This is a genomic window from Streptococcus sp. 3109 (assembly GCF_013276905.1).
Lineage (GTDB): Bacteria > Bacillota > Bacilli > Lactobacillales > Streptococcaceae > Streptococcus.
The window spans coordinates 1-57,671 of sequence record NZ_VMLY01000017.1; the positions used below are offsets into that span (position 1 = coordinate 1).

A 57,671-nucleotide genomic window follows, 5' to 3' on the forward strand; every position below is an offset into this window, starting at 1 on the left:
AGAATCCCCTCACACAGCAAACCTAAACTGGACAAGGCAACCGAAATCAAACGGTAGCGATCACCTGGCATAGGAATAGCACAAAAAACAGCTATGAGAAAACCTGCCACGATTTCTGTTATTTTTAATACCTTATAGCGTCTACGATGTTGAACGCTTTTCTTTAAAAAATAAGCTATCTGTACATCCAATCGATCTGTCAGATACATTTCTTCTGGCGTCATGTTCGTAACCCCTTTTATCTATTCATTCTATTCAAAAAACTAGGATAACTGTCTAGTAGGTTTAGCAAATATTAATAATGTTGTCATGTTATTTTGGAAAGGAAGTCTCATGTTTATATCTAGTGGCAAAATATCGCTTCTCCTACTAGCAAAATTCACCTGATTTAATCATTATATCATAATCGGGACAAAAAAACTTACTTACTTACTTACTTACTTACTTACTTACTTACTTACTTACTTACTTACTTACTTACTTACTTACTCATGGTAGCTGATTTTATCAATGATGGCAAGCTCTGTATCTTAAAATGTCAGAATTATTAATTTTTTATTACATGCTTGTTTTTGCCATCATGAGAAGGGAGCGTTTGATTTTTTATAGCATAATAAAGTAGTAACTGAATAAAATTAGTTGAGAAATTCAAACTAATTTTTAACAATATTTTAGAAAACAAGGTCTACTATTCTAGCTTCAGTTTGCTGTATCATTCTTATTATGATTCTATCTCTGTTAAATCAAAGTTAAAATCTCCTATTTAGGTAGAGGAAGCTATCCTCTATCGGACAAAATTCATAAACTCCTCCAAGAACTGAAGACCAGCACTGAAAATCCAGAACAAGTCCAAAAACTCAAGGAAGCCTATGATAAATTCAACGAAGCATTGGGGCAATCAGAAAATGGGCTTGTCAATCAGGAGGTCTTTAATGCTGCACTTGAGGAGTATAAAAAGGTAGCCCAATTAAAGAATGGTGTTGAAAAAGGTAGTAGCGACATTCCTAAATCTAGGAAAGCGAGATCCGTTGATAATTCCTTGAAAATAGGATTCGGTAAGGGTACAACTAGTGTTCCACAATATAGCGAAGAAACTCTACGAACGCTAAGTACAGGTGAAGCCTTTGGAAATAACCTCCGAATAACCGTCAAATCTTTCAGTGGTAAGACCGTTAGGAGTATTACAGTTAATGGTCTGGAAGGCACAGGACTATCAGCGACAGGATTAACTCTTACAAATGGATTGGGATATGTAGATTTGCGAGGAAGAATGCCGGTTGATAGGCATGGTTACACCAGAGTAACGGTTGTTGCGACAGATTCTTCAGGAAATACAAATCAGAATACACTAACTATTGCTAGACCTTTACCTGATGCGAGGATTACGACAACTAATAAGGAGTTAGAAGGTAAAGCCGAGACTAAGCCGATAATTTCGGGAACTATTGGTGTAAAAGCGGAACCTGGTAACACACCAGATGGCGCTGAGTTGATGGCTTATTTAGTACGTGGTGGTTCACCTAATCCTTATAGCTATAACAATGAGGCTCAGGGCTACCATACCATAGCAAAGACACGTGTCACCGTTTCTGGAACTTTTAATTTTGTTCCACCTGAATACCGAGATTCAAAACTTGGCGAAGGAGATGTCAGAGTAGTGGTTGCTTATGTCCATAAAGGGACAGATACTGTCTATTCTGAAGGAATGAAGTCTGGATTCTCGACAAATAGCGTTAGAGCTACAGCACCAATTGATAGGGATGGGGCTAAGCAAGAACTACAGACAAAAGCTAACGAGAAGAAGGCTACGATTAATGGTATCCAACATCTTACGAAAGAGGAGAATGCTGTGAAAGCAGCCATAGAGTCCAAAGAATACGATTCAACACCTCAAATTGACCAAGCCAAGATCAAAATAGTATTGACACGGCTAAGAATAGCGCTGTTTCCGAGATTAATTGTTTAAAAGATGGTCAAGTGGGACGCGAGTTATCTAAGACAACAAATGAATGAGCTAGAAGCTAGACAAAACTCAATTTTATACTCATTTATAGTAAATCGTAACCGCCCAATAACGAAGTATATTGAAAAATCTCCAGACTAGAGAACTCACTGACGGTTCCTAATCTGGAGATTTTTTATTTGCACTTTTCTTGTATAATAGATTGAAATAGGATACGAACACATTAATTTGACTTCCCCAATTGATTCGCCCAATTCCTATTTCATTTTGATGTAACTATTTTTATCGAGACTATAACTCACATACAAAATCTTTAATTTTCGTTTTTAAGAATTTCTTCTAATTTATGATAGTCTTGGACACTATCGATCTCATAGATGCTATTGCCTTCTAATTCTTCAACATAGACATCTAGCTCTTTGATATTATCCTTAACCATATTATCCCAGTAGAGATCAACAAATTCACCACTTGCATAAGCCTTGTCGATAAAGCTGACAATCTTTTCTGCTGTTGGAGCATCCCAGAATGATACACCACTAAGGATACGACCAGCCTTGCTATCAACAGTAATATCTTGAACCTTGTAGTCGTCTCCATAGACCAAGAACCATTCGTTGGTACAATCTTCACGATAAACACTAAAATAAGTAGAACGTGTCAAATCATTGCGGAACATATTTTTAAAGAGATAATTGTCAGCATCAATAACATAACTGTTAGCTAATTCTTCTTTTACAAGATAGAGAGAGTAAAAGTTATTGTAGTCAGCGTATTTATCATTGAAAACGAGGCGAACTCCATATTTCTCTTTTAAATAATCGAATTGTTCTTTAAGGTAACCAACTATGATAATGATGTCATGGATCCCTTTTTCTTTTAGAAACTCAATTTGGTATTCAATCAAGGGTTTTTGATTAACCTGAACCAAGGCTTTAGGGGTATTTTCAGTCATAGGACGCAAGCGAGTTCCCAATCCCGCTGCTAAGATAATGGCTTTCACACGAATCTCCTTTATTCTTTAATAATAATATAAACTCCAGCAATGACGACAAGTGACGTAATAATGGTCAGCATATCTAGCGGTGCACCCAAGAAAACAACTGCAAACAAGACAGTCCAAACTACATAACTCACGTTCAAGCCTGTAGCCTTGGCTGGTTGCAAGCGATTGATAGCGATATAATAAGCCAAGTAGGAAATCATATCAAAGGCTGCAAAGACAATCATGAGACCTAGCAATTGTCCATTGGCCACTGCAGCAAATGACTGATGAGAGAAGAGCACAATCACAAGATAAGATAAGAATGAAGTCACTTGACGAATCAAGAGGGCTTCGATTTCACTCAGTTCACTTTCCATAGCAAAAGAGCTTAGAACACTCTCGCTTCCCCATGCAATAGCACAAATCAAAGCACAGAGAATACCAATGTAGAAGGAATTGACCTGTTCAACCTTATAGGTCTGAGCAATAATCCCTGCAATAATCAAGACAATCCCAAACACAGTATTTTTTGAAATCTTGTGCTTTAAAAAGAAGAAAGCCAATAAAACTGAAATCGCAGGGTAAATAGCCGATACAGATGAAGCTAAGGAACTTCCGATATACTTAACCGCATAAAGATTGGCCTGCATACCGATAGGGCCTGCTAGCAAGGCTCCGATGATCACGCTAACATTGCGAATATTTAAGAAAATTGAGAGACGAACTTTCCCTTCTTTCACTAAAAGAAAAGCTAGTAAGATAAAGATGCTCAAAAAATCATGAGCAGCGGCCACCACAAAGGGCGACAAATCTGTAAAAATCGAAAAGATATAAGCACTAATCGTTAGACCTAAACCCCAGAAAATACCTGAGAGTAGACCAAAAGAAACTCCATTTTTATTTTTCATCTGAACCTCCATAAGAAGCCAAACCTTTAACAGCTCTTTGGTAACGACTCACACCATAGTCGCCAAAATCTGCGCCTTGTTCTTCTTTATAGACTGTCCATAGACTCCAAATAGCATCTTGTAAAATTTTATAAATGGCAATCTTTTCACGAGAGACAGGTGTTTGCTCACTCTCATAGTGAGATAAGAAGGCTTCTTCCTCTTGACGAGTGAATTCAGACTCTAAAAAGAGAGCAGCCAAATCCCACATTGGATCATTCATTGATGAATATTCCCAGTCAATCAGATATAAACGTCCTTGAGGTGATTCGATAAAGTTTTCAGGAACCAAATCGATATGACAAGATTTTCTGTCAACACCTAAGTCAGCCAGTCTTTTCTCTAAGGAAAAGACTTCTTCTCGAACTGCTTCATAGTTAGCATAAGGGATTTTTTCTTCAATTAAGGATTCGTATTTTTTGATTTCTTCAAAAGGAGCAAATTCTCCTCTTAATTCCTTGCCAGAAGCATGAATAGTTTGTAATATTGGAGCAATTTTGTCAAATTTGGTCTTGATTGACGTTGAATCAAGCGTAATCGCAGATTCGATATACTCATTAACTTTGATACCAGCTTCAATATCAAAAAGGTAATTTTTTACATCTAGGTCTAAATCTTTAAGTAGTTCAAGATTATACTTTTCATCTTGACGATTGATCAGTTTTTCTGTCCCTTTACCAAAGAACTTAACGATGTACTGCTTATTTGTTGTTTTGACCAAATAGTTTTGATTGGTCATTCCCCCCAGTTGTTCAACACTGAGGACTTCCTCTTCTTGACTAAGTAGGGAAGAAATTTTCTCTTTAATGATTTTCTCCACAATTAACCTCCAGCACCTATACTTCCCACTTAAACACAGTTTTAAAGGCTGTGTTTAAATCGGTTGCAAAGACACGGTGAATATCTTTAATTTCTCTCACAGGTTCTTCTAGATAAAGGATATTTTTAAGACGATTGGCAAATTTCTTGACTTCCATCATTTGGATTGCATTTTCAAAATCAATGCGACCAGAACGAGAGGAACCAACCAAGAGCAAACCTTTTTCTAAGGCATCGCGTGTATTGAGATTGACTTTATATTCGCTAACTCCCATCATGAGAATCGTTCCCTGAGGACGAATGTAGCGAATCAAGTCATTTATAGCTGGTCCAGTACCATCACCACCACAACACTCAAAAGCATGGTCAAAGGCCAAATCTTCAGGAATATTATCAGTAATATAGCATTCTTTGGCAAATGAGAAAAGCTCCAATTTTTCCCAATGACGACCAATAACCACAATCTCTGCTTCTGGCAAAGTATAGTTGATAATATTGGCAACCACAAATGCTAAACTTCCATCTCCGATAACGGCGATTCGGTCCCGCTTGCTATGAGCAAGGGTCAATAGACGATTCATAGCGTGCATGCCAACACTGACAAACTCTGTAATGGCTGCAACCGTATCTTCGATAGCATCATAAGCCACCACACGGTCTTTAGGGAGAGAAACAAACTCTCTCATAAAGCCATCAAAGCCACTAGACAAGAAATGGGTCCCTGTCATGTAGTTTTCATAGAATTCTTCATCACTCTGCATAGGAGGCTGATTGGGAATCATGACAACTTTTTGCCCAACCTCGTAGGTTCCTGTCGGGTCAGAAATAACGGTTCCACATGACTCGTGAATCATTGCCATTGGAAGCTTTTTGTTCAAAATCTTGGGATCACGTTTCCCTTGGTAGTAACGCTGATCCGCATGACAGACCGCCATGTAGTTGGGACGGATAAGGATATGATTTTCTTGGTCAATAGCCTCTTCCTGATATTTGACATTGATAAACTTAGGCTTAGTTAGTTGATAAATTTGATTAATCATTTTACTAGTCTTTCTCAATCATACTTTTTGCAATCTTCAAATCTGTTACGGTTGTAATCTTCAGATTTGAGTATTCACCCTTGGCCAAGGCTACATCTTTTCCTTTAATGACAAAGATTTTACATGCATCTGTCAAGATTTCCTTCTCTTCAGCAGAGAGAGAACCGTAAAGATCCATGAAGTCCTTGCAACGGAATGTTTGAGGTGTTTGTCCTTGATAAAGGTGAGCACGATTTGGAATATCTGTAATGAATTGACCATTGGTGCTTTCAACGATAGTATCAACCGCTTCTACCACTGTGTCCACTGCGTCATGATTTTGGGCAAGTTGGATATTGTCCTGAATCATGCGAAGTGTAATAAATGGACGAACAGAATCGTGGGTAACAACAATGTCCTCTGGAGTAAGCGGACGATAAGCATCAATGGCTTCAATGATTTTCTCAATACTTGTATTGCGGTCAGCACCACCCTTTGTAATGATGATACGTTCCTTATGAAGAGGAAGATATTTATCTACAAGATCTTCTGCATGAGAAACCCAGTCTCCATGAACCCCAACTACAATTTTTTCAATACTTGGTTCCAAGACAAATTTTTCAATTGTATGAATCAAAATAGGTCGATCACCTAGCTCTAAAAATTGTTTTGGCAAGTTACTGATTCCCATGCGTGTGCCAGTTCCACCAGCAAGAATTCCTGCATAAATCATCTATTTTCTCCTTTGTCTTACTAAAAAAACTTATTCTCTCTATTATACCACAATCTAGTCCTATCATGAAAGAAATACCGACCCTCCCGTTCTAGAATAGGAGGATCATGCAGTTCCATTATTCAAAGAAACTAGTCCATTTCTAATAATGACTAGGAATTCTGTAGTCATTATCAATAAATGGCTGTGAAATTTTAGAGTTCTCCAGAATAATATACTTTCCTTAAAGAAAACTTAAAATAAAAATTTAAAACTTCAAAGTGATTACTTGACTTATACTCAATGAAAATCAAAAAGCAAACTAGGAAGCTAGCCGTAAGCTGTACTTGAGTACGGTAAAGCGACGCTGACGTGGTTTGAAGAGATTTTCGAAGAGTATTACTGCCCTTCATTTCTTATTAGCTGACTTTATGATATAATGAAAAACGAGGTAAATTGAATGAAAAGTATAAAATTAAATGCTCTATCTTATATGGGAATTCGTGTCTTGAATATTATTTTTCCCATTCTAACTGGAACCTATGTCGCGCGTGTCTTGGATCGAACTGACTATGGTTACTTCAATTCAGTTGACACTATTTTGTCATTTTTCTTGCCCTTCGCAACTTATGGAGTCTATAACTACGGTTTACGGGCCATCAGTAATGTTAAGGATAACAAAAAAGATCTGAATAGAACCTTCTCTAGTCTTTTTTATTTGTGCATAGCTTGTACAATTTTGACCACTGCTGTCTATATCCTAGCTTATCCTCTCTTCTTTACTGATAATCCAATCATCAAAAAAGTCTACCTTGTTATGGGGATTCAACTCATTGCCCAGATTTTTTCAATCGAATGGGTCAATGAAGCTCTAGAAAATTACAGTTTTCTCTTTTACAAAACTGCCTTCATCCGTATCCTGATGCTGGTCTCTATTTTCTTATTTGTTAAAAATGAACACGATATTGTTGTCTATACACTTGTGATGAGTTTATCGACACTAATTAACTATCTGATTAGTTATTTTTGGATTAAAAGAGACATTAAGCTTGTTAAAATCCACCTAAGTGATTTTAAACCGCTCTTTCTCCCTTTAACAGCCATGTTGGTCTTTGCCAATGCCAATATGCTCTTCACTTTTTTGGATCGTCTCTTCCTCGTTAAAACAGGGATTGATGTCAACGTTAGTTACTATACCATGGCTCAGCGAATTGTGACCGTTATAGCTGGGGTTGTAACAGGTGCAATTGGAGTGAGTGTGCCTCGTCTCAGTTACTATTTGGGTAAAGGAGACAAAGAAGCCTATGTTTCTCTGGTTAACAGGGGCAGTCGAATCTTTAACTTCTTTATCATCCCACTCAGCTTTGGACTCATGGTTTTAGGACCAAATGCCATCCTACTTTACGGTAGTGAAAAATATATCGGAGGTGGTATCTTAACCTCTCTCTTCGCTTTTCGGACGATTATCCTGGCACTAGATACCATTCTTGGTTCCCAAATTCTCTTTACAAATGGCTATGAAAAACGTATCACAGTTTACACAGTCTTTGCTGGGCTACTCAATTTGGGCTTAAATAGTCTCCTCTTTTTCAACCATATCGTGGCTCCTGAATACTACTTACTGACAACTATGCTATCAGAGGCCTCTCTACTTGTTTTCTATATCATTTTCATCCATAGAAAACAGCTTATTCACTTGGGACATATCTTTAGCTATACTGTTCGATACTCGCTCTTTTCACTTTCCTTTGTAGGAATTTATTTCCTAATTAATTTCTTGTATCCTGTGGATATGATCATTAATTTGCCATTTTTGATTAATACTGGTTTGATTGTCTTGCTATCAGCCATCTCTTATATTGGTCTACTTGCCTTCACCAAAGATAGCATTTTCTATGAATTTTTAAACCATGTCCTAGCCTTAAAAAATAAATTCAAAAGATCATAGGAGTTTAAAATGAAACAACTAACCATTGAAGATGCCAAACAGATTGAATTAGAAATTTTGGATTATATTGATACTCTCTGTAAAAAGCACAATATCAACTATATTATTAACTACGGTACTCTGATTGGGGCAGTTCGACATCAGGGCTTTATCCCTTGGGACGACGATATTGATTTATCTATGCCTCGAGAAGACTATCAACGATTTATTAACATTTTTCAAAAGGAAAAAAGCAAATACAAACTCTTATCCTTAGAGACAGATAAGAATTACTTTAACAACTTTATCAAAATAACCGACAGTACGACTAAAATCATCGATACTCGAAATACAAAAACCTATGAGTCTGGTGTCTTTATCGACATTTTCCCTATGGATCGTTTTGATGATCCTAAGGTCATTGATACTTGTTATAAACTGGAAAGCTTCAAACTTCTGTCTTTCAGTAAACATAAAAATATTGTCTATAAGGATAGCCTTTTAAAAGATTGGATACGAACAGCCTTCTGGTTACTCCTTCGACCGGTTTCTCCTCGTTATTTCGCAAATAAAATCGAGAAAGAAATTCAAAAATATAGTCGTGATAATGGGCAGTATATGGCTTTTATCCCTTCTAAATTTAAGGAAAAGGAAGTCTTCCCAAGTGGTACCTTTGATAAAACAATTGATTTACCCTTTGAAAATTTAAGCCTTCCAGCACCTGAAAAATTTGATACTATTTTGACACAATTTTATGGAGATTATATGACCCTACCACCAGAAGAAAAACGCTTCTACAGTCATGAATTTCACGCTTATAAATTGGAGGATTAGGATGCAGTATTTAGAAAAAAAAGAAATTAAAGAAATTCAACTAGCCCTGCTAGACTATATTGATGAGACTTGTAAGAAACATGATATTCCTTATTTTCTCAGTTATGGAACCATGCTTGGAGCTATCCGCCACAAAGGTATGATTCCATGGGATGATGATATTGATATTTCTCTCTATCGTGAGGATTATGAGCGTTTACTGAAGATTATTGAAGAAGAAAATCACCCTCGCTACAAGGTTCTTTCCTACGACACTTCTTCTTGGTACTTCCATAATTTCGCATCGATTTTGGATACTTCTACTGTTATCGAAGACCATGTTAAGTACAAGCGTCATGACACCAGTCTCTTTATCGATGTCTTCCCAATTGATCGATTTACAGACTTGAGCATTGTCGATAAGAGTTATAAGTATGTAGCCCTTCGTCAACTAGCCTATATCAAAAAATCACGCGCAGTTCACGGTGATAGCAAATTAAAAGATTTTCTAAGATTATGTAGCTGGTACGCCCTCCGATTTGTCAATCCTCGTTACTTCTACAAGAAAATTGATCAGCTAGTCAAAAATGCTGAAACCAACACTCCTCAATATGAGGGAGGAGTTGGTATTGGTAAAGAAGGAATGAAAGAAATCTTCCCAGTTGATACCTTTAAAGAACTGATTTTAACTGAGTTTGAGGGCCGTATGTTACCAGTTCCAAAAAAATATGACCAATTTTTAACCCAGATGTATGGGGATTATATGACACCACCATCAAAAGAAATGCAAGAGTGGTATAGTCATAGCATTAAAGCTTATCGCAAAAGCTGATTAATCAGTAGTTTACAAGAAAAAATATAACAAAAAAGAGAAGATCGTTACACCTTCTCTTTTTTCTATTTAAATCGCTTCTGTGACAAAACTACGGCTTTCAAGTACCTTAAGCATGGCATTAGCTGTATCTAGGGCTGTGAAGAGGGGCACTCCGTGTTCAATGGCTGAACGACGGATTTGCTCACCATCTTCGTCAGCAGTTCGTTTGGTTCCAACTGTATTAATGATAGCTTGGATTCTTCCTTTACGAACAAAGCTTGGAATATCCTTATCGTCATCACCAATCTTACCAACAGGTTGGGATTGCAATCCATGACTGGCAAAGAAGGCTGCTGTCCCTTCTGTCGCAAGGATTCCATAGCCAATATTTTGGAAACGACGAGCCAAGTCCAAGGCTTCTTCTTTGGCATCATCAGCGATGGTAAATACAACGTTACCAAAAGTTGGCAAGTGTAAGTAAGAAGCTTCAAAAGCCTTATAGAGAGCTTTTTCTAAAGTCGTATCAGAACCCATAACTTCTCCTGTTGACTTCATTTCAGGACCAAGCAAGCTGTCTACCTTCGCTAGTTTGGTAAAGGAGAAGACAGGTGCCTTGATATGAACGCGGGTACTTTCAGGGTAAAGTCCATCTTGGTAGCCAAGTTCTTCAAGTTTTTGACCAAGAATGAGCTTGGTTGCTACTTGAGCCATAGGGATATTGGTTACCTTAGAAAGGAATGGCACCGTACGGCTAGCACGTGGATTGACCTCAATAACATAGACTTTTTCATCCTTGATGACAAACTGGATGTTCATCATTCCAAGGCAGTTAAGACCGATTGCTAGGCGTTTAGTATAGTCTGCGATTGTTTCTTGCACCTTTTGCGACAAGGTTTGTGGTGGGTAAACGGCCATTGAGTCACCTGAGTGGACACCAGCACGTTCAATATGCTCCATGATACCTGGGATGAGGACATTTTGTCCGTCTGAAATGGCATCGACTTCACACTCTTGTCCGACGATATAAGAGTCAACAAGAACAGGGTGGTCTGGACTTGCCTTAACCGCAGTACGCATATAAGAACGAAGGTCTTCTTCGTTTTCAACGATTTCCATGGCACGTCCACCAAGTACATAAGATGGGCGGACAAGAACTGGGAAGCCAATCTTGCGAGCTGCAAGAACTGCTTCTTCTTCATTGGTAGCCGTTTGTCCTGGTGGCTGTGGAATATCCAAATCTTTAAGTGCTTGCTCAAAGAGGTCACGGTCTTCAGCCCGATCCAAGTCAGCAACCTGTGTACCAAGTATGATCACACCTGCTTTTGCCAATGGCTCCGCAAGGTTGATGGCTGTTTGACCACCAAACTGAACGATTACCCCTTTTGGTTGCTCTAAGTCGATAACATTCATAACGTCTTCGAAAGTCAATGGCTCAAAGTAGAGCTTGTCAGACACAGAGAAGTCTGTAGAAACGGTCTCTGGGTTTGAATTCATGATAATGGCTTCATAGCCAGCCGCCTGAATAGCCTTAACTGAATGAACAGTTGCGTAGTCAAACTCGACCCCTTGACCGATACGGATTGGACCAGAACCTAGAACTAGAACGGATTCCTTATCAGACTTGATAGACTCGTTTTCCCAACCATAGGTTGAATAGAAGTATGGTGTTTCAGAATCAAATTCTGCCGCACAAGTATCTACCATCTTGTAGACTGGGACAATCTTGTTTTCCAAGCGAAGTTGGCGAACTTGGTCAGCTGTAGTATTCCAGAGTTCAGCAATCTTACGGTCTGAAAATCCATTGAGTTTGGCAGTTTTCAAAACTTCTAAATCTTGTGGATGGGCACCTAATTCTTGCTCAATTTCAAAGATATGCAAGAGTTTATCCAGATAGAAGATATCAATCTTAGTCAATTCAGCAATTTCCTCTGGTGTGTAACCACGGCGAATGGCTTCTGACACATAGAAGAGACGGTCATCTTGGGCTTTAACAACTTTTTCAATCAAGGCATCATCAGAAACTGCTGCAAGTTCAGGCATTTCATTATGGTGAACACCAATTTCAAGGGAACGACAGGCCTTAAGGAGAGATTCTTCGATGTTACGACCAATTGCCATGACTTCTCCAGTCGCCTTCATCTGAGTACCAAGACGGCGCTCACCCTTTTCAAACTTGTCAAATGGGAAACGTGGAATCTTGGCAACAACGTAGTCAAGGGCTGGCTCAAACATGGCATAGGTTGAACCCGTGACTGGGTTAATAACCTCATCCAAGGTCAAACCGACGGCAATCTTAGCAGCCAATTTGGCAATTGGGTAACCTGTCGCCTTAGAAGCAAGGGCTGACGAACGCGATACACGAGGGTTTACTTCGATGACATAGTACTTGAAGCTGTGGGGATCAAGGGCTAGCTGAACGTTACATCCCCCTTCAATCTTGAGGGCACGAATGATGCTCAAGCTCGCGTCACGTAGCATTTGGTTTTCATAGTCTGACATGGTTTGTGCAGGAGCAAATACGATGGAATCCCCTGTGTGAATCCCAACTGGGTCAAAGTTTTCCATGTTACAAACAACCAAAGCATTGTCAGCTGAGTCACGCATGACTTCGTATTCGATTTCCTTGAAGCCAGCAATCGAACGCTCAATCAAACATTGGGTGACAGGTGACAATTTCAACCCATTTTCAGCGATTTCACGCAATTCTTCCTCGTTGGCACACATACCACCACCAGTACCACCAAGGGTAAAGGCTGGACGAACGATAACTGGGTAACCAATTGTCGCTGCAAAGGCAACTGCTTCTTCGACTGTGTTGACAATTTCAGATTCTGGAATTGGTTGGTTGAGCTCTTCCATCAATTGTTTAAAGAGGTCACGATCCTCCGCTTGGTCAATAGCAGATAATTTAGTTCCCAGAAGCTCAACACCAAGCTCATCAAGGATACCATTTTTAGACAATTCCATGGCCATATTAAGACCAGTTTGCCCACCGAGTGTTGGTAGCAAGGCATCTGGACGTTCCTTACGAAGAATACGAGTCACAAACTCAAGTGTAATCGGTTCAATATAAACCTTGTCCGCAATCTCCTTGTCCGTCATGATGGTTGCAGGGTTTGAATTAACCAAAACCACCTCATAACCTTCCTCTTTCAAAGACAAGCAAGCCTGGGTCCCAGCGTAGTCAAACTCAGCAGCTTGACCAATAATAATCGGACCAGAACCAATCACCATAATTTTTTGAATATCAGTACGTTTAGGCATAGTTTATGATACAAAGCCCGTAAAGAACACAGTGAAAATAGGAAACTCGGTGCAGACGCCTTCAGCGTCAAGACGATGTTTATCTTTTTCACACAGTTCTTAGGGCGTGTTCACTTCCGCGAACAATGTATCTTCTCCTTTCTATTCGTCGCCTCACAGGGCGACATTAAATAAATTCTCCGACGAGCTTTTACTCGTTCTTAGTTTGATTGTTTAAAAGCTTCCATCATCTCGATAAACTCATCAAATAGGTAGCTTGCGTCGTGTGGACCAGGGGCTGCATCTGGATGGTATTGAACAGAGAAAGCAGGTTGGTATCTGTGACGCACACCTTCAACTGACTTGTCATTGATTTCTTCATGGGTAATGATTAAATGATCTGGCAAATCCTCACGGCTGACTGCATAACCATGGTTTTGGCTGGTAAAATCTACGCGTCCTGTAGCAATTTCGCGTACCGCATGGTTGAATCCACGGTGACCAAACTTCATCTTGTAAGTCTTAGCCCCGTTTGCCATGGCAAAGAGTTGGTGCCCCATACAAATACCGAAAATTGGAATTTTCCCTTGCACACCGCGAATCATATCCAGTGCTTGGGGAACATCTTCTGGATTTCCCGGTCCATTTGACAACATCACTCCGTCAGGATTAAGATGGAGAATTTCTTCAGCCGTTGTCGTGTATGGAACCACGGTCACGTTACAGTTGCGTTTAGAAAGTTCACGTAGGATTGAGTGCTTGAGACCAAAGTCCACTAGAACCACGCTCAAACCAACTCCTGGAGCTGGATAGGAAGTTTTAGTAGAAACCTGTTTGATATTATCTGTCGGCAAGACTGTTGCTTGGAGCTGGTCCGTCACATGATCCATGCTATCCCCAACATGGGTCAAGGTTGCACGCATGGTACCATGCTTACGGATAATCTTGGTAAGGGCACGCGTATCAATTCCTGAAATACCTGGAATTTTCTTGGCTTTCAAAAATTCATCCAAGGTCATTTGGTTGCGCCAGTTGCTTGCTCTACGCGCTTCTTCAAAAACAACGACTCCCTTACAAGTTGGAATAATGGATTCGTAGTCATCACGGTTGATTCCATAATTTCCTACCAAAGGATAAGTAAAGGTCAAGATTTGTCCATTATAAGACTGGTCTGTAATGGATTCTTGGTAGCCGGTCATCCCTGTATTAAAGACGATTTCGCCTGTTACATCAATATCTGCTCCGAAGGCCTTGCCTTCAAAAACTGTGCCATCTTCTAATACTAGAAGTCTTTTTGTCATATTCTCACCTCTCGTGGACGCTCACTGGCGTCTTTTAACGTCTTGTGTTTTAGTTGGCGTTTCTACTCGCCAGTACGGATTCTAAGATTGCCATTCGAACAAAGACACCATTGGTCATTTGTTGGACAATCCGTGATTTTGGTGCTTCAACCAAATGGTCTGCAATTTCTACATCACGGTTGACTGGAGCTGGGTGCATGAGGATTGCTGTTTCTTTCAAACGATCGTAACGTTCTTGAGTCAAGCCATGTTGGGTATGGTAGTCTTCTTTTGAAAAGACAGCTCCACTATCATGACGTTCATGTTGCACACGAAGAAACATCATGACATCCACCTGATCAATGATTTCATCAATGGTTACAAACTGTCCATAGTCTGCAAACTCTTGACTTCTCCATTCCTCAGGTCCAGCGAAAAAGAGTTCAGCTCCCAAGCGTTTCAAAATCTGCATATTAGATTTGGCAACGCGCGAGTGGTCCAAGTCACCTGCAATCGCAACCTTGAGACCCTCAAAGTGACTAAATTCCTCATAAATAGTCATCAAATCAAGCAAGCTCTGGCTAGGGTGTTGGCCCGAACCATCTCCACCATTGATGATGGAAGTCGTAATCGTAGGACTAGCAATCAACTCTCTGTAGTAGTCAACCTCTGGGTGGCGAATCACACAGACATCCACTCCTAAAGCAGACAAAGTCAAAATGGTATCATAAAGTGTCTCACCCTTATTAACCGAACTAGTCTTCACATCAAAGTCAAGTCGTTCCAGCCCCAGTTTAATCTCTGCCACTTCAAAGGACTTATGCGTCCGTGTAGAATCCTCAAAGAAAAGATTGGAAACAATCGGATGGTCTTCATAAGGAAGCTGGGCTCCATTTTTAAACTCAATTCCTCGCTTGATCAATTTCATCACTTGATCGACAGTGAGGTCTTCCATGGACACCACATGGTTCAATGCTTGTTGATTTTCTGACATGGCTACTCCTTTAGCTTTCTAAGCTTCTTCAGTAATCAGAACTCTGTCTTGGCCATCAAGTTCTGCCATCTCTACGATGATTTCTTCAGAACGACTAGTTGGGATATTTTTTCCAACGTAATCTGGACGGATTGGCAATTCTCTATGTCCACGATCGACTAGAACTGCTAAACTCACGCGCGCAGGACGACCATGACCTACAATATTATCAATAGCAGCGCGGATGGTACGGCCTGTATAAAGCACATCATCCACCAAGATAACTTCACGGTCTGTCACATCTACAGAAACCAAAGAAGTATCTTCTCCACTTTTAACATCATCACGGAAAGGTTTAGTATCTAATTCCACAACAGGAACTGAAAGATTTTCTAGCTGCTCCAAACGTTCTTGGATTCGGTAGGCGATAAAGACACCGCGAGTTTTAATACCAGCCAAGACGATTTTATTCAAATCTTTGTTGCGTTCGATAATCTCATAAGTAATACGCGTAATCGCTCGTTTGACGGTCAATTCGTCTACAACTTCTTTTGTCTTCATGACAAACCTCCAAAAAGAAAAGTCTCCTTAAACAAGGAGACTTGAAATGTATAGCTAAGTAAGCCCTACTACAAACAGTATAGACTTCACCCTTCTACTTTATCACGCTCCTTGCCTGCCTCACGGGACAGGTTTAAAGGAATATTTAATTATCAATTACTATAGCACAAAGCGAGCCTAAAATCAAGCAAAAACTTTTGAAACCCCATCTTATAAATTGCTAAAATCATATAACTGTGGGTACTGGTCACACTCTGGATTTTTAGGATGGCAAATGGCTCTTCCAAAATAAATCATGGCCTGATGAGCTGCTAACCACTGCTCAGGCGGCAAGATATCCATGACCCGCTTTTCCACCTCAAGTGGTGTCGCTGATTTTTTGACGATATCGTGGTGTTTGCAAATACGCTCTACATGAGTATCCACTGCAAAAGCTGGAATCCCAAATCCTACACTCATAACAACATTGGCTGTCTTGCGACCAACACCTGCCAAACTCTCTAATTCCTCACGTGTTTGAGGAACTTGGCCATAAAAATCGTCTAGTAACTGTTGGGCACATTTTTTAAGGAATTTAGCCTTATTCCGATACAGTCCCAGGCGAGAAATATGTGAAGCAATCTCACCCTCTGTCGCCACAGACATGGCTTGTGGCGTTGGAAAGGCAGCAAAGAGACCTGGTGTGGCCTTATTTACCGCTGCATCTGTTGTCTGAGCTGACAACATGACCGCAACTAGTAGTTCAAAATGATTGGTAAAATCAAGACTGGGCTTGGCATCTGGAAAAAGAGCAATAATTTCTTCTAGCACCTTTCGTGCGCGTTTTTTTGACAAGACCATTATTCGTCTCCATCAAATAGTCCTTGTAAGCCAGCAAAAGGACTGTTTTCTTCTTTCTTAACCGCTTGTTGGGCTTGGTATTCTTCTTCTGTCATGATTTGCCAGTCATTTCCTGACACAAAACCTTGACCAGCTTCTTCTTCAGCCGTCAAGACCTTGATAGGAATGTTTAGTAGGATATTGTCTGACACGCTCTCAGCAAGGTCAAGTTCTCCATTTTCGATAGGCAAGACCAAATCATCGTCTAAAACTTCTTGATCTAGCTGGTTAGTTGCGCCTTCCATGAAAACTTCTGTGACTGGATAAGATTCAGCCAACTCAACTGGCTCCATACTACGACTTGAAGCAAGGACAATGGTATAAGACAACTGATAATCTAAGAAATACATACGGTCTTCATATTGGACTTTCCCAACTGCAAGGATATCTTTTACATCTAAAATTTCTTGATTACGTGCACGTAGGTCAGCAACTAAATCTAACGCTTGTTCAAAATGCAAGCCTTCAGACTGCTTACGAATTTCTTGAATATTTAATTTCATACTTCCTCCATAAAGATTTACTCTCTTGATTATACCATGAAAAGGCTACAAATCAGCACAGCAAACTTTGTAATTAACATTCGAGTTTTTAACATGTTTACTATGTCATTTTTTTAGTTCTATACTATAGGCAAGAATACATCAGAGCAAGGAAGATACTCACATGGAAGACAAAGAACTCATTACTAATGCCTACCACACGGATTTTAGAGCATAGAATTTCCAGTTTTCTGTTGACAAAATTTCCTTAAAGGTATAGTATAAAGATACTAATACTCGGAGGTAAGGGAGACATGAACAACTAAGTCTATCAAATAAAGAACCTTTATTTAGTAGATCTTGTTTTTGTCTCTTTTTGTGTGCTCTTTTATGCTCTTTTTTCTGGCATTTTCATAGAGTTTTTTTGACATAGACTTTGGGCTCTACTAGGTAAAGTAGAGCTTTTTGTTATGCACTATGGACATTCTAGAAAGGGCAATCATATGATAAAAATCAATCACCTGACCATCACACAAAACAAAGATTTACGAGACCTTGTCTCTGATCTAAGCATGACCATCCAGGATGGGGAAAAGGTAGCTATTATTGGAGAGGAAGGAAATGGCAAATCAACCTTACTTAAAACTTTAATGGGGGAAGCTTTGCCTGATTTCACTATCAGGGGAGACATCCAGTCTGACCATCAATCACTAGCCTACATTCCTCAAAAACTCCCCGAGGAGCTGAAAAAGAAAACTCTACACGACTACTTCTTTTTAGATTCTATTGATTTAGACTACAGTATCCTCTATCGTTTGGCTGAGGAATTGCATTTTGATAGCAATCGTTTCGCAAGCGACCAAGAGATTGGCAGTCTATCAGGGGGTGAAGCTTTGAAAATTCAGCTCATCCATGAGTTAGCCAAACCCTTTGAGATTCTATTTTTAGATGAACCTTCAAATGACCTAGACCTTGAGACGGTTGATTGGCTAAAAAGTCAGATTCAAAAGATTCGGCAAACTGCTATTTTCATCTCCCATGATGAGGACTTTCTTTCTGAAACGGCAGACACTATTGTTCACTTGCGACTGGTCAAACACCGTAAAGAAGCAGAAACGCTAGTAGAGCATTTAGACTATGATCGCTATAGTGAGCAGAGAAAGGCTAATTTTGCCAGACAAAGCCAGCAAGCTGCTAACGACCAAAGAACCTACGATAAAACTATGGAAAAACATCGACGAGTCAAGCAAAATGTAGAAACTGCGCTTCGAGCTACTAAAGACAGTACTGCAGGTCGCCTATTGGCTAAAAAGATGAAAAATGTTCTCTCTCAAGAAAAACGCTTTGAAAAGACAGCTCAGTCCATGACCCAAAAACCACTTGAAGAGGAAGAAATTAGACTTTTTTTCTCAGATATACAGCCATTACCGGCATCTAAAGTCTTAATCCAACTGGAAAAAGAAAATTTGTCCATTGACGACCGTGTTTTGGCTCAGGAACTACAACTAACTGTCCATGGCCAAGAAAAAATTGGTATCATCGGCCCAAATGGTATTGGAAAATCAACTCTGTTAGCCAAGTTACAGCAACTTCTTAATGATAAAAGAGAGATTTCGCTTGGTTATATGCCACAAGATTACCATAAAAAACTGCAATTGAATTTATCACCAATAGCTTACCTCAGCAAAACTGGAGAAAAAGAGGAACTACAAAAAATCCAATCTCACTTAGCAAGTCTCAATTTCAGTTATCCAGAAATGCAACATCAAATTCGCTCCTTATCTGGCGGACAACAGGGAAAACTCCTGCTTTTGGATTTAGTGCTACGAAAACCAAACTTTCTCCTTCTGGATGAGCCCACACGAAACTTTTCTCCCACTTCTCAACCCCAAATCAGAAAACTCTTTGCAACCTATCCAGGTGGTCTCATAACTGTTTCACATGACCGTCGTTTCTTAAAAGAGGTCTGTTCAATCATCTATCGCTTAACAGAACACGGTTTGGAGATAGTTAATTTAGAAGATTTATAAATTTTCAACATAGCAGATAGGTGGGGCAAAAACACAATTTTAGGAGAAAAAGAAGTAAATCTTCCCATAATAAAACGCATAATATCAAGTTTTCACACCTGATATTATGCGTTTTTCAGACTTTAAAGGCTTTTTCCCAGCCTTCATTTTACATATGTTTCAAACGTTCAATCCGCTCTGCGATAGGTGGGTGGGTATAAAATAGTTTTTGGAATCCTCCCCCTTTCTTGGGATCATTGATATAAAGTGCACTGCTGGCATCATCAACAGGACGACTCATGGGTTTACTATTGTCTAACTTACGTAGAGCATTGATCATTCCTTGCGGATTGCGCGTCAACTCAACACTGGAAGCATCAGCTAGGAATTCCCTCTGACGAGAAATAGCTAGTTGCACTAAGGTTGCAGCGAGAGGTGCCAGCACAATTGCAAGTAGGGAGAGCACTAGCATAATGATTTCTAAGCCATTTCCATCTCGGTCATCGTCACTTCGTCTGCGACCTGCACCACCCCACCACATCATACGACCTGCCATACTAGAAAGCATAGTGATAGCACTGGCCAGGGCAACAGCAATAGTCGAAATGCGGATATCGTAATTACGAATATGACTGACTTCATGTCCCATAACAGCTTCTAGTTCTTCACGATTCATGATAGCTAGGAGACCTGAAGTCGCAGCAACCGCCGCATTTTGAGGGTTAGAACCTGTCGCAAAGGCATTTAAGGCTGGATCATCAATGATGAAAACACGAGGCATAGGAATCTGAGCGACCATAGCCATATCTTCTACTACATGGTAGAGGTCTGGTGCCGTTTGCTCATCAACCTCACGCGCTCCATTCATGGACATGACAATCTCTGTCGATTGAAAAATCATGGACAAGGCATAGATAAAGCCGATAATCAGCGCGATAACCAAACCACCAAGCCCAGACCGCATAAAAAGGTAACCAACTGCATAGCCAACAAGAGCTAAGAGTAGGAAAAATACCAGCAACAAAATCCATGTTTTTCGTTTATTGCTTGCAATTTGATCAAACAACATCTTAGTCACCTAAACCGCTAAAATCAACCTTAGGAACTGCCTTTTCCTCTTCTGGTGTTTGAAGGAAATCTGCTGCTTTAAATCCAAACATTCCAGCGATAATATTGCTTGGGAAAGTTTCTAATTTTACATTGTAGTTGCTGACAACACTGTTATAGAGTTGTCGAGAATAAGAAATTTTATTTTCTGTGTTTGTCAACTCCTCTTGCAATTTAACAAAGTTGGCACTAGCTTTCAAGTCTGGGTAGCTTTCTGCAACTGCAAAAATACCTGAAACTTGACGTGTAAGGGCATCACTAGCTTTCATAGCTTCTGATGGTGAAGTCGCTGCCGCCACTTGGTTACGTAGTTCTGCCACCTTTTCAAGGGTAGAACCTTCATATTTGGCATAACCTTTTACAGTTTCAATCAAGTTTGGCAAAAGGTCATTTCGACGTTTCAACTGAACATCAATTTGGCTCCAGGCCTCCTTTGTTTGCATACGATTCTTAACCAAACCGTTATAGCTAACAATTACAAAAATAACAATAAGAGCGATAACTCCAAGAATAATCCAAGTCATTATATAAGTCCTTTCTACTTTTAGATTAGTACCAGTATATCAAATTTTTAATGATTGTGGTAAAATAAGATGATACTAAAGAAGGAAATAACTATGAAACCAGAAACATTTTACAACTTGCTTGCCGAGCAAAATTTTCCACTGTCGGACCAGCAAAAAAAACAATTTGAACGTTATTTTGAGCTATTAGTTGAATGGAATGAAAAGATTAATCTAACAGCTATTACAGACAAGGAAGAAGTTTATCTCAAACATTTTTATGATTCGATTGCACCCATTCTTCAAGGCTTGATTCCCAATGAAACTATCAAACTTCTTGATATTGGAGCTGGGGCAGGATTTCCTAGTCTACCAATGAAAATCCTCTATCCTCAGCTTGATGTGACCATTATTGATTCACTCAATAAGCGCATCAACTTCCTACAACTCTTGGCTCAAGAACTTGATTTGGACGGTGTTCATTTCTATCATGGACGTGCAGAAGACTTGGCTCAAGACAAGAACTTCCGTGCTCAATATGATTTTGTAACAGCTCGTGCGGTTGCCCGTATGCAGGTTTTGTCTGAATTGACCATTCCCTACCTTAAAGTTGGAGGAAAACTACTGGCACTCAAGGCCAGCAATGCGCCTGAGGAGTTGTTAGAAGCTAAGAATGCTCTCAACCTCCTCTTTAGTAAGGTCGAAGATAATCTCAGTTACGCCCTACCAAATGGAGATCCGCGTTACATGACAGTGGTAGAAAAGAAAAAAGAAACACCCAACAAATACCCAAGAAAGGCTGGCATGCCAAATAAACGCCCGCTTTAAATTTTTTAGTAAACAAATGTTTACAAAGTCAACCTCGCTTTTTTATTTCTAGGCTCGGGAAAAAATGATTTACAAAATCATTTTTTTCTGCTATACTATCCTAAGCAAAGGTTTTTAATGTCATCCCGTGAGGTGACGAAAACGCAGAAATACTTGAAACTCTTTAAAGTCTAACTTTTAAAGAAGTCTTACTCTGAGGGCCTATTGCTGTAAAATAATGGGCTCTTTTTTGATGCCCAAAAGTGAGGTTTATATGAAACAAGAATCAACTGTTGATTTATTACTAGACGTTGACCAACGTCCTTCGGCTGGAAAAGGAATTCTCCTTAGTTTCCAACACGTTTTCGCCATGTTTGGTGCGACCATCTTGGTACCATTGATTTTGGGAATGCCTGTATCTGTTGCCCTTTTTGCTTCAGGTGTTGGAACACTCATCTACATGATTTCAACTGGATTTAAAGTTCCAGTTTATCTAGGTTCTTCATTTGCCTTTATCACAGCTATGTCACTGGCTATGAAAGAAATGGGTGGTGATGTATCTGCCGCTCAAACAGGGGTTATCTTGACTGGTTTGGTCTATGTCCTTGTTGCTACCAGCATCCGATTTGTAGGAACAAAATGGATTGATAAACTCTTGCCACCAATCATCATCGGACCTATGATCATCGTTATCGGTCTTGGGCTTGCAGGCTCAGCTGTTACCAATGCAGGTCTTGTAGCAGATGGAAATTGGAAAAATGCTCTTGTAGCCGTTGTTACGTTCTTGATTGCTGCCTTTATCAATACAAAAGGAAAAGGCTTCCTACGAATCATTCCATTCCTCTTTGCCATTATTGGTGGTTACCTCTTCGCGCTAACTCTTGGTTTGGTTGACTTTACGCCAGTTCTTAAAGCTAACTGGTTTGAAATTCCTGGTTTCTACTTGCCATTTAATACAGGTGGTGCCTTTAAAGAGTACAATCTTTACTTTGGTCCAGAAACCATCGCTATCTTGCCAATCGCTATCGTAACAATTTCTGAACATATCGGAGACCATACTGTTTTGGGTCAAATCTGTGGCCGTCAATTCTTGAAAGAACCAGGTCTTCACCGTACTCTTCTTGGTGACGGTATCGCAACTTCTGTTTCTGCCTTCCTTGGTGGACCAGCCAATACAACTTACGGAGAAAATACAGGGGTTATCGGTATGACTCGTATCGCTTCTGTCTCAGTTATCCGTAACGCTGCCTTCATCGCGATTGCCCTCAGCTTCCTTGGTAAATTCACTGCCTTGATTTCAACCATTCCAAACGCTGTACTTGGTGGTATGTCAATCCTTCTATATGGAGTTATCGCCAGCAACGGTTTGAAAGTCTTGATTAAAGAACGTGTTGATTTCGCTCAAATGCGTAACCTAATCATCGCAAGTGCTATGTTGGTCCTTGGACTTGGAGGAGCTATCCTTAAACTTGGTCCAGTTACCCTTTCAGGAACTGCCCTATCAGCCATGACAGGAATCATCTTGAACTTGATCTTGCCATACGAAAATAAAGACTAAAAGTCTAAACATATCAAAAAATGAGCATTTCCAATTACGGAAGTGCTCATTTTTCTTCTTTCTAACTAAAAAAGGAAAGCCCTGTGGCCTTCCTTTGTCTTACTTGCGTTTCTTCTTCGCTTTTTTCATTTTGTTAGCCATACGTTTCATAGATTGTTTCATAGCAAATTCACCGATTTTACCTTTTAGTCCACCACCAAACATCTGGCTCATATCTGGCATTCCTGCTCCTCCGAGAGCTGACAGGTCAGGCATACCGCCTTGTCCCATCATTCCTTCAAGGGCAGACATATCCATTCCTCCCATATTTGGCATATTTTTAGGAAGGTTGTTTGGATTGATTCCCATCTGCTTCATCATCTTGTTCATATCACCAGACATGACTCCCTGCATGAGCTGTTTAGCCTGGTTAAAGTCTTTGATGAATTTATTAACTTCGACAAAGGTATTTCCAGAACCAGCTGCGATACGACGGCGACGGCTCGGATTTAACAAATCTGGATTTTCACGTTCTTCAGGTGTCATGGAAGACACAATGGCACGTTTGCGCGCAATCTGGCGCTCATCTACCTTCATGTTTTGAAGGGCTGGATTGTTGGCCATACCTGGAATCATCTTGAGCAAGTCTTCCATTGGCCCCATGTTTTGCACCTGATCCAATTGATCGATGAAATCATTGAAATCAAAGGTGTTTTCACGCATCTTCTCAGCCATTTCAAGGGCTTTTTGCTCATCGTATTCTTGAGAAGCTTTCTCAATCAAAGTGAGCATATCCCCCATACCAAGGATACGGCTAGACATGCGATCTGGGTGGAAGGTTTCAATGTCCGTAATCTTTTCACCTGTACCAGTGAACTTGATTGGTTTTCCAGTAATATGACGAACAGATAGAGCAGCACCACCACGAGTGTCCCCATCAATCTTGGTAAGGATGACCCCAGTCACTTCCAACTGAGCATTAAACTCACGCGCAACATTGGCCGCTTCTTGACCAATCATGGCATCAACGACGAGCAAAATTTCATTTGGTTGAGCTAGTGTTTTCACATCGCGAAGCTCATTCATCAGAAGCTCATCAATCTGCAAACGACCTGCCGTATCAATCAAGACATAGTCATTATGATTAGCTTGGGCTTGTTCCAAACCTTGACGTACAATCTCCACAGCTGGAACCTCTGTTCCAAGAGCGAAGACAGGCACATCAATCTGTTGTCCCAAGGTCTTAAGCTGATCAATAGCAGCAGGGCGATAAATATCCGCCGCAATCATCAAGGGACGGGCATTTTCTTCTTTCTTGAGTTTGTTAGCCAATTTACCTGCAAAGGTTGTTTTACCAGCCCCCTGCAAACCAACCATCATGATGATGGTAGGAATCTTAGGTGACTTGATAATTTCTGCCGTATCAGAACCTAAAACAGCTGTCAGTTCCTCATCTACAATTTTAATAATCTGTTGAGCAGGATTAAGGGTATCAATGACCTCATGCCCGACTGCACGCTCACGAACTTTCTTGATAAAGTCCTTTACAACAGGCAAGGCAACGTCGGCCTCAAGCAAGGCCAAGCGAATTTCTTTGGTTGCCTCTTGGACATCAGATTCAGAGATTTTTCCTTTTTTACGTAGATTTTTAAAGACGTTTTGCAAACGTTCTGTTAAACTTTCAAATGCCATTTTTCTTCCTCTTATTCTCTATTATCAATGCTTGTTAAAATTTCTATCTGCTCTTGCAGAAAGTCATCCTTGGGATAGCGCTCCAAAATCTGATCAAAAATCTGACTTCGGACAATGTAGTCCGAGTACATGTGCAATTTCATTTCATAATCTTCCAGAATCTTTTCTGTCCGCTTGATATTGTCATAGACAGCCTGACGACTAACGCCGAACTCTTCAGCAATCTCAGCAAGGCTGTAATCATCAGCGTAGTAGAGCTCTATATAATTCATTTGCTTGTCTGTCAAAAGCGCCGCATAAAATTCAAAGAGCGCATTCATACGATTGGTTTTTTCGATTTCCATAACTTTTATTATACCAAAAAATAGCCTAATCTACCACACTAGGAAGCCGCTCCAAGAAGATAGCTAGCTAAATTTGAAAAAGACATAATCCTAGCCCCAAGTAATTTCCAATTGATAGCTGGCAAAGGGATGTCCCTCTTGATTTTGTAGCTGATAATCTAGTTCAATCTTTTGCCCATCAACTTGATAATGGCTCGTTTGGATGACAAACTCCTGCATGCCCATAGGTGTGGGAATATAGGCTAAACTATCGCTATTTTTTAGAAAGCGCATAATGGTCTTGGGATTTGAAAAACGGCTCATCACCAGTTCTTGACCATGGAATTTAATCACTACTTTTTCCTTTTCCTCATTATAGAAAAGCAGGTAGCTATAATCTCCCTTTTCATGCACTTCAACATCATAAAGCTGGTCAATCACTTCCAACTGTTCATCAAACTGAATCGTATTTCGCATCCGAATCTTCACATCAAGTCCTCTTTCTTGTCTCTTGTCCTACTATTTTACCAAAAAGAGCAGGATTTTGCTATAATGGTCATATGAACGAAAAAGTATTCCGTGACCCAGTTCACAACTACATCCATGTCAATAATCAAATCATCTATGACTTGATCAATACAAAAGAATTTCAGCGTTTGCGTCGAATCAAGCAACTGGGGACTTCCAGTTATACCTTCCACGGTGGAGAACACAGTCGCTTCTCTCACTGTCTAGGAGTCTATGAAATTGCACGACGCATCACAGAGATTTTCGAAGAAAAATATCCTGAGGAATGGAATCCTGCCGAGTCTCTCTTGACCATGACAGCTGCTCTCCTACATGACCTTGGGCATGGTGCCTACTCCCATACTTTTGAACATCTCTTTGATACAGACCACGAAGCCATTACTCAGGAGATTATTCAAAGTCCTGAGACAGAGATTCACCAAGTCTTACTACAAGTAGCGCCCGATTTCCCAGAAAAAGTTGCCAGTGTCATAGACCATACCTACCCTAACAAGCAGGTTGTGCAACTCATTTCCAGTCAGATTGATGCAGACCGCATGGACTATCTCTTGCGCGACTCCTATTTTACAGGAGCATCTTATGGGGAATTTGACCTAACTCGAATTCTCCGAGTCATTCGTCCTGTCGAAAACGGTATTGCCTTTCAGCGCAATGGCATGCATGCCATCGAAGACTACGTCCTCAGTCGCTACCAGATGTATATGCAGGTTTATTTCCACCCAGCAACACGCGCCATGGAAGTTCTCCTGCAAAATCTCCTCAAACGCGCCAAGGAACTCTATCCTAAAGAAAAAGACTTCTTTGCCCGAACTTCTCCACACCTCCTACCTTTCTTTGAAAAAAATGTGACCTTGTCTGATTATCTAGCTCTGGATGATGGTGTGATGAATACCTACTTCCAGCTCTGGATGACCAGTCCTGATAAGATTCTTGCAGACTTGTCGCAACGCTTTGTCAACCGCAAGGTCTTTAAATCCATTACTTTTTCACAAGAAGACCAAGACCAGCTCGCCAGCATGAGAAAATTGGTTGAGGACATTGGCTTTGATCCCGACTACTATACTGCCATTCATAAGAACTTTGACCTCCCTTATGATATCTATCGTCCCGAATCTGAAAATCCACGAACACAGATTGAGATTTTACAAAAGAATGGTCAACTGGCAGAGCTCTCTAGCCTGTCTCCTATCGTCCAATCCCTTGCTGGTAGTCGTCACGGAGATAATCGTTTCTATTTTCCGAAAGAAATGTTGGACCAAAACAGCATCTTTGCAAGCATTACCCAGCAATTTTTACACTTGATTGAGAACGATCATTTTACCCCAAATAAAAACTAAAAGAGGAAATTTATGAGTATTAAACTAATCGCCGTCGATATTGACGGAACCCTAGTCAATAGCCAAAAGGAGATTACTCCTGAAGTCTTTTCTGCCATCCAAGATGCCAAAGAAGCTGGTGTCAAAGTCGTGATTACAACAGGCCGCCCTATCGCAGGTGTTGCCAAACTTCTGGATGACTTGCAGTTGAGAGATGAAGGCGACTATGTCGTGACCTTCAATGGTGCCCTTGTCCAAGAAACTGCTACAGGCCATGAGATTATCAGCGAATCTTTGTCTTATGAGGATTATCTGGATATGGAATTCCTCAGTCGCAAGCTCGGTGTCCACATGCATGCCATTACCAAGGACGGTATCTACACTGCCAATCGCAATATCGGAAAATACACTGTGCACGAATCAACCCTCGTCAGCATGCCAATCTTCTACCGCACACCTGAAGAAATGGCTGACAAGGAAATCGTTAAATGTATGTTTATCGATGAACCAGAAATTCTCGATGCTGCCATTGAAAAAATTCCAGCAGAATTTTACGAACGCTACTCTATTAACAAATCTGCTCCTTTCTACCTCGAACTCCTTAAAAAGAATGTAGATAAGGGTTCAGCTATTACTCATTTAGCTGAAAAACTCGAATTGACCAAAGATGAAACCATGGCTATCGGTGACGAAGAAAATGATCGTGCCATGCTGGAAGTCGTTGGCAACCCTGTAGTCATGGAAAACGGAAATCCAGAAATCAAAAAAATCGCCAAATACATCACTAAATCTAACGATGAATCCGGCGTAGCCCATGCTATCCGTACATGGGTACTGTAAAAGTATCATTTTTCAATAAGAATTGATTAGCAATATAATCCAATGAATTTTTTTAGCAAACTATTTAATTTAAAACAAAATAATCATAATAGAGACACAAATTCTGATTGTAACAATTTTTACCTAAACAAATTAGAGTGCGGCCTTACTCCTGGGCAACTCATACTCATAGATTGGACTCAAAAAACAGGGAGAAATTATAATTTCCCAAGATATTTTAAATACTCTCTTCAAATTGACCCTGAATCTACACACAATCAATTATACAAATTAGGATACTTCACTAAAAATAAGACTTTATCATATCTTAAAGTAGTAGAATTAAAAACTATATTATCTAAACATAATTTACCTACTTCTGGAAAAAAAGCAGAATTAATTACAAGAATAATTAATAATATCAACGTTGACAAATTAGATATTCCGTTCGAATTTAAACTAACAAAAGAAGCACAAAATCTTATTATCGAACATAGTGACTATATCAAAGCATACTATGATAAAGACATAACTATGGAAGATTATTGTAAAGAAAAAAATAATATCTCTTTTAAAGCAACTTTTGGTGATATAAAATGGAGTCTTTTAAATAAACAAGCTCATAGGAATACTGTATCAGGAGATTTTGGATGTTTATCTAACACACGAAAGGCTCAAGGAAGACATTTGGAACAAGAAGGTAATATTAAACATTCTTTAATATATTACATAGAATCTTTGATAATTACTAGTTCAGGATTAGAAAACAATTTTTCAGTCACTGATTATCCAGTATATTATCCCGATTCGATACCTGACTACTCACTAAAACATATTCAAACATTAATGGAATCATTATCTGATGACGATTATGATTTTGCTTTTGATGAAGCATTATTTCGCTTCTCAATTTTGAATGCAAATCATTTTTTATCTAAAGAAGATATTGACTATTTAAGAGTTAATTTACCTTGTTCTACTGCTGAAGAAATAAACAATTACTTAAAGAAATATGAATGTTATAGTCCTTTAAATAATTTAGAACTTGACGATTTTGAATAAATTGATTATACAAACATTTATATACTCGATATAGTCTCAATTTTATCTGATGATTGCCCAAATTTTTCAATAATAAAACGCATAATATTATGGAGATAATGAACTGCACCCCAAAAGTTAGACAGAAAAAATCTAACTTTTGGGGGTCAGTACATAAATCCCCTATATTATGCGTTCTTTTAATATCAAAGACTTTTTGACAAACTTCTTTGATATCTAATTACATGCCCCCTGCAGGAATCGAACCTGCAACTACTCCTTAGGAGGGAGTTGTTATATCCATTGAACTAAGGGGGCTAGATAAAAACTCTGCTGAAAAAGCAGAGTTTTTTAGTCGAATTAACGACGGATTTCTTTGATACGAGCTGCTTTACCTTGAAGAGCACGCAAGTAGTACAATTTCGCACGACGTACTTTACCGTAACGAACAACTTCGATTTTTTCAACACGTGGAGTGTGGATTGGGAAGATACGCTCAACACCTACACCGTTAGAGATTTTACGAACTGTGTAGTTTTCTGAGATTCCAGCACCTTTACGTGCGATAACAACACCTTCAAAAATCTGGATACGTTCACGGTTACCTTCGACAACTTTCGCGTGTACACGAACAGTGTCACCAGGACGGAATGATGGGATATCTGTACGAAGTTGACCTTCAGTCAAGCTTTGGATTAATGGATTCATTTTATTCTCCTATCTTTGTCAATCTTGAGGAATCTTCCTCAGCGGATAAACTGTATTTTTGTGCGTCCATTACACACAAGATACAGTTTACCAAATTTCCACAAAAAAGTAAAGAAATTTATAGCAGAATTCCTAAAAAAATCGCAACTAAACCACCTATGTAGGTTAAGGCTAGGTAGCTATAAAATACCTTCTTATCACTTAACAGTCTTTGGAGTTCGTCATTCAAGGTAGAGAAAGTCGTTAAACCGCCACAAAATCCTGTTGCTAGAATAGCATAAACTTCCTTAGACTCCACATGATTGTAGAATAATCCAATCAAAAAACACCCTAAAAGATTTGCTATAAGCGTTCCAAGTGGCAATTTAGAAGATTGATTATAGCGGGAAAAGAAATAGCGCACTAAAGCTCCGCAACCACAAGCAATTGCAAGATAGACCATTACCATTTCTTCCTCCCTAGAAAATAAGCCAAGAGTAGACCTCCACCAATACTCAAAAGCAAATACATAACTAAACTAAGATAACGCCCAGTATCCAGTAGTTTCACAGCATCAAGCATGAGACTAGAAAAGGTTGTTAGACCTCCGCAAAAACCTGTACCTAGTGCTAAAACCAAGCCCTTACTAGTCCCCTTATAGACCAGATAACCCTTGACAAGATAAACCAGGCAGAAAACTCCCAGATAGTTGACAAAGAGAGTGCCCCAAGGAAAGTCTGGACTGGCTGGCAACCAAGTGGAAACTAGGTAGCGGACAAGTCCGCCCAACATAGCAGCTAGAAAAATCCCTAGCGGATAAAATTGTTCTTTTTTCATTTGATATTTTGATCCTGATAATCACGCGAACGTTTGAGTATGTCCGAAAAAGTCGAGACAATAGTCTCCTGATAGCGCTTGTCCTCTACACGATTTCTGACCTTTTCAAAAATAACTGCTTCTCTCTTGGTATCTAAAATCGGTTTCCCTGAAGCCTTCTTATAAGCAACTACACCCTCAACCAAATGCATTCGTTCTTCTAAGAGCTTGACGATTTGGTCGTCGATTTGATCAATTTCTTGACGAATAATATCTAAATCCATACAGTCTCCTCCTTTATTTGAATTATTGTATCAAAAAGCCAGCAAATAGGCTAGTAAAATTCCAACTCACGATAAGAAAAATGCACTGATTGATTGCATCAGCGCACGTTTATGCTTATCCTACTTTAGCAGCCAATTCTTCTGCGAATTGTTCCAAGCGTTCAATGTCTTCTTCCTCAGCAGAAAGATCAACTTTAACACACTCTGAACCTTTTTCTGCTCCTGTTGACACAAAAACACGGTCAAAGTCATCGACAGCCTTACAGAATTCATCGTAGAAGGTGTCACCTGAGCCAACCACTCCGTAGATTTTGCCATTCAAGTTGAGGTCTGCTAGGTCTTCATAGAAGTCCATCATCTCATCTGGCAATTCTCCATCACCATAAGTATAGGTCGCAACGATAGCGATGTCTGCTTCCAGGAAGTCTGAAGCGTCAACAGTTGTACATTCATCAACATCGACATCCAAGCCCAAGTCACGTAATTTGTCTGCTACAATATCTGCAATTTCTTCGGTATTACCGGTCATACTGGCAAATACAATTTTTGCTAATGCCATATCGTCCTCCTCAATTTATCTTTCTCCATTATATCACATCTTTTTCATTTTAAAAATAAAAATTCTTGTGCTACAATGAAATAAGAAAGAATTGAGGTCATTTATGGACATTTGCCATCAAATTTTAGAAAAAATCAAAGAATACGACACGATTATCATTCATCGTCATATGAAACCAGACCCTGATGCCTTGGGAAGTCAGGTGGGATTGAAAGTTCTTCTCAAACATCATTTCCCAGAAAAAACCATCAAAGCAGTTGGTTTTGATGAACCAACTCTTACTTGGATGGCTGAAATGGATTCTGTTGAAGATAGTGCCTACCAAGGAGCCCTTGTCATCGTCTGTGATACGGCTAACACCGCTCGTATCGATGATAAGCGCTATAGTCAAGGTGATTTTCTCATTAAGATTGACCACCATCCAAATGATGATGTATATGGTGACCTATCATGGGTGGATACTAGTTCAAGCAGTGCTAGCGAGATGATTACCCTATTTGCCCAAACAACCCAACTGGCCTTATCAGATCGTGCTGCTGAGTTGCTCTTTGCAGGAATTGTTGGTGATACAGGTCGCTTCCTTTATCCTTCTACGACTACACGGACTCTTCGCCTGGCTGCTTATTTGAGAGAACATAACTTTGACTTTGCGGCTCTCACTCGCAAAATGGACACTATGAGCTACAAAATTGCTAAACTTCAAGGCTACATCTATGACCATCTGGAAGTGGATGAAAATGGTGCAGCGCGAGTTATCCTGAGTCAAGAAGTCTTGAAACAATTTAATGTTACCGATGCTGAAACTGCAGCCATTGTCGGTGCACCTGGACGCATTGACAGTGTTAGTCTCTGGGGAATTTTTGTGGAGCAGGCTGATGGCCACTACCGAGTTCGCTTACGCAGTAAAATCCATCCTATCAATGAAATTGCCAAGGAACATGATGGTGGAGGCCACCCTCTAGCAAGTGGTGCTAATTCCTATAGCTTAGAAGAAAACGAAATCATCTACCAAAAGTTAAAAAACTTGCTTAAAAACTGATAAAATACTTGCCAAACTTTTCAGAATCTGATAGACTAGTATGGTAACAATCTATGGCTCGCAAAGAGACCATGGCAGAAAGGAACTATTGCAAAATGAAAAAAGATATCCATCCAGAATATCGCCCAGTTGTCTTCATGGACACAACTACTGGTTACCAATTCCTTAGCGGTTCAACAAAACGCTCTAACGAAACAGTTGAGTTCGAAGGCGAAACTTACCCATTGATCCGTGTGGAAATTTCATCAGACTCACACCCATTCTACACTGGACGTCAAAAGTTCACTCAAGCAGATGGACGCGTGGATCGTTTCAACAAAAAATACGGTCTCAAATAATGATAAAAAGACAGCTTCGGCTGTTCTTTTTTGTTTCTTGAAATCAACTGCTGTTTTTATATTCCAGACTCAAAAAACTTTGCACTCTCGGTAGTTTCTAGAGTACAAAGTTTTCTCTTGCCTAAAAAATATAAAAGATATATACTAGCTATATATAGTATAGATTGGAGATATACCATGACGACATCACTTACTAAACAGTACAATTTTAAAATCAATGAGTCATCAATGGAACAAGCTAGAGCTATCATCAAGGAAAAAGGAATGACTATGACGGATGCTATTAGTCTTTTTATCGAGCAGATTGTTCTCGAACAAGATTTGCCAATAAAAACTGCAGAAGATTTACACCGTGAACGATTGATTCAGGAGCTACAAGCCCAATCTGAACGCGCCTTAAGAGAATATGAATCCGGACAAGGAACTCCCCTAGATGACATGAGGCTACGATATGATTTATAAAGTGATTCTATCTACTGAAGTGAGTCAGGCAATTGACAGTATCCATAACTACATCAGCACTGTTCTTTTATCACCCCAGTCGGCTAAGAATACTGTAGCCAAAATTTTAGACGGCTTAAAAAGTTTAGAAACTTTTCCTGAAGCTGGCTTTGATGCAGATGAAAAAATAGGACTAAAAATCAACAGTAAGTACCCTACGCGAGGAAAAATTATCGGTCAGTATATCTTGCTTTACTTTATCGACCAAACTCAAAGAACTGTTTTTCTTACCCACTTATTCCACACCAAAAGTGACTATGTTACCTTGCTCCAAAGCAAAAATAACAAAAACTCAAAATCATCATTTTAATGTCCACCACTCTCTTAATAACCTTGTACTTATAAGGAACACAGTCTTCATTTTAACTAAAAAATAAAAAAACTTTGCACTCTAGCTAGCCACACAATGGCTTCCAAAGTACAAAGTTTTTTTTATTAGTGCAGATTTACTCTTCCTTATCTTGATTTCAGTTCCTTTAGTTGTATTGTCTTCCCAAAGGATACGCTCGATACGGTGGAAACCTGACCAACCTTCTTCTGTCTTGTTTTCGTCCATATAGTCTGCCAAACGGAAGTCAATCTTGACATCTGACTCACCAAAACTTTCGGCAATTGGTTCTGAACGCTCATAAGACATACGAATCAGTGGATAAACCTTTTTGGCTTCTTCTAACTTACCTTCTTTCAACAGTTTGACAAAGCCTTCTGTATCTGTCAACAGTTTATCGATTTGCTCTTGCACAAAAATCTTATAGTCAGCAGTGGCCTTATCAAGCATTTTCTGCTTGTCTTCAGACAAGGCTGTCACCTTAGATGAATCATTTGTCTCGGTTGATTTTTCAAAACGGACTGCACATGCTGTCAATAGCAAGACTGAAGATAAAAGGACAAAACCTAGTTTTTTCATTGTTTACTCCTATCGGTCCAGGAAACCTGAATTAATTTTACGTTTTATTATATCATGTTTTCAATAAATTTTCAGAAAATTTAATGTTATGAATAGCATTACAAATGCAAAAAACTAAGCCTAGGACAATCTCCAAAGCTTAGTTTGATCTAGTTTCTTAATTTCCAGCGTAATATTTTTGAATTCCTTTAATAATTCCTTCAACCAACTTATCTTGGTATTGGTCACTACGGATTCGTTGGTTTTCTTCTGAATTATCCATATAACCCAACTCTAATAACACAGCAGGTTTCGCAGTCTCACGAAGAACAGCGAAGGTGGCTTGCAGAAGTCCAGCATCTCTAGCTCCTGTCTCGGTCAAGAGAGATGAATGAAGGTCAGCAGCCAAACGATTACTTTCACTTATACGGTCTGGATTATTGTGCCAGTACTGGTTAATCTTGCTCGGATAACCCACTTCTTCCTTATAAGAATAAGTCTGTATTCCCAGATTCAGTGTTGTGTCATTCCCAGTAGCGTTAAAATGAATACTAATAAAGAAGTCTGCATTCGTCTTATTTACCATACGAGAACGCTCTGTCACAAAGTCAACATCCACATCACTATCACGAGATGTTAAAACTGTATAGCCCAATTCTTCTAAACGTTTCCGTAATTTACGAGAGACCTGTAGATTCAAATCTTTTTCAGCTATTCCATAATAGTAAGCACCCGAATCACGTCCACCATGCCCAGGATCTAGGAAAATAGTCTTACTATAGCGCCCCTTTTCAAATCCTTTTGGAAGTTCTTGCACCCATTTACCATTATCTTTGAAAAAATGACTACTTCCATCAATAGTATAAGTTCCAGTGACATAAACGCCATCTTCTTTAAGATAATACCAAGCTTGATAATCTTGATCATAAAGCCACTCTTTGTGAGCCATGTAGCCACCAAATTTCAGATAGTAAGAGCCAACCCATTGCTGTTCAGCATAGTGCCCACCTGACTTGAGATAAAACCAGCTAGAGTAGTTAGGATCGTACACCCATTCTTTATCTGCCATAGCCCCACTAGACTTCAGGTAATAATTTCCCTTCCAGGTATTAGCCATCATGGTACCATTTTGATCAAATGCATACCACTTACCATTGATTTGACTCCATTGGTTAGACAAATATTTTCCTGAGCCATTGGCGTAGTACCACTTGTTAGCCATCTGATACCAGCTATTTTCAAGTAAGTAACCATTCTTATCAAATAGGTAGCCCTCATAGAGAGTATCTGTAAATTTGACACCCGTTTGACTATAATAAGTCCACTTCCCATCTTCTTTTACCCAACCAGTTTGTAGCTTAGACTCAGTAGGAAGAGTTGGTTTTGTCTCCTGCTCACTCGAACTAGGGGTCGTTGGCTGGTTTTCTGTAGCTGCTTGAGAATCACTTGCAGAGCTAGTAGCTGAACTACCGGTAGAGTTATTCGTAGAATGACTAGCACCATTAGCTAGAACTGTTTGGCTAGTAAATCCAAGAAGAGCTAGAGCAAGAATCGTAAATTTCTTATATGATTTCATTTATTTAACCTTTCTAGGGGAATGGAATCCCTGTGTTATTGAGTTATTTTACTTCCTTGATGAAAGAAGAGTTGTTCTACATCCTCTAAACTATAATTTATATGATATTATGGAGTGTTTAGCTTATTTAAAGATGTGAAACCTAAAAAGTATGGCTAAGTTGGAACCTTAAAAATTCAATTTCTGAACACCTAATCTCGCTTCAGATCGTTATCGAACAAGTCGAGTAGATTCATTAAAATCATCTATTTATATTATACACCAAATTTAAGAAAAATTTTTGCAAACATCTAAATTTAAAATAAATCTAGTCCCTAGCTATACCGAATTTTAGTTTACTCTGCCCAGTAGAGATGTTATAATAAAAATAGGAGGACACAAAATGAACAATAAAACTAAAAAGTTCACACTTGCTACAGTTTTAGTACTTTCCTTGTTAGGAGCTGGAACTCTTACATCACAATCAGTAGCTGCTAATGATAGGCTGGTTTCCACTCAAGCAATCAATGGTCAATCCTACAATATCTTAAACTCTGAGGTCACTAGTGCTTCTTCTGGTACTACTCTAGTTGGGATTGAAGGGACTTTCTTAACGCCAGATAAACAGGCTATCTTAGACCGTATCAATGCCATTCGAAAAGAGGCAGCAGACGAAGGTCTAGTTACTAGCTATGTTCCTATCAAATGGTCAACTGCACTAGAAAAAACTGCCTTTGTTCGTGCAGCAGAAGCTTCGATCACCATTAATCACACACGCTTGTCTAGTAAGAACATTTGGAGCGCTTGGCCTACAGGAAATTTCTCCCTTTCAGAAAATTTGGCTTGGAACTATGACGGATTTATGAAGGCCATCCAGCAATGGTATGATGAAAAAGCCGATTATGTTAAATCTCGTAGTGGTGTCAGTGTTACAGGTCAAACTGGACACTATAAATCCTTAATTGATCCAAAGCTGACCTATATGGGGCTTGCAGCCTTTGAAAACCCTGTCACTCAAAATGGATGGATTACCGTTGCACAAAGTTTCGGAACAGCATCTGGTGGCTCTGAAGAATTAGCTGGTGGTTATGGAAAGGCCATTCAATATACAGAAGCAAATTCTTCTCAGACTCAAACATTTGCGACTAAGGCGAATCTTTTTGACAAAGACTTGAAGGCTATCGGAACTCATAAAACCAAAACTGCAAATACAAATTCAAGTCAGAAAAATGGGTTCAATCATTCCCAATACTTCGGAAGTTGGATTCGATCAAACGGACGTTGGTGGTTTAAACATAATGACGGCTCATACACGAGTAATGGATGGGAAAAAATAAATAGAACTTGGTATCGCTTTGACAACTCTGGTTGGATGCAAACAGGCTGGGTGAAAGACGGTAGCTGGTACTATCTCGACGGTTCAGGCGCTATGAAGACTGGTTGGCTCAAAGATAATGGTAGCTGGTACTACCTTCAAGATTCAGGTGCTATGAAAACAGGCTGGATGAAAGTATCTGGCAAATGGTACTATGCCTATAGCTCTGGTGCCCTAGCAATCAATACAACGACCCCTGATGGCTATCGTGTCAATGCCAACGGTGAGTGGGTAGGATAATTTAACTACAACAAAAAGGCTCTATACTATCTCACAGTGAGTAATCTTCACTTTCAGATAGTATAGAGATTTTTATTTACCTAGTATAGCTCTTATCTTAGGCGTTTATAACAAACTGAAACAAGAACAATACAAAAGAGCCTCGTAAAAGGTATTGCAACTTGGTAATACCTTTTTGAGGTGCTTTTTGATATGAGCCCATGTCTTCTCAATAGGATTGTACTCCGGTGAGTAGAGAGGAAGAGGTAAAAATTTATGCCCAAACTCTTCACACAAGACTTCTATCTTAGCCATTCTATGGAATCTTGTATTATCCATAATAATAACTGATGGTTTGTTTAATGTTGGTAAGAGAAATTTCTGAAACCATGCTTCAAAAAAGTCGCTCGTCATCCTCTCTTCGTAGGTCATTGGAGCGATTAACTCACCATTCATTTGTTAATCCTGCAACCAAAGAAATCCTCTGATATCTTCTTCCAGATACTTTGCCTCTTATTATCTGACCTTTTAAAGAGCGACCATATTCTCGATAAAAATAAGTATCGAATCCTGTTTCATCAATATAAACAGGTGCTAGGTGCTTTAAACTATTAAAATTCTTAAGAAATAAAGCTACTTTTTCTAGGTCTTGTTCATGGATAGTATAGTACTGTATGGTTACCGAACAAGTCTAATGAAAAAATTCTGATGATAGTTCTAAATCTCAATAATCGCTTGGGTTCCATGATCCAACTCCAGCAAGACATCTATACTTGTATAGAAAATCCTGCCCTGAATAAGGGGATGTAAATATTGCTTTCCTCCAAAATGATCATAGTTTTACTGGCAAATCTAACATATTACGGATAAATTAACAAGTGATTTCTGAATTGCTAAACATTTTCCTTTCTTATAGCATATTTTCAGATTTTCTCTTTGAGAAAGATATTTCCAAAAAAAGGTTCGTTTTTTTATCTATTTTCAAAAAATCCCAAAAACTGAATTGAAAGAATTTTTAGAAAATTTCTGTTTTTTTCTTTACAGTGAAAAAAAATTCTGCTATAATGACTCATGTAATAAAATATGACAATAAAAGGAGAACGATATGACATCTGCTAAAGAATATATCCAAAGCGTGTTTGAAACTGTAAAAGCTCGTAACGGGCACGAGGCTGAATTCCTCCAAGCTGTTGAAGAATTTTTCAACACTTTAGAACCTGTATTTGAAAAACACCCTGAGTATATCGAAGAAAATATCTTGGCACGTATTACTGAGCCTGAGCGCGTGATTTCTTTCCGTGTTCCTTGGGTTGACCGTGATGGAAAAGTTCAAGTAAACCGTGGCTACCGTGTTCAATTCAACTCAGCTGTTGGACCATACAAAGGCGGACTTCGTTTCCACCCAACTGTAAACCAAGGGATCTTGAAATTCCTCGGATTTGAACAAATCTTTAAAAATGTCTTAACTGGACTTCCTATCGGTGGAGGTAAAGGTGGATCAGACTTCGATCCTAAAGGTAAAACAGATGCTGAAGTGATGCGCTTCTGCCAAAGCTTTATGACTGAATTGCAAAAATACATTGGGCCATCACTTGACGTACCTGCTGGTGATATCGGTGTAGGTGGACGTGAAATTGGTTATCTTTACGGTCAATACAAGCGTCTTAACCAATTTGATGCTGGTGTCTTGACTGGTAAACCTCTTGGATTTGGTGGTAGCTTGATCCGTCCAGAAGCAACTGGTTACGGTTTGGTTTATTACACTGAAGAAATGCTCAAAGCTAACGGTAATAGCTTTGCTGGTAAGAAAGTGGTCATTTCAGGTTCTGGTAACGTTGCTCAATATGCTCTTCAAAAAGCAACTGAACTCGGCGCTACTGTCATCTCTGTATCTGACTCAAATGGCTATGTCATCGATGAAAATGGTATCGACTTTGATCTTTTGGTTGATGTTAAAGAAAAACGTCGCGCCCGTTTGACTGAGTATGCAGCTGAGAAAGCAACTGCTACTTATCATGAAGGTTCTGTATGGACTTACGCTGGAAACTATGACATCGCTCTTCCATGTGCTACTCAAAACGAAATCAACGGTGAAGCAGCTAAACGTATAGTAGCTCAAGGCGTTATCTGTGTATCTGAAGGTGCCAACATGCCAAGCGACCTTGATGCTATCAAAGTTTACAAAGAAAATGGTATCTTCTACGGACCTGCCAAAGCTGCCAATGCTGGTGGTGTAGCCGTTTCAGCCCTTGAAATGAGCCAAAACAGTCTTCGCCTCTCATGGACTCGTGAAGAAGTTGATGGACGTCTCAAAGACATCATGACAAATATCTTCAACACAGCTAAAACAACTTCAGAAACATACGGTCTTGATAAAGACTACCTTGCAGGAGCTAACATTGCTGCCTTTGAAAATGTAGCAAACGCTATGATTGCCCAAGGTATTGTTTAAGATTTATTTGCTCAATCCTCAATCACTACGATTGGGGATTTTTAGCTTGAATTAAACAGTTGGAAAATTACTTACTCGCCCCCTTTTTTGCCCCCTGGCACATAAAAATAAAAACCGCTAGTCCTAAGAATAACGGTTTAATCATGTTTTTAAGCTACTAATGTAGTCGCTCTATTATTTAAATAAAATGAAGTGTTATGAATAACTTCAATATCTTTAAAGTTTTTTGTTAGATTTATAATTTCAACTATAGCCATCTCTACTCGTTAGTTTACAGCAAAAAATTATGCTTAATTATTATTGTTTTTGTAAACAATCAGCGAACCCAATACTATTCCATTCAACAAGCCTAAAGAAATACCATATTCAACTGGAAAATCTAAAAAAATTGCAAACACTATTCCAATCATCACCCCTAGTGAGGCTGCTGTTGAAATTACATATTCATTTTCTTTCTTCATTTTCTGTACACCTCATTTCCTTTTTGTATATAAGCTCTAGTCATCTCCACCAAGAGCCATTAAGTACTTATGATTTCCTGACTCAACAATCTTACCACCTTTCATTACAAAAATAATATCCCGCATCCTTAATCGATAACAATCTGTGAACTACAATTATTTGAGTACAGCCCTGACTTTTTATATACTTTGTTATTCTTTCCTCATTAATAGTGTCTAATGCACTAGTTGCCTCATCTAAAATTACAATACTAGGATTATTTATTAATGCACGTGCCAGTGCTATCCGTTGTCTTTGAATACCTGAAATATTTGAACCCATCTCTGAGATGATAGTATTAAATTTCATCGGCATAGCCATGATTTCATCATAGATTTGAACTGCTTTACAAACTTCCTCTATCTTTTGTGAAGTAACTTCGTGCTTTAAAGTTATATTATCAAGAATACTTCTGTTCAATAAAAATGAATCCTGTGGAACTACTCCTAAATTTTGACTTAATATTTTTTTATCTATTTGATTAATATTTACACCATCAAATAAAACTTTTCCTGTATCAATCTTATATAATCCTGATGGTATTTTTGATAACGTACTTTTTCCTGACCCCGGTTGACCGACTAGTGCAATTCTCTGTCCTGAATCAATAGTCAAATTTAAATTTTCTATTACAGGAGCTGAGTCTTTGGAATAAGAGAAAGATAGGCCCTTAATATCTATTCTACTTCAAACGTTTCTAAACTATACTCCGGAAAATAATTTAACCAATAATTAACCATACTATCTTTCATCGTATCCTCCAACCAGTACTAAGAGTCTGGGACAAAAGTCTAACCTTAAATATAAAAAGCTAACAAAACGAGTTATCTGACACTCAGAATTCTGTCTTATTCGCTTTTTTGTCTAATCTATCGATTTTTAAAATTTATAATCAAGAATTCCTAAAATCAAAATCTTTTTGTCCCAGACTCTTAGGTGTACACCTAAACATTTTATCCACCGACAATAATAATATCCATTACCAACAATAAAATTGGGGAATTTTTTAAAATTTTCTTCATATTTAGACTTCCTTTCAGTTTTTATTTATTGTACAATAAATAAGAATCAATTACTTTTTTGTTGGGAAAACGGGAAAATTATGAAATCAAAACTTGGTATCACACTCAGAAAAGTTCGTAAAGGAAAACAAATCAGTTTATGTTCTGTTGCTGACGAGCATCTTTCTAAATCTCAAATATCTCGATTCGAACGTGGAGAATCAGAAATCTCATGTATTAGACTAATCAATATTTTAGACAAGTTGCACGTTACCCTAGATGAGTTTCTTATTTTACACGATGATGACTACACCAATAGTGAATCATTTGCTAACCTAGTTCAATATATTCGTAAACAATACTCATCACAAAGTATTGATAATATAGCGTGCCTACTATCTGACACTACAAATTACACTCTAGATCCTTTAGAGAAAACTATGGTAAAATCCATTCTGCACACAATGGATTCGAGGATCATTCCATCAGATGAAGAACTACTTCAACTGACAGACTATCTTTTTAAAGTCGAAAAATGGGGTTACTATGAGATTATTATATTTGGTAACTGTGCACGAACAATTAACTACAATTCCTACTTCTTATTGACAAAGGAATTGTTAAAGAATTATATCTACTCTTCTCTGAATAAAACCAATAAACGAATGGTCACTCAACTTGCTATAAATTGTTTAATTCTTAGTATAGATGAGGAAAAATTTTCTAATTGTTCCTATTTAATTAGTGAGATAAAAACATTATTAGATAATGAATTTAACTTCTATGAACAGACAGTTTTTCTCTATGCAACTGGATACTATGAATTTAAACGCCAATTAAGTAGTGGAATTGAAAAAATGAAACAGGCCATACAAGTTCTCGATATTTTAAGAGAAGACAAGTTAAGATTACACCATACTGATCATTTTAATAAACTAGTAAATAAAAAATAAATGAAATTATTCTCTATATTTTAACGAATTAGTCGTAAATACTATTATTCTAGTAAAGCATTCTCGTGAAATTTTAGGACTGTAAATTTATTGGTATTAATAATTTTCACAAACGAATCCTGTCTTCTAGCTATCTCCTCATATTCATTAATTTCATTACCAAGTTCCTGTTGTAATTTTAAAATATCTGTATTGAGTCGATCTAACGTTATTGATTCCGTCATGTTCATTTGGGCAAAATCATACTTAGCTAATTTTCTAGTCTCATGATCTTCACTCTTCAAATTGATAAGGACTTCCACCATCTTGTTTAAGGTGGCGATTTTTTCTTGGGTTTCTTCTAGCTTCATATCAATCTCTGCAATTTCTAATACAAGCTCATCTTTGATTTCTTGGTATTGTTTGTTCGTGTTAGATAGTTCAATCATAAGATTAATTTCAGAAATCTTGTCTTAAAGACTTTTTAAAGTTGGTCGTCTATATGGGAGTTTTTGGCTATCGTTGCTCAATTATCTGATTAAAGTCCTACCCTTGATGAAACAATTATTATCCTTGTTTTCTTTATTATAGACAAAGTAAAAAGACGTTTCTCGAATGTAGACTTTATATTTTTTCTGATTGTCTTCCTCAAAAATATCTAGCTGGTAGTTAGGAATAAAGATGAGTCCACTCTGTTTAATACCAAACGAAACCCGGATATAGATACCATCATCAACCAACTTCTCTATCTGATTATCCGTAAGTTCAATCTCAAACTCATGGATAGCATCTCGTTTTTCCTTGTATTTCTTGAAGGCTTCCTCGATTTCTTCAGCGGAGACTTTCTCCTTATGCTGCTCCTCTCGAAAAGTCTGAAAATCTTCCTGAAGATTTTCTAATGCTTGAATATCTCTAACTTCTCTATCTTCAAAATAACGATTAAAAAATTGAACATCGTACAATTTCTTATCGCTAATTTTTTTATGATTCAGGCTTATCTTTTGATTATCTTCTTCCAGGATAAAAGTTACATTTTTTTGTTTTAAGTCAATGGTTAGATTCAATTCTTTTGCTTTTGTTATTAAATCTTCTAAAGAATTGACACGGTTCAACAAAAATTCTAAACGACTTTCAATCTCTTGTTTGGCAAAATGTATTCTAAAAAATTCTTCATCATATAAATCTCGTTTGCTGAGTTGGCGTCCTCGAATTGGTTTTATCATCGTTCTATCTGTCATCAAAAAACGGCTATGCTTTTGACTAAAATCAATCTGAACATACAACTGCTTTGCTTTCTCTAAAAAATCATCAAACGATTTAGATTGCTGCAACAAATATCCACAGAGGACTTGTACCTCAGATGTACACTATGCCTGTCGGACAAAGAAAAAAGTAGGCTAAATTTCTAACCTACTTTTTCTGACTCTACTCTGATAAAGCCGTCTCATATATAGACATTTTATGCTTGAAGGAATCTTTTCCTCCCTCTAATTGATTGATGATATGATTTTTTATATATTTTTCACTAACATATCCCTGTGATTCAATCCATCCGTTAACTCCATCTGACTCCATAATAACAACTTGATCTGTCATAGAATTTGTTACAATTGTAGCATTATGTGTTGCTAAAATAATTTGACGTTGAGCTTTCACATCTCTAAACTGCTGAACTAAATGCCTGTAAATATAACGATTGTCTAGATTGTCTTCAGGCTGATCAATAATCAATGGTCTGAAGTCTTTAGAATAATCACTATATGCTAATAAAAAATCAAGCATGGCTACAACTTTTTGTCCCAAACTTAATACACCAACTTCTTTATAGACAATATCAAGTTGGTGCGAAGATTCTTTCGAGTTAATATTAAACTCCAAAAATAACCTTTCATTAGCTACATGCTCTTTTAAAACTCTTTTAAACTCATTTAATAAACTACTATTTTCAATTAAAGAGTAGATACTCTTTTTTAAATGCGTAATGTTGTATTCATTAATTTCAGATTTATCTCTCCAATTATTTTCTTGTTTTGCAAAATTATCTTCAGAGATACTTTTTAAAAGCATAAAATACTTATTAGGGATATTTTGTCTTACAATGACTTTAACAAATTCTTTCAATCCTAATTCCCGATAGATAAGATATAAAACGTCTGCTACATCTTGCATACTAATTCTATAATTATCAAACGAAGAACGATTATTCTTGAAAAGATAATTTTCGAAATGCGGTTCTTCCCATCTATCAATTTGCTCATAACAAATTCTTAACTTACCAATCTGAGTTTCATTAAAATCCTCAATAATTTCGAGTATTAATTGCTTCCGCTGTTTTAAATATTCATCAAGTTCCTTTAATTTTGCTTCAAACGATTCGAGTGTCTGAGTTCTTAGCCCATAGTCTGGTCTCGGTAATTTTTTATTTTTAATCATTAAATTAGAAATAAATTCTGTAATTTTTTCACCGTCAGCTGTTTTAACTAACTCATTAACAGAATATCTCCTATCAAACATTTTCTCTAAAATTCTAGTTTTATCAACTAATTTAAAATGGTTACCTTCAACTTTATAAACTTTTGTGTACTGAGACCGTGTCCATTCTTTAATAGAGTCAGAATTAAATATATAAGAATAGCCAAACCTATTCTCTCGATTTTGCCCATAATATTGTAAAATATTATCCTTATTTTCTTGTTTGACATCTGGCAAACTAACTTCAATAATATATTCAGTTTCTTCTAAAACATAGAGTACAAAAGCATTTGCATGGTTACATAGAAATTCCAATTTGCTTTGCTTATCACAATCTTGAGAAAGTACAAATTGTAACATATCAATTAATGTGCTTTTACCTGTACCTCTCCCTCCAATTAAACAATTCATAGATGGTGAAAATGTTAAAAAGAAGTCTTTATCTTTTTTTAACTTATCACCTGCAAGAAAACTTCTATTTTCCCCACGATTTTCTATATATAATCCTTTTATATAGGACTTTTGTTTAAAGCTTGGCTCACATAAACTAACTGATACATTATAATCAAACAATGCTTCTTGAAACATCTTGAAAGAAATTTTTCCACCTTTCAACCACAGATTGTTCTTCCCGAGTGAATCAATTTCGTGAGAATCATTATCTAATAGAAAATTGGGCTCACAATTAAAATCTGTTAATAGTTTTTTTCTAGAACCTTCAACAGAATTTATATTTTTAACACCAATAAATCGTGTGTTTTCTTTAGAAAAAATTTTTCGTTTATATGCACCTGATAAGTGAGAACCTTTTTTCAAAATGTTATAACTATTGAAATGAGCAATATAATTAACTATTTTTTGATTATTGAAATCTTTCATGATAGTCAGTGAATGTTGATAACTTCCATCTTTCTCACTTATAATATTTTCACTTAACCATTGATTAACCCATGACTCTTGTTCATAATCATATATACATACAATATGCAATTTATCTGCTGCACTAATTTCTACTCCATGTAAAATATGAGGATGTATATCATAAATCGGATAATTTTTCATTATGATTGAGACTGCCATTTGTAACTTTTTAATACCTTTGGTAGTATTATGATCAGTTACTACAACTATTTCTATTCCATTTTTTATGATTGCCTCTGCTAACATAAGAAAACTAATATATTCTTTTGAACTAGAAAAAACAACCTTATCAAAATTACTAAAAAAAATTGTCTTATCAACTTTTATTTTCTTATTTTCAAAAAATATATCATATAGTTCATCTTCAGTAATTTTTCTATATTTCGTTGCAGTCCAATTAGAAAATAGCTTGTAATCATAAGAAGCAGGTGTATGCAAATGAATTAAAGTCTTGTGAAAGCTACCGAATTTCTCTTTGGAATTTGTTAGTTCTTGATAAACAAACTTTATCTTGTTATTAAATCCTCTCACTTCTACTCTCCTAAAAATATCAATTGTTTATTTTTCAAGTAATTCATTAAGTCTCTTTTCCCCCACCTTCAACATCTCTTTCTCTACCTTGCTCCATTTTCCGAAGAGGCATTCTTGTAGCACTTCTGCTGCTGAAGTTTTATCTTCTCCTGAATCATATACACAACTTCTATCTCGTTGATAAATTTGAATTCTTTCAAAGATAGCCAGTTCTTCCAATTGTCGTGTATTATCAACTAGATGATTTACAATGAAATCATGATGTTCTTTTGGAGTTGCGCGTGCTTGATTTGGATTGACAGCGTACAGTTCTTCGTATCGGATAAGGGGGCTCAGATAGGACAATTTGGGCTTTGTCGCAATTAAGGCTAATTGTACTTCATATCCCTCACTTTTCAAGAGTTGTGCTGTTTTCTTTGGAACATCTATCGTTCGTAAAGTTCCCTCAATCAAAAGATTGTATCCCAAATGACTCAATTCGGTTACTAAAGACTCTACCATTTTCCCTGCAAAATCCTTGGTGTATTCAACGCTATCTTTGCCATATTCTTGCTGCAGTTCTAAATAGTGTGGATGCTGAGAACGAAAACTATCGCCATCTATGATAACAATATTTCCTTGAAATTCTTTCTGTTTAATACGATGAATTGTAGTCTTGCCAGCACCACTTTGCCCTCCAAGCAAAATCGCTATAGGTTGCTTACTGAACTTTTTTCCTCTTGTCAGAGAACGAAGATTCCGTGCCAAAGCATGTTTGAATTCACTATCGGTATAATCTTGGATTTCCATTAGGCTACCATCCGTTTTTCAGATATCTCTAACATACGTTCAATTCCATCCAAATAACCGATATATCTCTCTATTTCATCAAAAGTTTCTACTAAATAGATATTCGTATGAATCAAGTCAGATAGATCATCACTCATTAAAATCCAAGGATTAGATTCATCATCAATGCTAATTCCCTGACTATCTTGATAACGATAGAGTCGAGATAATAGATTAGCACCTCGTTCTTTCACAATTTCAATTTTTAAAGTCAATTCATAATCTTCAACAGGATTGAGCATTTTGTCTTCTCCTACGATATCAACATAAGATACATTAAACTTCTGACAAATGATATCTATTAGTTCCGTAGAGACTGGACTAGTTCCATTTTCATAACGACTCAAGCTATTGCGAGAAATTCCTATAATTTGGGCAAATTCGGGTTGTGTTAAGTCATGTGTTTTACGTAAGGATTTTATGTTCTTTCCAATCATGGCAAACTCCTTTATTTTTATAAATCCATTATAGCATAAAAAAGCAAAACGCACCAAAAATGGTGCGTTATTTCTTGTTTTTCTAGCCTAAACTTTACTTCTATAAAAGCCACCTTAAAGAGTAATTCCTTTTTCGGTGGCTTTTCAAAATACTATACATTAAAATACTCTTGTTTAATTTTTGTAAGCAAATTGTTAGCAACAGAAGTTACACCAACATGCATCCGTTCAGGATCAGAATAATCTAGATTACGAGCATAGACTTCTGTAACAGTCTGAGCAATACGCTCATCCAATTTATAATTGGAGGCTTTTAATAGTGCTTGAAATAATTCTGAACTATATAGTTTAATATTATTTTCCAATGATACTACTGCCATTTTTGTAACTCCTCTCCTGTTTTTGATTGATAAACCTTCTCTATTTTCATTATATCACAAAAAGATTGGTTGTGAATGGATAATTATTTAAAAGAATAGGGGTTTCTAAACTCAGCAAGCATTTCTTCTTTTGTAATTTCATTCTGACGAAAACGAGCTAAAGCTTGGGGTGGATTGTCATCAGTCTGAACACCATAGATAAAACCAAATTGGTGTTGTAATTCATCTGGATTTCCCCGATTTTGAAAGACAAATTCCGCAAAATCTAAATCTGACTCTGATTTTTTATGTTTTGCAAAATAGTGACAACGATAGTCAGGGGTCTTAAAAATTTCTACAAAATTTGAAATACGAAATTCTACTATAATTCGAATCTATACATAGCTTACTTCTGGTCATTTAAAACGAACCCTGTTCTCCAAAATAATTTTATTAAAAAGAAAAACCCTGCCAAATTAATTTTTGGTAGGGTTTTTGGTAGGAAACTAAATTAATTTATCAGTTTCTAAAATGTGTTCACGATTCTAAAAGGCTGATACTATAGTATCCCGAATTCTAATTGGTATATGCCTCTTATTTAAGAGTAACTGAAGCTCCAGCTTCTTCCAATTTAGCTTTGATTTCTTCAGCTTCTGCAGTTGCAACGCCTTCTTTAACAAGTGCTGGTGCACCGTCAACAAGTTCTTTAGCTTCTTTAAGTCCAAGACCTGTGATTTCACGTACAACTTTGATAACGCCAACTTTTTTGTCGCCTGCAGATGTCAGTTCAACGTCGAATGAATCTTTAGCAGCACCAGCGTCAGCAGCACCAGCTGCAGCAACAGCTACAGGAGCAGCTGCAGTTACACCAAATTCTTCTTCGATAGCTTTTACAAGGTCGTTCAATTCAAGGATTGAAGCTTCTTTAATTTCAGCAATAATGTTTTCAATGTTCAATGCCATTGTTATTTCCTCCAAATATGTTTTAAATTTATAATAGATTTTCGTAGCTAGGCTACGCTGCGTAGCTTAAGATTAAGCTGCGTCTTCTTTGTTGTCTGCAACCGCTTTGACTGCAAGAGCAACGTTGCGCACTGGCGCTTGAAGTACAGAAAGGAGCATAGAAAGAAGTCCTTCGCGGTTTGGAAGAGTTGCAAGAGCAAGAATCTCTTCTTTAGATGCGACAGCGCCTTCGATTGCACCACCTTTGATTTCAAGTGCTTCAGCGTTTTTAGAAAAGTCGTTCAAGATTTTCGCTGGTGCGATAACATCTTCGTTAGAAAATGCTACTGCAGATGGTCCAACAAATACAGATGCAAGATCTTCAAGACCAGCTTTTTCAGCTGCACGACGCAAGATTGAGTTTTTAATCACTTTATACTCAACTTCGCTTCCACGAAGCTCACGACGAAGAACTGTATCTTGCTCAACTGTCAAACCACGAGCGTCTACAACGACGATAGATGCAGCAGCTTTCATTTTTTCAGCTACTACGTCAACTAGTTCCGCTTTTTTAGCAATAATTGCTTCACTCATTAGTGTGTTCACCTCCGTTATTATTTTGCTTGGGGAAATTTTTCAAAAGAAAAACGCGCCCAAACCTAGACACGAAAGTACAATACGCTTCTTTTTACATGATACGTTTTGTCCTCGGTAGGATATTTATGAGTCGAACTCCCCTACTGTCTTAGGCAGTTTTTTCAAACCGTATATAAGTATAGCATAGTCAAAAAAAGAATGCAAGACTTTTGCAAACTTTTTTCGTGATTTTTCTTTTAAAGTTCTACTGTTAGGACTTGGCCTTGCTTAACAACCTGTTCTCCAGCGATATAAACATCATCAACGTCACTGGATTTAACAGCATAGACGAGGTGAGAAAGCATATTTTCCTGAGGTTGGAGATGAATTTTGCCTTGTGGTTGAATAACGAGAAAATCTGCCTTCTTGCCGACTTCTAGACTTCCTATCTGATTTTCCATTCCTAGGACCTTAGCCCCTTCGATTGTTAGTGCCTTGAGAGCTGTTTCAATAGGGAATTGGCTGGCATCCCCACTTTTCATCTTCTGAAGAAGGGCTGCAGTCCGTCCTTCCTCAAACATATCTAGATTGTTATTGGAGGCAACCGAATCCGTCGCAATTCCGACTGCTACTCCTGCTTTTTGCAGTTGAATGATAGGAGCAATCCCTGATGCCAGTTTGAGGTTACTAATAGGATTGTGGGCAATAGACACTTGAGAAGTTGCCAAGCGTTCAATTTCTCTCTCGTTTAATTCGACCCCGTGAGCAAAGACAGACGGATGATCTAAGTAACCCAGTTCTTCAAGAAAGGCGAGGGGGCGTTTGCCGTATCGTTTCAGGATAATTCCTGACTCCTCCTTGGTCTCCGCCACGTGGATATGGATTGGAATAGCAAGCTCTTTTGCCATGTCTAAACTTTCTTCCAGCAAGTCTCTATCACAGCTGTAGGGAGAATGTGGGGCTACCATCACCTTGAAATTTGGATTTTTATATCCAATAATTTCCTCAATGATTGCTCGAGTTCTGCTTATGGTCTCAGCAGTTGTCTCTGCCTCTGAAGAAAAAAGAGTCGGTGAGAAATAACAACGCATCTTGGAAGTTTTCACTGCCTGATAAATCCGTTCAATATCCACACCATTGGGATTATACATATCGTTAAAGGTTGTTGTTCCCGACTGGAGCATCTCTATCATAGCTTCTTTAACCGCTCTTGTAGTCATGTCGGGAGTAAATCCTGCTTCTGCTGGCCAGATATAGTCATTAAGCCATTCATGGAGATTGCTATCATCTCGAATTCCTCTCAATCCTGTCATAGCAGAATGGGTGTGACAATTGACCAAACCAGGCATAATCCAGGCCCCCTGATAGTCTATAATCTGCTCAGCTTGCTCTAAAATCTCTGACTGCTCTTGACCGACATAGACTATTTGAGAATCCTTAACAGCTAAGATTCCATCTAGATAAACATGGAAATCTTTGTCACAAGTCACGATATTTACATGATGAAAGACTTTCATTCTAGGCTCCTTTTCTAAAAGACAATTTACAGTGAACAATTTTTCTAGCTATTGTAACAAAAAAGTCACCCGAAGGCAACTTTTTTCGTCCATAAACTTTCAAAAGAGAATGGCTTATTCAGAGCTAAAAGCTGCAGCTTGCTGCATTTGGTAATACTTGCCTTTTCTAGCCATGAGGTCCTGATGATTGCCATGCTCCACAATATCGCCATCCACCAAGACAAGAATCAAATCTGCATCCTGAATAGTTGACAAACGGTGAGCAATGATAAAGCTTGTACGCCCCTTCATGAGTTTAGCAAAGGCATCCTGTACCAGCACTTCTGTCCGCGTATCGATGGATGAAGTTGCTTCGTCTAAGATAAGAATCTTTGGAATAGCCAGAAAGACTCGGGCGATGGTCAGGAGCTGGGCTTGCCCAACAGAGAGAGATTCTCCTGCATTTTCCAACTTGGTATCGTATCCCTGTGGCAACTGTTGGATGAAAAAGTCCGCATTGGCTGCTTTGGCAGCAGTAATCACCTGCTCCCTACTGGCTTTAGGATTTCCAAAGGCAATATTGTCATGAATAGTCCCTTGCTTGAGCCAGGTTTCTTGGAGCACCATGCCAAACTGCTGGCGTAAAGAGGCACGACTATAGTCATAAATGGATTTCCCATCCAGCAAGATATCTCCTGAATTAATGGGATAAAAACGCATGAGGAGATTGATAAGGGTTGATTTGCCAGCACCTGTCGGACCAACAATGGCAACCTTGCTACCAGCTGGAATAGCGATAGATAAGTCCTTAATCAAAATCTTTTCAGGATGGTAACCAAAAGAGACATGTTTAAAGGAAATAGCTCCCTTAACTTGGTCACTGGTCAAGACTTCCTTGCCTGTTTCAGCAACCTCAGGACTTTCTAAGACAGCATAGACGCGCTCTGCACAAGCCAGAGCACTTTGCAACTCAGCTAGCACTGAAGAAATATCGTTAAAAGGCTTGGTGTACTGTTGAACATAGTTCAAAAAAGTCACTAAACGCCCAATGGTCAAGGTGGAACCCATCATGATACGATAAGCTCCCACTCCAGCTAGAAGGGCATAAATAAGCGCATTGACAAAGCGAGTCGAAGGATTGACCGTTGAAGAATAAAAGATAGCTGACTGCGAATAACCTGCATAGTTGGCATTCGCCTCGTGCAGTCTTTGGATAAAATCTTCTTGAGCATTAAAGGACTGGATAATGGTCTGCTGGCTCAACGATTCTTCAATCAACTGAGTCTGAATTCCCCTCGTCTCTGTTTGCTTTTGGAAGTGATGATAGGAGCGTTTGGCAATAAAGCGTGAGATTACCATAGACAGTGGCGTCAACAGCAAGACCAAAAGAGTCATGAGGAGATGAATTTGAATCATGGCTAGAATGCTGACTAAAATCATCAAGACACCAATGAAGAATTGGTTAAAGATCATGATCAAGCCAGCTGCCAACTGTTCTATGTCTGTTGTCACCCGACTGACCATCTCCCCACTGCCTTGCCGATCCACAAAGGCAATCGGTAAACGATGGAGCTTATGGATGATTCGCTCTCGTAAGTCTCTGGTATAAGAGAAAATTAGGCGATTATAGAGGAGAGGATTGGCCCACTGCACAAGGGTATTTCCTATGACCACCAAGATCATTTGAATAAAGATCTGCCAAAAAACTGGTGAAGAACCAGCCACTAGGACTTGGTCGATGACCTGCCCAATCAGAATAGGTAGGTAAATTGATAAACCAACTTGGGCAATAGTTCCTAGAAAGGCTAGAAAAAGGAGGAAGGGATGGCTTGCTAAATCTTTGGCCAAACGTTTGAGAGTCTGGTTTGCAGTTTGTCGTCTCATGCTAGTCCTCCTTTCCATGTTGGGATGCATTGATTTCACGATAGACTTGACTAGATTTCATCAAGTCCTCGTGCTTGCCGATAGCTAGGAGATCACCTTTTTCTAAGAGGAGAATCTGGTCTGCCATCTGTAAAGTCGATGTTCGTTGAGAAATCAAAATTAAGTTCGTATTTGGCAAATTTTCTCGAATAGCTTTCAAGAGTTTGGACTCAGTGATAGTGTCCAGTGCCGAGGTAGCATCATCTAAGATGAGAAACGGTGCCTGGTGCAAGACTGCTCGTGCGATAGACAACCGTTGTTTTTGTCCACCTGAGAAATTTCGACCTCCTGCCTCAACTAGGGCATCCAAGAGTCCTTCCTTTTCACTGACAAAATCCTTGGCTTGCGCGATTTCCAAGGCTTGCCAGAGTTCTTGGTCTCTTACTTCTTGATTGAAACCTAGAGTCAAGTTGGAACGAATAGTTCCCTTAAAGAGTTCGACTTTTTGGGGCACATAGGCAATCCAAGACCGCCACTGCTCAAGATTACGAGGACTAAATCCATCTCGATAAAGGTCTATGCTCCCCTTGTCTGCTGGATAAAGTCCAAGGATGAGTTGTACTAAGCTTGATTTACCAGAACCTGTTCCCCCAATAATACCAAGGATTTGCCCTTGCTGCATATCAAAGGAAATGTCTCTCAAAGAAGGCTGGGCCGCATCAGGATAGGTAAAGGTCAGTTCTTGAACTTGTATAATCTGATCACTGGTAACTTGCTTTTTCTCTAATTCTGAATGGATATCCTCTGGAGCTTCAGCAAAGACTTCCTCGATTCGCTTAGCAGAGATGTAAGACTGGTTTAGAGAATTGATCAGCATGGCGAGCTTGACCAATTCCACCAAGATCTGTAGGAGATAATTAATAAGGGCAATGAGAGCACCTTGACTTAGCAATCCTCCTTGAATAGAAATATAGCCTTGCCAGATAATAACGAGAAGAGTTCCATTAACAATCAGATAGGTCAGAGGTGTTAATAAACTAGACCAGAAACCTGTCTTTTCTTGTAATCTAGCATAGACTTGGTTAAGGGTTTGAAAAATTTGTAACTCTCGTTTTTCTTGACCAAAAGCACGAATAACCCGCATCCCTTGTAATTGCTGGCGTGTTTCCTGAACCAGTTGGTCCGTTTTCTTTCTAAGACTACTGTAGAGAGGATTAACCAGTCTAGAGAGTCCTACAATGACGATGGTCAAAATGACAACCATGACCAAGAACCAGAAAGTCAGCTCAGCTGAGATGCGATAGGCCATAAAGATTGCCCCAAAAACGATAATAGGCGCTCGCAAAAAGAGACGCAGGAATTGATTGATACCAGTCTGAATCTGGTAGGTATCTGAAGTCAAGCGAGTCACCAAGCTAGAAGTGGTCAGACGATCTCTACTATCCTTGGGCAAGGAAAGAATATGACGATAAAGATCGTTTGTCAATTCCTTGGCAAAACCTACTGCTGCCTTTGCTGAGTAAAATTGAGCTATCAAGGCCACTAAAACGCCAATCACTGCAAATATAAGGAGCAGGCCAATCTGCATCCAGAGATGCCCTTGATTTCTCTGAGGCAAGGATTGGTCAACAATCCCAGCAATCACCATGGGAACCAAGAGCTCAAACACAGCTTCTAACAGCTTGAACAGAGGGGCTAAAATCGATTCCTTAATGTAGGGTTTGAAGTAAGATAATAAGTGTTTCATAAATCCCTTCTATTCGTATTCTAGAAATGAAGAAAGTGGGAAGCGCCCACCATCTCTGTTTTATTTGTTTAAGTAAGGCAATAGATAACTATATCCTTCCTCTTCCATCTCATCCTTGGCCACAAAGCGCAGAGAGGCAGAGTTGATACAGTAACGGAGGCCACCTAACTCCCGAGGGCCATCTGTGAAAACATGACCCAAGTGAGCATTGCCTGACCGAGAACGAACCTCGATTCGCTCCATTCCATGGCTCATGTCCTTGTAATAATGAATCAATTCCTTGGAAATCGGACGGCTAAAACTTGGCCAACCACATCCTGAGGCAAACTTATCCTTGGCGAAAAAGAGTGGCTCACCCGTCGTGATGTCTACATAAATCCCTTCTTCAAAGGTTTGGTCATAGGCATTGGTAAATGGAGCCTCTGTAGCAGCTTCTTGGGTAACACGATAGGATTCTTCTGATAAACTTTCCTTTAACATCTCTTGACTAGGCTTTTCATAGTTAGAGGCATCAATCAATGGCTTCTCAGCATCAGTCACATCGATATGACAATAACCTGAAGGATTTTTCTTAAGATAGTCTTGGTGGTAATCTTCAGCTAGAATGTAATGACGTAGTTTCTCCACTTCCACTGCAATCTTTCGACCAAGCATGCGCTCCTGCTCCTGCACCACTGTGTAGATAGCTGGCAAGTCTGCTTCATCCTGGTAATATATACCGGTCCGATACTGACGTCCACGGTCATTCCCTTGTTGATTGATGGATAAAGGGTCGATGACACGGAAATAATAAAGTAAAATCTCTCTGAATGCTACTTCCTTCTCATCGTAAATCACTTGAACCGTTTCTGCATGGTCTGTTTCCTTGAGCAACTGGTAATTGGTCGTTTCGACTTGCCCATTAGCGTAGCCAACACTGGTTGCTAGCACTCCAGAAATGCGTGAAAAATATTCCTCTAGGCCCCAAAAACAACCGCCTGCTAGATAAATTTCTGTCATCTTTATTTCTCCTTTATCAAGTTTTTAACTAATACTCTTCGAAAATCTCTTCAAACCACGTCACCTTACATCTGCAACCTCAAAACAGTATTTTGAGCTAACTTCGTCAGTTCTATCCACAACCTCAAAACACTGTTTTGAGCAACCTGCGGCTAGTTTCCTAGTTTGCTCTTTGATTTTCATTGAGTATAAACTTCTTTTCAAAAAAAGGATAGGAAGGCCCCTAGTCGAGACTTTCCCCATCCTATCTTCTATTCTTTATTTTGCTTCTACACGGACACCTTGGGTATCAACCTTCAAGTCATGCAGTTTGCCTTTGAAAGGTTGCTTTTCCAATTCTGCCTTAATCGTTGGCATCTTGCCATGAGAAGCCAAGATCATAACTGTCGGCCCGGCACCAGAGAGATAGGTTGCATAGGCACCATTTTCTTTGGCTACTTGCTTAATCGTCGCAAATTCTCTCACCAAGTCCTGACGATAGCGTTCATGGAAGAGGTCTCCCTCGATTGCTTGCCCAGCTGTCACCATGTCTCCTGCCAACAAGGCCGCAACCGCCACATTGGCGATAGAACTAGCTGCAACAGCTTCCTTGTAAGACAATTTCTTAGGTAAGACGCCACGGCTGTCTCGAGTACGCAATTCATAGTTTGGAATGTAGGCTAGGAAATCACACTCTGGGAAGTCTGCTACGATAGCAGAAACTTGTCCATCAACTGAGCTTGCAATAACGAGATTACCATAAATGGCTGGAGCTACATTATCAGGGTGTCCTTCAATCTTGGTCGCCAACTGCAATTTTTCATGGTCTGACAAGTTGAGTTGCCCCAATTGGTTGGCTAGTTCAATCCCAGCTACAATAACCGAGCTGGAAGAACCCAAACCACGCGCCAAGGGAACATCACTAGTCATTTTCAAACGTCTTGATTGTAAATCTGGTACAATTTGCAAAGCAATTTTGAGCAAGAGATTACGCTCGTCATGAGGAATCCATTTGCCAATCTGGTGTTCAATCAGCCACTCTTCTCGTTCTTCGCAAACCTCGATTTGAAGATACTTGGTTACAGCTACACCGACCGAGTCAAAACCTGGCCCGATATTGGCACTGGTTGCAGGTACAATAATCTTCATCTTATTCTCCTAGCACCTTGAAGGTATTCAAGAGGTCGAATTCTGAAACCTTCTTCAATTCAGCTGAGACATTTTCAAGCTGGGCTTTATTAATCTTGTGTGTGATGATCACAACACGCGCCTTGTCACCATCTTTTCCATCTTGGAGAATTTGCTTAAAGGAAATTTCTTGGGCATTAAAGATTTCAGCCAACTTCAAGACCTGACCTTTTGAGTCTGGTGCCAAGATTGAGAAGTAGTAATTTGCTTTGACATCCTCTGGATTTGCCAAGACCAAGTCACGGCTATATTCGTTGAAGTCTTTGCCAATGGTACCATCATTCAAGCGACGAACGATACGGACAATGTCCGCCACAACACTTGTTGCAGTTGGTTTTTGGCCTGCACCTGGTCCGTAGTACATAGACTCACCAATACCGATAGATTCTACAAAAACAGCGTTCATTACCCCATTCACACTGGCAAGCGGGTGTGCTTTAGGTAGGAAGGTTGGAGTCACTTCTGCAGCAATTCCTGAAGGAGTTTCCTCGATAGAACCAACCAATTTCACTACATAGCCAAGTTCTTGGGCTACAGCTACATCTTCTGGTGTGATGTTACGAATTCCCTTGTGGGCTACATCGTCAAATGCAACCTTCATGCCAAAGGAAAATTGGCTCAAAATCACCATCTTGTAGGCTGCATCAATTCCATCTACGTCATTTGTCGGGTCACTTTCTGCAAATCCAAGTCTTTGCGCTTCCGCAAGAGCATCATCGTATGACCAGCCTTCTTCCACCATTTTGGTCATCATGAAGTTAGAAGTTCCGTTGACTACTCCAAGCACTCGCGTGATTTTATCTGAAGCCAAGGAATTTGCCAAGGTACGAAGAATTGGAATACCACCAGCTACCGCTGCTTCGTAGTAAAGTGCTACCTTGTTAGCTTGAGCGATTTCTAACAATTCTGCGCCATGGACAGCCAAAAGGTCCTTGTTAGCAGTAACAACGTGTTTGCCAGCCTCCAAGGCACGAGTGATAAAGGTTTTAGCAGGTTCGATACGTCCCATCAATTCCACTACGATCGTAATGTCTTGATCTGATAAAATATCATCTACATTGGTTACAAAGTTAAAGTCATTCCCTGCTG

54 protein-coding genes, 1 tRNA gene, 3 pseudogenes and 1 other annotated feature (1 of these 59 running past the window's edge) are annotated in these 57,671 nt (G+C 38.8%); of the genes and pseudogenes, 17 read left to right on the plus strand and 41 right to left on the minus strand.

From position 1 onward, the window contains the following. The coding region (locus HT698_RS08240; RefSeq protein WP_173264399.1) for a DUF4231 domain-containing protein at positions 1–224 on the minus strand (224 nt) is incomplete at its 3' end. 665 nt (positions 225–889) lie between these two features. Here HT698_RS08240 and HT698_RS08245 point away from each other — a divergent pair. After that, positions 890–1,966 (plus strand): DUF1542 domain-containing protein, encoded by a 1,077-nt coding sequence (locus tag HT698_RS08245; RefSeq protein ID WP_173219031.1) that lies wholly within the window; start codon positions 890–892, stop codon positions 1,964–1,966. Positions 1,967–2,276: 310 nt separating this feature from the next. Here HT698_RS08245 and HT698_RS08250 read toward each other — a convergent pair whose 3' ends face one another. Genes HT698_RS08250 through HT698_RS08270 form a run of 5 tightly spaced genes read right to left on the minus strand, consistent with a single transcriptional unit; the run spans position 2,277 to position 6,466 of the window. Then, complete coding sequence (locus HT698_RS08250; RefSeq protein WP_000643959.1) at positions 2,277–2,966, minus strand: sugar phosphate nucleotidyltransferase; 690 nt, start codon at positions 2,964–2,966, stop codon at positions 2,277–2,279. An 11-nt stretch (positions 2,967–2,977) separates the two neighbouring features. After that, positions 2,978–3,856: a DMT family transporter gene (locus HT698_RS08255; protein WP_166736711.1), complete on the minus strand. Its 879-nt coding sequence runs from the start codon at positions 3,854–3,856 to the stop codon at positions 2,978–2,980. Beyond that, positions 3,846–4,715, minus strand: a complete 870-nt coding sequence (gene licA / locus HT698_RS08260; protein ID WP_173219034.1) for a choline kinase LicA — start codon at positions 4,713–4,715, stop codon at positions 3,846–3,848. Before licA ends, HT698_RS08255 begins: the two co-directional genes overlap by 11 nt. 16 nt (positions 4,716–4,731) lie before the next feature. Continuing rightward, positions 4,732–5,754, minus strand: a complete 1,023-nt coding sequence (locus HT698_RS08265) for a ribitol-5-phosphate dehydrogenase (RefSeq protein ID WP_000609877.1) — start codon at positions 5,752–5,754, stop codon at positions 4,732–4,734. Positions 5,755–5,758: 4 nt separating this feature from the next. Beyond that, positions 5,759–6,466, minus strand: a complete 708-nt coding sequence (locus tag HT698_RS08270; protein WP_000638495.1) for a 2-C-methyl-D-erythritol 4-phosphate cytidylyltransferase — start codon at positions 6,464–6,466, stop codon at positions 5,759–5,761. 439 nt (positions 6,467–6,905) lie between these two features. Between HT698_RS08270 and tacF the strand changes: the two genes are divergently transcribed. Genes tacF through HT698_RS08285 form a run of 3 tightly spaced genes read left to right on the plus strand, consistent with a single transcriptional unit; the run spans position 6,906 to position 10,017 of the window. After that, positions 6,906–8,393, plus strand: a complete 1,488-nt coding sequence (gene tacF / locus HT698_RS08275) for a type IV teichoic acid flippase TacF (protein ID WP_173219037.1) — start codon at positions 6,906–6,908, stop codon at positions 8,391–8,393. 9 nt (positions 8,394–8,402) lie between these two features. Next, on the plus strand, positions 8,403–9,206 hold the full coding sequence (locus HT698_RS08280; RefSeq protein ID WP_173219040.1) for a phosphorylcholine transferase LicD: 804 nt from the start codon (positions 8,403–8,405) through the stop codon (positions 9,204–9,206). A 1-nt stretch (position 9,207) separates the two neighbouring features. Next, positions 9,208–10,017 (plus strand): phosphorylcholine transferase LicD, encoded by an 810-nt coding sequence (locus tag HT698_RS08285; protein WP_173219043.1) that lies wholly within the window; start codon positions 9,208–9,210, stop codon positions 10,015–10,017. Between the two features lie 69 nt (positions 10,018–10,086). On the opposite strand, the gene carB is transcribed toward HT698_RS08285, so the two are convergent. The 6 genes from carB to HT698_RS08315 form a co-directional block, all read right to left on the minus strand. Next, on the minus strand, positions 10,087–13,263 hold the full coding sequence (carB, locus tag HT698_RS08290) for a carbamoyl-phosphate synthase large subunit (protein ID WP_173219046.1): 3,177 nt from the start codon (positions 13,261–13,263) through the stop codon (positions 10,087–10,089). 200 nt (positions 13,264–13,463) lie between these two features. Next, positions 13,464–14,543: a carbamoyl phosphate synthase small subunit gene (locus HT698_RS08295; RefSeq protein ID WP_173219049.1), complete on the minus strand. Its 1,080-nt coding sequence runs from the start codon at positions 14,541–14,543 to the stop codon at positions 13,464–13,466. Positions 14,544–14,592: 49 nt separating this feature from the next. Next, positions 14,593–15,516, minus strand: a complete 924-nt coding sequence (locus HT698_RS08300; protein ID WP_088791029.1) for an aspartate carbamoyltransferase catalytic subunit — start codon at positions 15,514–15,516, stop codon at positions 14,593–14,595. Positions 15,517–15,534: 18 nt separating this feature from the next. Further along, entirely contained in the window at positions 15,535–16,056 is a 522-nt protein-coding gene (gene pyrR / locus HT698_RS08305) for a bifunctional pyr operon transcriptional regulator/uracil phosphoribosyltransferase PyrR (RefSeq protein ID WP_088791028.1), read from the minus strand. Between the two features lie 210 nt (positions 16,057–16,266). Beyond that, complete coding sequence (nth, locus tag HT698_RS08310; RefSeq protein WP_088791027.1) at positions 16,267–16,896, minus strand: endonuclease III; 630 nt, start codon at positions 16,894–16,896, stop codon at positions 16,267–16,269. Then, positions 16,896–17,438: a DUF177 domain-containing protein gene (locus HT698_RS08315; protein WP_088791026.1), complete on the minus strand. Its 543-nt coding sequence runs from the start codon at positions 17,436–17,438 to the stop codon at positions 16,896–16,898. Before HT698_RS08315 ends, nth begins: the two co-directional genes overlap by 1 nt. 449 nt (positions 17,439–17,887) lie before the next feature. Between HT698_RS08315 and HT698_RS08320 the strand changes: the two genes are divergently transcribed. Next, positions 17,888–19,447: an ATP-binding cassette domain-containing protein gene (locus tag HT698_RS08320; protein ID WP_173219052.1), complete on the plus strand. Its 1,560-nt coding sequence runs from the start codon at positions 17,888–17,890 to the stop codon at positions 19,445–19,447. Between the two features lie 148 nt (positions 19,448–19,595). On the opposite strand, the gene htpX is transcribed toward HT698_RS08320, so the two are convergent. Both htpX and HT698_RS08330 read right to left on the minus strand, forming a co-directional pair. Further along, positions 19,596–20,495 (minus strand): zinc metalloprotease HtpX, encoded by a 900-nt coding sequence (htpX, locus tag HT698_RS08325; protein WP_173219055.1) that lies wholly within the window; start codon positions 20,493–20,495, stop codon positions 19,596–19,598. A 1-nt stretch (position 20,496) separates the two neighbouring features. Then, complete coding sequence (locus HT698_RS08330) at positions 20,497–21,057, minus strand: LemA family protein (RefSeq protein WP_050234186.1); 561 nt, start codon at positions 21,055–21,057, stop codon at positions 20,497–20,499. 93 nt (positions 21,058–21,150) lie between these two features. Here HT698_RS08330 and rsmG point away from each other — a divergent pair, with 93 nt between their 5' ends. Together rsmG and HT698_RS08340 are read left to right on the plus strand one after the other, a co-directional pair. Further along, positions 21,151–21,864 (plus strand): 16S rRNA (guanine(527)-N(7))-methyltransferase RsmG, encoded by a 714-nt coding sequence (gene rsmG, locus HT698_RS08335; RefSeq protein WP_173219058.1) that lies wholly within the window; start codon positions 21,151–21,153, stop codon positions 21,862–21,864. Positions 21,865–22,117: 253 nt separating this feature from the next. Then, complete coding sequence (locus HT698_RS08340; protein WP_173219061.1) at positions 22,118–23,401, plus strand: solute carrier family 23 protein; 1,284 nt, start codon at positions 22,118–22,120, stop codon at positions 23,399–23,401. Positions 23,402–23,500: 99 nt separating this feature from the next. Here HT698_RS08340 and ffh read toward each other — a convergent pair whose 3' ends face one another. The 3 genes from ffh to HT698_RS08355 all read right to left on the minus strand — a co-directional run bounded on the left by ffh (position 23,501) and on the right by HT698_RS08355 (position 25,884). Then, positions 23,501–25,072 (minus strand): signal recognition particle protein, encoded by a 1,572-nt coding sequence (gene ffh / locus HT698_RS08345; protein ID WP_112445211.1) that lies wholly within the window; start codon positions 25,070–25,072, stop codon positions 23,501–23,503. A gap of 11 nt (positions 25,073–25,083) precedes the next feature. After that, positions 25,084–25,416 carry a putative DNA-binding protein gene (locus tag HT698_RS08350; RefSeq protein ID WP_000402066.1) on the minus strand — a complete coding sequence of 111 codons (333 nt, stop codon included), beginning with the start codon at positions 25,414–25,416 and terminating at the stop codon, positions 25,084–25,086. Between the two features lie 90 nt (positions 25,417–25,506). Beyond that, complete coding sequence (locus HT698_RS08355; protein WP_078374381.1) at positions 25,507–25,884, minus strand: DUF1934 domain-containing protein; 378 nt, start codon at positions 25,882–25,884, stop codon at positions 25,507–25,509. A gap of 71 nt (positions 25,885–25,955) precedes the next feature. On the opposite strand from HT698_RS08355, the gene HT698_RS08360 reads away from it, so the two are divergent. Genes HT698_RS08360 through HT698_RS08370 form a run of 3 tightly spaced genes read left to right on the plus strand, consistent with a single transcriptional unit; the run spans position 25,956 to position 29,120 of the window. Then, positions 25,956–27,260: an HD domain-containing protein gene (locus tag HT698_RS08360; RefSeq protein WP_173219064.1), complete on the plus strand. Its 1,305-nt coding sequence runs from the start codon at positions 25,956–25,958 to the stop codon at positions 27,258–27,260. 12 nt (positions 27,261–27,272) lie between these two features. Then, positions 27,273–28,079 (plus strand): sugar-phosphatase, encoded by an 807-nt coding sequence (gene yidA, locus HT698_RS08365; protein WP_164226581.1) that lies wholly within the window; start codon positions 27,273–27,275, stop codon positions 28,077–28,079. 42 nt (positions 28,080–28,121) lie between these two features. Next, the gene (locus HT698_RS08370) at positions 28,122–29,120 is read left to right on the plus strand and encodes an SAP domain-containing protein (protein WP_173219067.1); all 999 of its coding nucleotides are present in this window, start codon (positions 28,122–28,124) and stop codon (positions 29,118–29,120) included. Positions 29,121–29,345: 225 nt separating this feature from the next. Here HT698_RS08370 and HT698_RS08375 read toward each other — a convergent pair. From HT698_RS08375 to HT698_RS08400, 6 genes are all read right to left on the minus strand, one after another. After that, positions 29,346–29,417: transfer RNA gene (locus tag HT698_RS08375), tRNA-Arg, on the minus strand. 42 nt (positions 29,418–29,459) lie between these two features. Continuing rightward, complete coding sequence (rplS, locus tag HT698_RS08380; RefSeq protein ID WP_001068669.1) at positions 29,460–29,807, minus strand: 50S ribosomal protein L19; 348 nt, start codon at positions 29,805–29,807, stop codon at positions 29,460–29,462. A 118-nt stretch (positions 29,808–29,925) separates the two neighbouring features. Continuing rightward, on the minus strand, positions 29,926–30,255 hold the full coding sequence (gene crcB, locus HT698_RS08385) for a fluoride efflux transporter CrcB (protein WP_173219070.1): 330 nt from the start codon (positions 30,253–30,255) through the stop codon (positions 29,926–29,928). Further along, positions 30,249–30,623 (minus strand): fluoride efflux transporter CrcB, encoded by a 375-nt coding sequence (gene crcB / locus HT698_RS08390; RefSeq protein WP_049524402.1) that lies wholly within the window; start codon positions 30,621–30,623, stop codon positions 30,249–30,251. The genes crcB (HT698_RS08385) and crcB (HT698_RS08390) overlap by 7 nt, the downstream gene beginning before the upstream one ends. Beyond that, entirely contained in the window at positions 30,620–30,886 is a 267-nt protein-coding gene (locus HT698_RS08395) for a chorismate mutase (RefSeq protein ID WP_173219073.1), read from the minus strand. Before HT698_RS08395 ends, crcB (HT698_RS08390) begins: the two co-directional genes overlap by 4 nt. Before the next feature lie 115 nt (positions 30,887–31,001). Beyond that, positions 31,002–31,445, minus strand: a complete 444-nt coding sequence (locus HT698_RS08400) for a flavodoxin (RefSeq protein WP_001162128.1) — start codon at positions 31,443–31,445, stop codon at positions 31,002–31,004. Between the two features lie 103 nt (positions 31,446–31,548). Between HT698_RS08400 and HT698_RS08405 the strand changes: the two genes are divergently transcribed. From HT698_RS08405 to HT698_RS08420, 4 genes are all read left to right on the plus strand, one after another. After that, on the plus strand, positions 31,549–32,484 hold the full coding sequence (locus HT698_RS08405) for a bifunctional oligoribonuclease/PAP phosphatase NrnA (protein ID WP_173219075.1): 936 nt from the start codon (positions 31,549–31,551) through the stop codon (positions 32,482–32,484). A 95-nt stretch (positions 32,485–32,579) separates the two neighbouring features. Beyond that, on the plus strand, positions 32,580–32,822 hold the full coding sequence (locus HT698_RS08410; RefSeq protein ID WP_000710764.1) for a type B 50S ribosomal protein L31: 243 nt from the start codon (positions 32,580–32,582) through the stop codon (positions 32,820–32,822). A 177-nt stretch (positions 32,823–32,999) separates the two neighbouring features. Beyond that, positions 33,000–33,284 (plus strand): type II toxin-antitoxin system RelB/DinJ family antitoxin, encoded by a 285-nt coding sequence (locus HT698_RS08415; protein ID WP_173214141.1) that lies wholly within the window; start codon positions 33,000–33,002, stop codon positions 33,282–33,284. Then, positions 33,274–33,633 carry a type II toxin-antitoxin system RelE/ParE family toxin gene (locus tag HT698_RS08420; RefSeq protein ID WP_173219078.1) on the plus strand — a complete coding sequence of 120 codons (360 nt, stop codon included), beginning with the start codon at positions 33,274–33,276 and terminating at the stop codon, positions 33,631–33,633. The genes HT698_RS08415 and HT698_RS08420 overlap by 11 nt, the downstream gene beginning before the upstream one ends. Before the next feature lie 114 nt (positions 33,634–33,747). Here HT698_RS08420 and HT698_RS08425 read toward each other — a convergent pair. Continuing rightward, positions 33,748–34,230, minus strand: a pseudogene (locus tag HT698_RS08425) (EfeM/EfeO family lipoprotein); the annotation flags it as partial. A gap of 157 nt (positions 34,231–34,387) precedes the next feature. After that, positions 34,388–35,785 (minus strand): N-acetylmuramoyl-L-alanine amidase, encoded by a 1,398-nt coding sequence (locus tag HT698_RS08430; RefSeq protein WP_173219081.1) that lies wholly within the window; start codon positions 35,783–35,785, stop codon positions 34,388–34,390. A 382-nt stretch (positions 35,786–36,167) separates the two neighbouring features. On the opposite strand from HT698_RS08430, the gene HT698_RS08435 reads away from it, so the two are divergent. Beyond that, positions 36,168–37,379: a CAP domain-containing protein gene (locus HT698_RS08435; RefSeq protein WP_173219084.1), complete on the plus strand. Its 1,212-nt coding sequence runs from the start codon at positions 36,168–36,170 to the stop codon at positions 37,377–37,379. A 105-nt stretch (positions 37,380–37,484) separates the two neighbouring features. Here HT698_RS08435 and HT698_RS08440 read toward each other — a convergent pair. After that, positions 37,485–38,022: pseudogene (locus HT698_RS08440) on the minus strand (transposase); the annotation flags it as partial. Between the two features lie 441 nt (positions 38,023–38,463). Between HT698_RS08440 and gdhA the strand changes: the two are divergent. After that, the gene (gene gdhA / locus HT698_RS08445) at positions 38,464–39,810 is read left to right on the plus strand and encodes an NADP-specific glutamate dehydrogenase (protein ID WP_173219087.1); all 1,347 of its coding nucleotides are present in this window, start codon (positions 38,464–38,466) and stop codon (positions 39,808–39,810) included. Positions 39,811–40,100: 290 nt separating this feature from the next. Here the strand turns inward: gdhA and HT698_RS08450 are convergent, their stop codons facing one another. Next, on the minus strand, positions 40,101–40,271 hold the full coding sequence (locus HT698_RS08450) for a hypothetical protein (protein WP_050243184.1): 171 nt from the start codon (positions 40,269–40,271) through the stop codon (positions 40,101–40,103). A gap of 91 nt (positions 40,272–40,362) precedes the next feature. Beyond that, a complete protein-coding gene (locus HT698_RS08455) occupies positions 40,363–40,926 on the minus strand; it encodes an ATP-binding cassette domain-containing protein (RefSeq protein WP_226946486.1) in 564 nt (187 codons plus the stop codon). A 487-nt stretch (positions 40,927–41,413) separates the two neighbouring features. On the opposite strand from HT698_RS08455, the gene HT698_RS08460 reads away from it, so the two are divergent. Next, entirely contained in the window at positions 41,414–42,265 is an 852-nt protein-coding gene (locus tag HT698_RS08460; protein ID WP_050243183.1) for an Rgg/GadR/MutR family transcriptional regulator, read from the plus strand. A gap of 44 nt (positions 42,266–42,309) precedes the next feature. Here HT698_RS08460 and HT698_RS10395 read toward each other — a convergent pair. The 13 genes and pseudogenes from HT698_RS10395 to HT698_RS08535 form a co-directional block, all read right to left on the minus strand. After that, positions 42,310–43,581: pseudogene (locus HT698_RS10395) on the minus strand (SAG1250 family conjugative relaxase); the annotation flags it as partial. Positions 43,582–43,669: 88 nt separating this feature from the next. Next, the gene (locus HT698_RS10540; protein ID WP_112445227.1) at positions 43,670–46,168 is read right to left on the minus strand and encodes a Spaf_1101 family AAA-like ATPase; all 2,499 of its coding nucleotides are present in this window, start codon (positions 46,166–46,168) and stop codon (positions 43,670–43,672) included. 27 nt (positions 46,169–46,195) lie between these two features. Further along, a complete protein-coding gene (gene pezT, locus HT698_RS08485) occupies positions 46,196–46,957 on the minus strand; it encodes a type II toxin-antitoxin system toxin PezT (protein ID WP_173219090.1) in 762 nt (253 codons plus the stop codon). Further along, positions 46,957–47,433 (minus strand): type II toxin-antitoxin system antitoxin PezA, encoded by a 477-nt coding sequence (pezA, locus tag HT698_RS08490; protein ID WP_112445231.1) that lies wholly within the window; start codon positions 47,431–47,433, stop codon positions 46,957–46,959. Before pezA ends, pezT begins: the two co-directional genes overlap by 1 nt. A 152-nt stretch (positions 47,434–47,585) precedes the next feature. After that, positions 47,586–47,813, minus strand: a complete 228-nt coding sequence (locus HT698_RS08495; RefSeq protein ID WP_050243459.1) for a hypothetical protein — start codon at positions 47,811–47,813, stop codon at positions 47,586–47,588. Positions 47,814–48,386: 573 nt separating this feature from the next. Next, complete coding sequence (gene rplL, locus HT698_RS08500; RefSeq protein WP_001196965.1) at positions 48,387–48,755, minus strand: 50S ribosomal protein L7/L12; 369 nt, start codon at positions 48,753–48,755, stop codon at positions 48,387–48,389. 72 nt (positions 48,756–48,827) lie between these two features. Further along, entirely contained in the window at positions 48,828–49,328 is a 501-nt protein-coding gene (gene rplJ / locus HT698_RS08505; RefSeq protein WP_001287277.1) for a 50S ribosomal protein L10, read from the minus strand. Positions 49,329–49,366: 38 nt separating this feature from the next. Then, positions 49,367–49,502 (minus strand) — a sequence feature (ribosomal protein L10 leader region). A 65-nt stretch (positions 49,503–49,567) separates the two neighbouring features. After that, positions 49,568–50,827 (minus strand): TRZ/ATZ family protein, encoded by a 1,260-nt coding sequence (locus HT698_RS08510; protein WP_173219093.1) that lies wholly within the window; start codon positions 50,825–50,827, stop codon positions 49,568–49,570. A 114-nt stretch (positions 50,828–50,941) separates the two neighbouring features. Further along, positions 50,942–52,690: an ABC transporter ATP-binding protein gene (locus tag HT698_RS08515; RefSeq protein ID WP_112444054.1), complete on the minus strand. Its 1,749-nt coding sequence runs from the start codon at positions 52,688–52,690 to the stop codon at positions 50,942–50,944. Position 52,691: 1 nt separating this feature from the next. Continuing rightward, positions 52,692–54,416, minus strand: coding sequence for an ABC transporter ATP-binding protein (locus tag HT698_RS08520; protein WP_173219096.1), 1,725 nt, complete (start codon positions 54,414–54,416; stop codon positions 52,692–52,694). A 60-nt stretch (positions 54,417–54,476) separates the two neighbouring features. Continuing rightward, entirely contained in the window at positions 54,477–55,415 is a 939-nt protein-coding gene (gene msrB, locus HT698_RS08525) for a peptide-methionine (R)-S-oxide reductase MsrB (RefSeq protein WP_173219099.1), read from the minus strand. A 258-nt stretch (positions 55,416–55,673) separates the two neighbouring features. Next, positions 55,674–56,543: a homoserine kinase gene (gene thrB, locus HT698_RS08530; protein ID WP_173219102.1), complete on the minus strand. Its 870-nt coding sequence runs from the start codon at positions 56,541–56,543 to the stop codon at positions 55,674–55,676. A gap of 1 nt (position 56,544) precedes the next feature. Then, on the minus strand, positions 56,545–57,671 hold the 3' portion of the coding sequence (locus HT698_RS08535; protein ID WP_173219105.1) for a homoserine dehydrogenase. 160 nt of this gene lie beyond the right edge of the window; only the last 1,127 of its 1,287 coding nucleotides appear in the window; the start codon falls outside the window, past its right edge — the gene reads right to left on this strand; the stop codon is at positions 56,545–56,547.

Coding starts and splice junctions, on each gene's coding strand:
- HT698_RS08415 (WP_173214141.1), top strand. CDS start 33,000: ATGACGACATCACTTACTAAACAGTACAATTTTAAAATCAATGAGTCA.
- HT698_RS08350 (WP_000402066.1), bottom strand. CDS start 25,416: ATGGAAATCGAAAAAACCAATCGTATGAATGCGCTCTTTGAATTTTAT.
- thrB (WP_173219102.1), bottom strand. CDS start 56,543: ATGAAGATTATTGTACCTGCAACCAGTGCCAATATCGGGCCAGGTTTT.
- HT698_RS08265 (WP_000609877.1), bottom strand. CDS start 5,754: ATGATTAATCAAATTTATCAACTAACTAAGCCTAAGTTTATCAATGTC.
- yidA (WP_164226581.1), top strand. CDS start 27,273: ATGAGTATTAAACTAATCGCCGTCGATATTGACGGAACCCTAGTCAAT.
- HT698_RS08295 (WP_173219049.1), bottom strand. CDS start 14,543: ATGACAAAAAGACTTCTAGTATTAGAAGATGGCACAGTTTTTGAAGGC.
- HT698_RS08400 (WP_001162128.1), bottom strand. CDS start 31,445: ATGGCATTAGCAAAAATTGTATTTGCCAGTATGACCGGTAATACCGAA.
- pezT (WP_173219090.1), bottom strand. CDS start 46,957: ATGGAAATCCAAGATTATACCGATAGTGAATTCAAACATGCTTTGGCA.
- HT698_RS08495 (WP_050243459.1), bottom strand. CDS start 47,813: ATGGCAGTAGTATCATTGGAAAATAATATTAAACTATATAGTTCAGAA.
- HT698_RS08435 (WP_173219084.1), top strand. CDS start 36,168: ATGAACAATAAAACTAAAAAGTTCACACTTGCTACAGTTTTAGTACTT.
- HT698_RS08405 (WP_173219075.1), top strand. CDS start 31,549: ATGGACATTTGCCATCAAATTTTAGAAAAAATCAAAGAATACGACACG.
- HT698_RS08330 (WP_050234186.1), bottom strand. CDS start 21,057: ATGACTTGGATTATTCTTGGAGTTATCGCTCTTATTGTTATTTTTGTA.
- ffh (WP_112445211.1), bottom strand. CDS start 25,072: ATGGCATTTGAAAGTTTAACAGAACGTTTGCAAAACGTCTTTAAAAAT.
- HT698_RS08370 (WP_173219067.1), top strand. CDS start 28,122: ATGAATTTTTTTAGCAAACTATTTAATTTAAAACAAAATAATCATAAT.
- HT698_RS08360 (WP_173219064.1), top strand. CDS start 25,956: ATGAACGAAAAAGTATTCCGTGACCCAGTTCACAACTACATCCATGTC.
- HT698_RS08450 (WP_050243184.1), bottom strand. CDS start 40,271: ATGAAGAAAGAAAATGAATATGTAATTTCAACAGCAGCCTCACTAGGG.
- pyrR (WP_088791028.1), bottom strand. CDS start 16,056: ATGAAGACAAAAGAAGTTGTAGACGAATTGACCGTCAAACGAGCGATT.
- rsmG (WP_173219058.1), top strand. CDS start 21,151: ATGAAACCAGAAACATTTTACAACTTGCTTGCCGAGCAAAATTTTCCA.
- rplL (WP_001196965.1), bottom strand. CDS start 48,755: ATGGCATTGAACATTGAAAACATTATTGCTGAAATTAAAGAAGCTTCA.
- HT698_RS08510 (WP_173219093.1), bottom strand. CDS start 50,827: ATGAAAGTCTTTCATCATGTAAATATCGTGACTTGTGACAAAGATTTC.
- HT698_RS08430 (WP_173219081.1), bottom strand. CDS start 35,785: ATGAAATCATATAAGAAATTTACGATTCTTGCTCTAGCTCTTCTTGGA.
- crcB (WP_049524402.1), bottom strand. CDS start 30,623: ATGAAAAAAGAACAATTTTATCCGCTAGGGATTTTTCTAGCTGCTATG.
- HT698_RS08270 (WP_000638495.1), bottom strand. CDS start 6,466: ATGATTTATGCAGGAATTCTTGCTGGTGGAACTGGCACACGCATGGGA.
- HT698_RS08285 (WP_173219043.1), top strand. CDS start 9,208: ATGCAGTATTTAGAAAAAAAAGAAATTAAAGAAATTCAACTAGCCCTG.
- HT698_RS08315 (WP_088791026.1), bottom strand. CDS start 17,438: ATGAAATTAAATATTCAAGAAATTCGTAAGCAGTCTGAAGGCTTGCAT.
- htpX (WP_173219055.1), bottom strand. CDS start 20,495: ATGTTGTTTGATCAAATTGCAAGCAATAAACGAAAAACATGGATTTTG.
- HT698_RS08320 (WP_173219052.1), top strand. CDS start 17,888: ATGCACTATGGACATTCTAGAAAGGGCAATCATATGATAAAAATCAAT.
- HT698_RS08255 (WP_166736711.1), bottom strand. CDS start 3,856: ATGAAAAATAAAAATGGAGTTTCTTTTGGTCTACTCTCAGGTATTTTC.
- HT698_RS08340 (WP_173219061.1), top strand. CDS start 22,118: ATGAAACAAGAATCAACTGTTGATTTATTACTAGACGTTGACCAACGT.
- gdhA (WP_173219087.1), top strand. CDS start 38,464: ATGACATCTGCTAAAGAATATATCCAAAGCGTGTTTGAAACTGTAAAA.
- HT698_RS08410 (WP_000710764.1), top strand. CDS start 32,580: ATGAAAAAAGATATCCATCCAGAATATCGCCCAGTTGTCTTCATGGAC.
- HT698_RS08280 (WP_173219040.1), top strand. CDS start 8,403: ATGAAACAACTAACCATTGAAGATGCCAAACAGATTGAATTAGAAATT.
- rplJ (WP_001287277.1), bottom strand. CDS start 49,328: ATGAGTGAAGCAATTATTGCTAAAAAAGCGGAACTAGTTGACGTAGTA.
- pezA (WP_112445231.1), bottom strand. CDS start 47,433: ATGATTGGAAAGAACATAAAATCCTTACGTAAAACACATGACTTAACA.
- HT698_RS08420 (WP_173219078.1), top strand. CDS start 33,274: ATGATTTATAAAGTGATTCTATCTACTGAAGTGAGTCAGGCAATTGAC.
- HT698_RS08515 (WP_112444054.1), bottom strand. CDS start 52,690: ATGAGACGACAAACTGCAAACCAGACTCTCAAACGTTTGGCCAAAGAT.
- crcB (WP_173219070.1), bottom strand. CDS start 30,255: ATGGTAATGGTCTATCTTGCAATTGCTTGTGGTTGCGGAGCTTTAGTG.
- nth (WP_088791027.1), bottom strand. CDS start 16,896: ATGGTCTTGTCAAAAAAACGCGCACGAAAGGTGCTAGAAGAAATTATT.
- HT698_RS08395 (WP_173219073.1), bottom strand. CDS start 30,886: ATGGATTTAGATATTATTCGTCAAGAAATTGATCAAATCGACGACCAA.
- HT698_RS08520 (WP_173219096.1), bottom strand. CDS start 54,416: ATGAAACACTTATTATCTTACTTCAAACCCTACATTAAGGAATCGATT.
- tacF (WP_173219037.1), top strand. CDS start 6,906: ATGAAAAGTATAAAATTAAATGCTCTATCTTATATGGGAATTCGTGTC.
- rplS (WP_001068669.1), bottom strand. CDS start 29,807: ATGAATCCATTAATCCAAAGCTTGACTGAAGGTCAACTTCGTACAGAT.
- carB (WP_173219046.1), bottom strand. CDS start 13,263: ATGCCTAAACGTACTGATATTCAAAAAATTATGGTGATTGGTTCTGGT.
- HT698_RS08460 (WP_050243183.1), top strand. CDS start 41,414: ATGAAATCAAAACTTGGTATCACACTCAGAAAAGTTCGTAAAGGAAAA.
- HT698_RS08300 (WP_088791029.1), bottom strand. CDS start 15,516: ATGTCAGAAAATCAACAAGCATTGAACCATGTGGTGTCCATGGAAGAC.
- msrB (WP_173219099.1), bottom strand. CDS start 55,415: ATGACAGAAATTTATCTAGCAGGCGGTTGTTTTTGGGGCCTAGAGGAA.